Annotated in this window: 58 protein-coding genes and 1 pseudogene; 24 read left to right on the forward strand and 35 right to left on the reverse strand. The window is 45.0% G+C overall.

All coding sequences use genetic code 11. The features are described 5' to 3' along the window. Nucleotides 1-398: 398 nt before the first annotated feature. The 6 genes from B5E53_RS13815 (at nt 399) to B5E53_RS13840 (ending at nt 8633) form a co-directional block, all read left to right on the forward strand. On the forward strand, nt 399-1148 hold the full coding sequence (locus B5E53_RS13815; RefSeq protein WP_087316040.1) for a MerR family transcriptional regulator: 750 nt from the start codon (nt 399-401) through the stop codon (nt 1146-1148). Between the two features lie 71 nt (nt 1149-1219). Continuing rightward, the gene (locus tag B5E53_RS13820; RefSeq protein WP_087316042.1) at nt 1220-1948 is read left to right on the forward strand and encodes an ABC transporter ATP-binding protein; all 729 of its coding nucleotides are present in this window, start codon (nt 1220-1222) and stop codon (nt 1946-1948) included. Then, nucleotides 1941-2684, forward strand: a complete 744-nt coding sequence (locus B5E53_RS13825) for an ABC transporter permease (RefSeq protein ID WP_087316044.1) — start codon at nt 1941-1943, stop codon at nt 2682-2684. The genes B5E53_RS13820 and B5E53_RS13825 overlap by 8 nt, the downstream gene beginning before the upstream one ends. 654 nt (nt 2685-3338) lie before the next feature. Next, the gene (locus tag B5E53_RS13830) at nt 3339-3791 is read left to right on the forward strand and encodes a low molecular weight protein-tyrosine-phosphatase (protein WP_087316046.1); all 453 of its coding nucleotides are present in this window, start codon (nt 3339-3341) and stop codon (nt 3789-3791) included. A gap of 126 nt (nt 3792-3917) precedes the next feature. Continuing rightward, nucleotides 3918-7484: an ABC transporter ATP-binding protein/permease gene (locus tag B5E53_RS13835; protein WP_087316048.1), complete on the forward strand. Its 3567-nt coding sequence runs from the start codon at nt 3918-3920 to the stop codon at nt 7482-7484. Between the two features lie 39 nt (nt 7485-7523). Beyond that, nucleotides 7524-8633: a glycoside hydrolase family 172 protein gene (locus B5E53_RS13840; RefSeq protein WP_343215659.1), complete on the forward strand. Its 1110-nt coding sequence runs from the start codon at nt 7524-7526 to the stop codon at nt 8631-8633. A 17-nt stretch (nt 8634-8650) separates the two neighbouring features. Here B5E53_RS13840 and B5E53_RS13845 read toward each other — a convergent pair whose 3' ends face one another. From B5E53_RS13845 to B5E53_RS20155, 3 genes and pseudogenes are all read right to left on the reverse strand, one after another. Then, the gene (locus tag B5E53_RS13845; RefSeq protein WP_162611923.1) at nt 8651-9970 is read right to left on the reverse strand and encodes a HAMP domain-containing sensor histidine kinase; all 1320 of its coding nucleotides are present in this window, start codon (nt 9968-9970) and stop codon (nt 8651-8653) included. A 35-nt stretch (nt 9971-10005) separates the two neighbouring features. Further along, nucleotides 10006-10413, reverse strand: coding sequence for a response regulator transcription factor (locus tag B5E53_RS20150; protein WP_343215662.1), 408 nt, complete (start codon nt 10411-10413; stop codon nt 10006-10008). Further along, nucleotides 10399-10673 (reverse strand): annotated as a pseudogene (locus B5E53_RS20155) (response regulator); the annotation flags it as partial. The gene B5E53_RS20150 and the pseudogene B5E53_RS20155, both read right to left, overlap by 15 nt. Nucleotides 10674-10834: 161 nt before the next feature. On the opposite strand from B5E53_RS20155, the gene B5E53_RS13855 reads away from it, so the two are divergent. From B5E53_RS13855 to B5E53_RS13895, 10 genes are all read left to right on the forward strand, one after another. Further along, the gene (locus B5E53_RS13855) at nt 10835-13099 is read left to right on the forward strand and encodes an extracellular solute-binding protein (protein ID WP_087316052.1); all 2265 of its coding nucleotides are present in this window, start codon (nt 10835-10837) and stop codon (nt 13097-13099) included. Next, nucleotides 13096-13392: a hypothetical protein gene (locus B5E53_RS20160; RefSeq protein ID WP_343215660.1), complete on the forward strand. Its 297-nt coding sequence runs from the start codon at nt 13096-13098 to the stop codon at nt 13390-13392. Before B5E53_RS13855 ends, B5E53_RS20160 begins: the two co-directional genes overlap by 4 nt. Nucleotides 13393-13411: 19 nt before the next feature. Next, on the forward strand, nt 13412-13945 hold the full coding sequence (locus B5E53_RS20165; protein WP_343215661.1) for a sugar ABC transporter permease: 534 nt from the start codon (nt 13412-13414) through the stop codon (nt 13943-13945). 14 nt (nt 13946-13959) lie between these two features. Further along, nucleotides 13960-14811 (forward strand): carbohydrate ABC transporter permease, encoded by an 852-nt coding sequence (locus B5E53_RS13865; RefSeq protein WP_087316123.1) that lies wholly within the window; start codon nt 13960-13962, stop codon nt 14809-14811. A 4-nt stretch (nt 14812-14815) separates the two neighbouring features. After that, nucleotides 14816-16351, forward strand: a complete 1536-nt coding sequence (locus B5E53_RS13870; RefSeq protein WP_140401502.1) for a biotin/lipoyl-binding protein — start codon at nt 14816-14818, stop codon at nt 16349-16351. A 1-nt stretch (nt 16352) separates the two neighbouring features. Next, nucleotides 16353-17447: an ABC transporter permease gene (locus tag B5E53_RS13875; protein WP_087316056.1), complete on the forward strand. Its 1095-nt coding sequence runs from the start codon at nt 16353-16355 to the stop codon at nt 17445-17447. Nucleotides 17448-17683: 236 nt separating this feature from the next. Further along, a complete protein-coding gene (locus tag B5E53_RS13880) occupies nt 17684-18064 on the forward strand; it encodes a diacylglycerol kinase family protein (protein WP_087316058.1) in 381 nt (126 codons plus the stop codon). Between the two features lie 28 nt (nt 18065-18092). After that, entirely contained in the window at nt 18093-18455 is a 363-nt protein-coding gene (locus B5E53_RS13885) for a hypothetical protein (protein ID WP_087281014.1), read from the forward strand. 24 nt (nt 18456-18479) lie between these two features. Continuing rightward, nucleotides 18480-20078: an AarF/UbiB family protein gene (locus B5E53_RS13890; protein ID WP_242963736.1), complete on the forward strand. Its 1599-nt coding sequence runs from the start codon at nt 18480-18482 to the stop codon at nt 20076-20078. A gap of 88 nt (nt 20079-20166) precedes the next feature. Continuing rightward, nucleotides 20167-21033, forward strand: a complete 867-nt coding sequence (locus tag B5E53_RS13895; RefSeq protein ID WP_242963738.1) for a nitroreductase family protein — start codon at nt 20167-20169, stop codon at nt 21031-21033. 248 nt (nt 21034-21281) lie between these two features. On the opposite strand, the gene B5E53_RS13900 is transcribed toward B5E53_RS13895, so the two are convergent. Beyond that, a complete protein-coding gene (locus tag B5E53_RS13900) occupies nt 21282-22676 on the reverse strand; it encodes a family 10 glycosylhydrolase (protein WP_162611924.1) in 1395 nt (464 codons plus the stop codon). A 313-nt stretch (nt 22677-22989) separates the two neighbouring features. Between B5E53_RS13900 and B5E53_RS13905 the strand changes: the two genes are divergently transcribed. From B5E53_RS13905 to B5E53_RS13915, 3 genes are all read left to right on the forward strand, one after another. Then, a complete protein-coding gene (locus tag B5E53_RS13905; protein ID WP_087316127.1) occupies nt 22990-23727 on the forward strand; it encodes an ATP-binding protein in 738 nt (245 codons plus the stop codon). A 266-nt stretch (nt 23728-23993) separates the two neighbouring features. Next, the gene (locus B5E53_RS13910) at nt 23994-25085 is read left to right on the forward strand and encodes a tyrosine-type recombinase/integrase (protein ID WP_087316063.1); all 1092 of its coding nucleotides are present in this window, start codon (nt 23994-23996) and stop codon (nt 25083-25085) included. Continuing rightward, nucleotides 25082-25741 carry a Crp/Fnr family transcriptional regulator gene (locus tag B5E53_RS13915; protein WP_087316065.1) on the forward strand — a complete coding sequence of 220 codons (660 nt, stop codon included), beginning with the start codon at nt 25082-25084 and terminating at the stop codon, nt 25739-25741. Before B5E53_RS13910 ends, B5E53_RS13915 begins: the two co-directional genes overlap by 4 nt. A 75-nt stretch (nt 25742-25816) precedes the next feature. Here B5E53_RS13915 and B5E53_RS13920 read toward each other — a convergent pair whose 3' ends face one another. The 11 genes from B5E53_RS13920 to B5E53_RS13970 all read right to left on the reverse strand — a co-directional run bounded on the left by B5E53_RS13920 (nt 25817) and on the right by B5E53_RS13970 (nt 33872). Next, entirely contained in the window at nt 25817-27514 is a 1698-nt protein-coding gene (locus B5E53_RS13920) for a CoA-disulfide reductase (RefSeq protein WP_087316067.1), read from the reverse strand. A 1-nt stretch (nt 27515) separates the two neighbouring features. Beyond that, entirely contained in the window at nt 27516-27836 is a 321-nt protein-coding gene (locus B5E53_RS13925) for a rhodanese-like domain-containing protein (RefSeq protein ID WP_087316069.1), read from the reverse strand. Nucleotides 27837-27867: 31 nt separating this feature from the next. Continuing rightward, the gene (gene trxA / locus B5E53_RS13930; RefSeq protein ID WP_087316072.1) at nt 27868-28173 is read right to left on the reverse strand and encodes a thioredoxin; all 306 of its coding nucleotides are present in this window, start codon (nt 28171-28173) and stop codon (nt 27868-27870) included. A gap of 584 nt (nt 28174-28757) precedes the next feature. Then, nucleotides 28758-29123, reverse strand: a complete 366-nt coding sequence (locus B5E53_RS13940) for a hypothetical protein (RefSeq protein ID WP_087316076.1) — start codon at nt 29121-29123, stop codon at nt 28758-28760. Then, entirely contained in the window at nt 29120-29725 is a 606-nt protein-coding gene (locus B5E53_RS13945; protein ID WP_087316078.1) for an iron-containing alcohol dehydrogenase, read from the reverse strand. Before B5E53_RS13945 ends, B5E53_RS13940 begins: the two co-directional genes overlap by 4 nt. 211 nt (nt 29726-29936) lie before the next feature. Further along, the gene (locus tag B5E53_RS13950; RefSeq protein ID WP_087316080.1) at nt 29937-30770 is read right to left on the reverse strand and encodes an SDR family oxidoreductase; all 834 of its coding nucleotides are present in this window, start codon (nt 30768-30770) and stop codon (nt 29937-29939) included. Nucleotides 30771-30812: 42 nt separating this feature from the next. Next, a complete protein-coding gene (locus tag B5E53_RS13955) occupies nt 30813-31268 on the reverse strand; it encodes an aldo/keto reductase (RefSeq protein ID WP_242963740.1) in 456 nt (151 codons plus the stop codon). Continuing rightward, nucleotides 31238-31447: a hypothetical protein gene (locus B5E53_RS19815; protein ID WP_242963741.1), complete on the reverse strand. Its 210-nt coding sequence runs from the start codon at nt 31445-31447 to the stop codon at nt 31238-31240. The genes B5E53_RS13955 and B5E53_RS19815 overlap by 31 nt, the downstream gene beginning before the upstream one ends. A 37-nt stretch (nt 31448-31484) precedes the next feature. After that, complete coding sequence (locus tag B5E53_RS19980; RefSeq protein ID WP_275532687.1) at nt 31485-31616, reverse strand: hypothetical protein; 132 nt, start codon at nt 31614-31616, stop codon at nt 31485-31487. Between the two features lie 406 nt (nt 31617-32022). Beyond that, nucleotides 32023-32928 carry a hypothetical protein gene (locus tag B5E53_RS13965; protein WP_140401503.1) on the reverse strand — a complete coding sequence of 302 codons (906 nt, stop codon included), beginning with the start codon at nt 32926-32928 and terminating at the stop codon, nt 32023-32025. A 530-nt stretch (nt 32929-33458) separates the two neighbouring features. Beyond that, nucleotides 33459-33872: a LysM peptidoglycan-binding domain-containing protein gene (locus B5E53_RS13970; protein ID WP_087316084.1), complete on the reverse strand. Its 414-nt coding sequence runs from the start codon at nt 33870-33872 to the stop codon at nt 33459-33461. Nucleotides 33873-34133: 261 nt separating this feature from the next. On the opposite strand from B5E53_RS13970, the gene lexA reads away from it, so the two are divergent. Beyond that, complete coding sequence (gene lexA / locus B5E53_RS13975) at nt 34134-34760, forward strand: transcriptional repressor LexA (protein ID WP_087316086.1); 627 nt, start codon at nt 34134-34136, stop codon at nt 34758-34760. Nucleotides 34761-35025: 265 nt separating this feature from the next. Here the strand turns inward: lexA and B5E53_RS19315 are convergent, their stop codons facing one another. From B5E53_RS19315 to B5E53_RS13990, 4 genes are all read right to left on the reverse strand, one after another. Next, on the reverse strand, nt 35026-35376 hold the full coding sequence (locus tag B5E53_RS19315; RefSeq protein ID WP_162611922.1) for a hypothetical protein: 351 nt from the start codon (nt 35374-35376) through the stop codon (nt 35026-35028). A 61-nt stretch (nt 35377-35437) separates the two neighbouring features. Beyond that, nucleotides 35438-37204 (reverse strand): molecular chaperone DnaK, encoded by a 1767-nt coding sequence (dnaK, locus tag B5E53_RS13980; protein WP_087316088.1) that lies wholly within the window; start codon nt 37202-37204, stop codon nt 35438-35440. Between the two features lie 53 nt (nt 37205-37257). Beyond that, nucleotides 37258-38040: a J domain-containing protein gene (locus tag B5E53_RS13985; protein WP_087316090.1), complete on the reverse strand. Its 783-nt coding sequence runs from the start codon at nt 38038-38040 to the stop codon at nt 37258-37260. Then, nucleotides 38033-38866: a DUF5685 family protein gene (locus B5E53_RS13990; protein WP_087316092.1), complete on the reverse strand. Its 834-nt coding sequence runs from the start codon at nt 38864-38866 to the stop codon at nt 38033-38035. The genes B5E53_RS13985 and B5E53_RS13990 overlap by 8 nt, the downstream gene beginning before the upstream one ends. A 138-nt stretch (nt 38867-39004) precedes the next feature. Between B5E53_RS13990 and B5E53_RS13995 the strand changes: the two genes are divergently transcribed. Next, entirely contained in the window at nt 39005-39688 is a 684-nt protein-coding gene (locus B5E53_RS13995) for a response regulator transcription factor (protein ID WP_087316094.1), read from the forward strand. After that, nucleotides 39672-40745 (forward strand): HAMP domain-containing sensor histidine kinase, encoded by a 1074-nt coding sequence (locus B5E53_RS14000; protein ID WP_087316096.1) that lies wholly within the window; start codon nt 39672-39674, stop codon nt 40743-40745. Before B5E53_RS13995 ends, B5E53_RS14000 begins: the two co-directional genes overlap by 17 nt. A gap of 118 nt (nt 40746-40863) precedes the next feature. Here the strand turns inward: B5E53_RS14000 and ftsH are convergent, their stop codons facing one another. Further along, nucleotides 40864-42678: an ATP-dependent zinc metalloprotease FtsH gene (gene ftsH / locus B5E53_RS14005; protein WP_087316097.1), complete on the reverse strand. Its 1815-nt coding sequence runs from the start codon at nt 42676-42678 to the stop codon at nt 40864-40866. 135 nt (nt 42679-42813) lie between these two features. Here ftsH and B5E53_RS14010 point away from each other — a divergent pair, with 135 nt between their 5' ends. Next, nucleotides 42814-43344 (forward strand): TetR/AcrR family transcriptional regulator C-terminal domain-containing protein, encoded by a 531-nt coding sequence (locus B5E53_RS14010; protein ID WP_087316099.1) that lies wholly within the window; start codon nt 42814-42816, stop codon nt 43342-43344. A gap of 122 nt (nt 43345-43466) precedes the next feature. Here the strand turns inward: B5E53_RS14010 and rsfS are convergent, their stop codons facing one another. From rsfS to B5E53_RS19985, 9 genes are all read right to left on the reverse strand, one after another. Then, nucleotides 43467-43823, reverse strand: a complete 357-nt coding sequence (gene rsfS / locus B5E53_RS14015; protein WP_087316101.1) for a ribosome silencing factor — start codon at nt 43821-43823, stop codon at nt 43467-43469. A 2-nt stretch (nt 43824-43825) separates the two neighbouring features. Beyond that, on the reverse strand, nt 43826-44410 hold the full coding sequence (gene yqeK, locus B5E53_RS14020) for a bis(5'-nucleosyl)-tetraphosphatase (symmetrical) YqeK (RefSeq protein WP_087316103.1): 585 nt from the start codon (nt 44408-44410) through the stop codon (nt 43826-43828). 14 nt (nt 44411-44424) lie between these two features. After that, the gene (gene nadD / locus B5E53_RS14025; protein WP_087316105.1) at nt 44425-45036 is read right to left on the reverse strand and encodes a nicotinate-nucleotide adenylyltransferase; all 612 of its coding nucleotides are present in this window, start codon (nt 45034-45036) and stop codon (nt 44425-44427) included. A gap of 17 nt (nt 45037-45053) precedes the next feature. Continuing rightward, entirely contained in the window at nt 45054-45341 is a 288-nt protein-coding gene (gene yhbY, locus B5E53_RS14030; RefSeq protein WP_087316107.1) for a ribosome assembly RNA-binding protein YhbY, read from the reverse strand. Between the two features lie 80 nt (nt 45342-45421). Beyond that, entirely contained in the window at nt 45422-46711 is a 1290-nt protein-coding gene (gene obgE, locus B5E53_RS14035) for a GTPase ObgE (RefSeq protein ID WP_087316109.1), read from the reverse strand. A 164-nt stretch (nt 46712-46875) separates the two neighbouring features. Continuing rightward, a complete protein-coding gene (rpmA, locus tag B5E53_RS14040) occupies nt 46876-47157 on the reverse strand; it encodes a 50S ribosomal protein L27 (protein WP_087280968.1) in 282 nt (93 codons plus the stop codon). A gap of 5 nt (nt 47158-47162) precedes the next feature. Further along, entirely contained in the window at nt 47163-47492 is a 330-nt protein-coding gene (locus B5E53_RS14045) for a ribosomal-processing cysteine protease Prp (protein ID WP_087316111.1), read from the reverse strand. A 2-nt stretch (nt 47493-47494) separates the two neighbouring features. Next, on the reverse strand, nt 47495-47803 hold the full coding sequence (rplU, locus tag B5E53_RS14050) for a 50S ribosomal protein L21 (RefSeq protein WP_087280964.1): 309 nt from the start codon (nt 47801-47803) through the stop codon (nt 47495-47497). 137 nt (nt 47804-47940) lie between these two features. After that, nucleotides 47941-48063: a hypothetical protein gene (locus B5E53_RS19985; protein ID WP_275532688.1), complete on the reverse strand. Its 123-nt coding sequence runs from the start codon at nt 48061-48063 to the stop codon at nt 47941-47943. A gap of 13 nt (nt 48064-48076) precedes the next feature. Here B5E53_RS19985 and B5E53_RS19990 point away from each other — a divergent pair, with 13 nt between their 5' ends. Further along, entirely contained in the window at nt 48077-48199 is a 123-nt protein-coding gene (locus B5E53_RS19990; protein WP_275532689.1) for a hypothetical protein, read from the forward strand. A gap of 35 nt (nt 48200-48234) precedes the next feature. On the opposite strand, the gene B5E53_RS14055 is transcribed toward B5E53_RS19990, so the two are convergent. The 6 genes from B5E53_RS14055 to B5E53_RS14080 all read right to left on the reverse strand — a co-directional run bounded on the left by B5E53_RS14055 (nt 48235) and on the right by B5E53_RS14080 (nt 51571). Further along, nucleotides 48235-48627, reverse strand: a complete 393-nt coding sequence (locus B5E53_RS14055; RefSeq protein ID WP_087316113.1) for a PD-(D/E)XK nuclease domain-containing protein — start codon at nt 48625-48627, stop codon at nt 48235-48237. A 194-nt stretch (nt 48628-48821) separates the two neighbouring features. After that, nucleotides 48822-49217, reverse strand: coding sequence for a HEPN domain-containing protein (locus B5E53_RS14060; protein ID WP_162611925.1), 396 nt, complete (start codon nt 49215-49217; stop codon nt 48822-48824). After that, nucleotides 49201-49614, reverse strand: a complete 414-nt coding sequence (locus tag B5E53_RS14065; RefSeq protein WP_087316118.1) for a nucleotidyltransferase domain-containing protein — start codon at nt 49612-49614, stop codon at nt 49201-49203. Before B5E53_RS14065 ends, B5E53_RS14060 begins: the two co-directional genes overlap by 17 nt. A gap of 80 nt (nt 49615-49694) precedes the next feature. Beyond that, nucleotides 49695-50042 (reverse strand): nucleotidyltransferase domain-containing protein, encoded by a 348-nt coding sequence (locus tag B5E53_RS14070; RefSeq protein WP_087284142.1) that lies wholly within the window; start codon nt 50040-50042, stop codon nt 49695-49697. A 532-nt stretch (nt 50043-50574) separates the two neighbouring features. Further along, complete coding sequence (locus B5E53_RS14075) at nt 50575-51300, reverse strand: hypothetical protein (protein WP_087284139.1); 726 nt, start codon at nt 51298-51300, stop codon at nt 50575-50577. Nucleotides 51301-51316: 16 nt separating this feature from the next. Further along, a complete protein-coding gene (locus B5E53_RS14080) occupies nt 51317-51571 on the reverse strand; it encodes a hypothetical protein (RefSeq protein WP_162611926.1) in 255 nt (84 codons plus the stop codon). Between the last annotated feature and the right edge of the window lie 100 nt (nt 51572-51671).

Below are 51671 nucleotides of genomic sequence, written 5' to 3' on the forward strand. Positions count from 1 at the left end.
ACAGCCACGGACACCAAGCTCTTTGTGATCGAAATAATACTGGACTGCATCCAGTTTAAACTGTTTGTCATGTTGCTTTGCCATAATGAGATCCTCCTTCAGTACGATACTTCTATTATATCATGTATTGTCTATTTGGAATTTTCTCATTTTGACTTGCACTATTTATATACTAGCACCATGGAAATTATACGAGCGATTAAAAATGTAGAGTAGGATTATTGATTATTCGTATAGCAAGGTGAGCCGGCTATCTACTAGAATGCGCCTGTCTATCTTGGATGAATCGGCTCATCGTAATAGACTTGCCTTTTTTATAAAAATCCGCTACACTGTCAACCCTACACTTAAACACCAGACTTATAAAGTGTGGTATAACAGAATGGGAGGTGTATACAATGAAGCAGTATAAAACCATCGACGTTGCCAGACAGATTGGCATCCATGTGAATACCGTCCGGCTATATGAAAAATGCGCTCTTATTCCTAAGCCGGAACGCTTACCAAATGGATACAGAGTGTTTACCGACCTACATATAGAGCAATTCAAGCTGGCGCGTGCGGCCCTTCGGGTGGAGGTGCTTCAAAACGGTCTCAGAAAGCAAGCGGTGAATATCATAAAGGTTTCCGCTGCCGGAAATTATGAAGAAGCTGCCGTATTGACACGCCGCTATATCCAGCAGGTGGATCAGGAGCGAAAAAATGCGGAGGAAGCAATTCAGATTACCCGGAAAATACTTGCCGGGTTGGATGAAAGAGAACATACAGGCACTTACTTCACACGAAAAGAAGCTGCGGATTTTCTCGGCGTTACCATAGACACGCTGCGGAACTGGGAATTGAATGGACTCTTTACAATCAAGCGCATAGAGAACGGTTATCGTGTCTATTCGGAGAAGGATATACAACGTTTGAAGATCATCCGTTCTCTTCGCTGCGCGAATTACTCACTGGCTGCTATTTTACGGATGCTGCGGGCAGTTGGCGACGATCCCGCCGCAAATATACGTACAGTCATTGATACACCTAATGAGGATGACGATATTATTAAGGCGTGCGACAAGCTGCTTACTTCTCTGGCCGAGGCCCGGAAAAATGCGGTCTATGTGGCCGGACAAATTGAAAAAATGCAGAAAATGACAAAATAAAAGCCTACATTGACCCACCATACCACCGAACCATGCTAACCTTTATTCATCAAAACAGGAGGTATAAAGGCATGAATGAAACCATCAAAGTAACCGGTTTGAGTAAATCTTACGCCGGAAACAAAATAATCAGCAACATTGAGTTTTCGATTGGAACAGGTCAGGTGTTCGGCCTGCTCGGAGCAAATGGCGCAGGCAAAACTACCACGATAGAGTGTATCTTAGGCACCCGGAAGGCAGACGCGGGATCTGTTTCTATTTTGGGATTAGACCCTCAAAAAGACAGAAAACAACTCTTTGAGCAGGTTGGCGTACAATTTCAGGAAGCCAGCTACTCAGAAAAAATTAAGGTTTGGGAGCTGTGCGAAGAAACCGCCTGCCTTTACCGGAAAGCTGCAAATTACGAGGAGCTTTTGAAGCAGTTTGGCCTGTGGGAGAAACGAGGAGCTTTTGTAAATGAACTATCGGGCGGACAAAAACAGCGGCTATTTATTGTTTTAGCGCTCCTGCCTGATCCGAAGGTCGTCTTTCTGGACGAGCTTACAACGGGTCTTGATACAAAAGCGCGCAGGAGTGTTTGGAAAAGTCTGGATGCACTGAAACAAAAGGGTCTGACCATCTTTCTTTCCTCGCATTTTATGGACGAGGTGGAAGTCCTGTGCGATACAATCGCCATTTTGAAGGACGGAAATTTCATTTTCACAGGAACCGTTCAGGAGGCAATTCACCAAAGCCCGTATGATAATTTGGAAGAAGCCTATTTGTGGTTTACCGGAGAGGAGGAAACGGACGATGAATAAATATGTTACAATGCTGAAAACAGAAATCAAGCTGTCTTTTCGAGGTATGGACATGGTGATCTTCGCACTTTTCCTGCCGGTCGTGGTGGTGGTACTACTCGGCATCATTTATGGAAATCAGCCCGCTTTCGAGGGAGCAAGTTATTCCTTTTTAGAGCAGTCCTTTGGTGCAATTTCCACGATTGCGATCTGTGCCGGTGGCGTTATGGGACTCCCGTTGGTGATTTCTGACTATCGGCAGAAGAAAATACTAAAACGGTATAAGGTAACGCCAACCAGTCCCATTTTGCTTTTGACAGTACAGGTTTCTATTTACGCCATTTACTCGCTGCTTTCTTTAATATTGGTCTATCTGGTAGGAAGTCTGTTTTTCGGCGTGCGGTTGTCCGGCTCTGTAGGAATCTTTCTGGCCTCCTATCTTCTGGTGATGCTTTCCACATTCAGTATTGGAGTGATGGTGGGCGGAGTCACTCCGAACATAAAGGTCGCCAGTATTACTGCCAGCGTTTTGTATTTTCCCATGTTAATCTTCTCCGGGGCAACTCTCCCATACGAGGTAATGCCGACGGCATTGCAGAGGATTGCAGATATTTTACCGCTGACACAGGGGATTAAATTACTAAAAGCAGCTTCGCTGGGCTTACCGATAGAAGTTGCCTGGTTCCCTCTGGTTGTTATGGTGGCTCTGATTATTATTTGCGGAGGAATTGCGGTGAGATTCTTCAAGTGGGAATAAGGTAATAAAAATCCAAAGAATTTTCAACACCCCCTTTTGGACATTCCCTCCTCCCCGTCCCCAAAAGTAACGTTTTTCGCTCCGCGTGAGAATTTGAGACGCGCTGTTATTGGTGTCCAATGATTTTTTATGTATTTGTTCATATAATAGGATACATAATAAAACGACAGGAGGTTTTGCAATGACAGTACATCATGAAGATATTCAAGACGTTGCGCGGGGCTTCAATCGGACCTGGAACATGGTTTGAATGACCATTTTACAGGAGAGTAAGGCGGAGAAGACCGGAACTCTCACCCAGAACCGTATGACTTTAGACAAAGCTTGGACCGACGGCATAAAATGTGATGACCGCTTCTGACATTGAAAAAAACTGGACGGCCCTTATTTCTATTACTTTGGCTTTTCTGGCATTCTTTATATCTTTCTCCACACTGTTTGGCATGATCCGGCTTTTTCCTTTACAGAATATTCCTCCGGGATTCTTTCCTAAAATGATTGGAACTCTTTTTTAATATATGCTATACTTCAGTATACTGTAATAGAGCGCGGCGGGTAAGAAAATAACGTTCTTTCGGCGCGCAGTTTAGATAAAGTTTAGGTTCCTGTTGTCTAATGGGCAGGAACAATTGCTATCGGGAGGAATATTTATATATGATTAGAGTATTAGCGATCTGCCACGGCAATATCTGCAGATCACCAATGTGCGAATTCATTTTAAAAGATATGATCAGGCAGAAGAGCCTGGAAGATGAGTTTTATATTGAATCCTGCGCCACCAGCACGGAGGAAATCGGCCGCTCCCTGCACCCGGGCGCCAAGCGAAAGCTGGATGAAATGGGGATTCCCAATGAGCGGCGCCGGGCAAGACAGCTGACAAGAGAGGATTACGATGCGTTTGATTATCTGATCTGCATGGATGAGTGGAATGTGCGCAATATCATGAGGATTATCAGACGGGATCCGGAGAATAAGGTTCATATGCTTCTGGAATACGCCGGAGAGCGGCGGGAGATCGCAGATCCGTGGTATACCGGTAATTTTGACGAGACGTATGAGGATCTGATCCGGGGATGCACCGGTTTTCTGCAGTATCTGGGTTTTTAGGGTGTCAGCGGGAAGAAATGTATTTTTTCCGGAGAGCTCGAATATATATGGAATGTTTGTTTTCCTGAAAGGGATTGTGATCCGATAACAGAAAATGTAAAGACAGAAAGAGGGGAATTAAGCAGAATGCTTCAAGTCAGACAGCTCTGTAAAGAGTACAGGACGGGAGATCTGGTCCAGAAGGCACTGGATCATGTGGATTTAAATCTCCGGGATAATGAGTTTGTGGCAATCCTGGGTCCCAGCGGCTCCGGTAAGACGACACTTCTTAATATCATTGGCGGTCTTGACCGGTACGACAGCGGTGATCTGATTATTAATGGGATTTCCACAAAAAAATATAAGGACAGAGACTGGGATTCCTATCGGAATCATACCATTGGTTTTGTGTTTCAAAGTTATAATCTGATACCACATCAGACAATTCTTTCCAATGTGGAACTGGCATTGACTATCTCCGGTGTGGGAAAAAGCGAGAGAAGAGAGAGGGCCATTCAGGCTCTCACAAAAGTAGGACTTGGAGAGCAGGTACATAAGAAGCCTAATCAACTTTCCGGCGGGCAGATGCAGCGTGTGGCAATCGCGAGGGCGCTGGTCAATGATCCTGATATTTTGCTGGCCGACGAGCCGACAGGCGCGCTGGACAGCAATACCAGTGTGCAGGTGATGGATCTGCTTCAGGAGGTGGCCAAAGACCGTCTGGTGGTCATGGTCACTCATAATCCGGAGCTGGCGGAGCAGTACGCCACCCGTATTGTGAATCTGAGGGATGGAAAAATCCGTTCTGACAGTAATCCATTTATAATAGAAGAAACAAAACAGGAAGAGCTGAAGCATAAAAACATGGGGAAGTCGTCCATGTCTTTGTTGACGGCATTGTCCCTGAGTTTTAATAATCTTCGGACCAAAAAGGCCCGGACATTGCTGACCTCTTTTGCCGGTTCCATCGGAATTATAGGCATCTCCCTGATACTTGCTCTTTCTACCGGTGTCAATGATTATATTAAAAGCGTGGAGACGGATACGTTATCGCAGTATCCGCTGCAGATTCAGAGCACGGGTTTTGATCTTTCCTCGATGATGATGACCGGAGCAGATTCCGGGCAGAAAGATGAGGAACAGGGAGAGGTCAATGTCATTGAGATGGTGTCAGATATGTTTTCAACCATGGATTCCAACGACTTAAAATCTTTGAAAACTTATCTGGACAGCGGAGAAAGTGGCATAGAGGATTATACCAGTGCGGTGGAATATTCTTATAATGTGGCGCCGCAGATTTTCCGTCAGGAGGAGAAAGACGGAAAGACAAAGATCCGTCAGGTGAATCCGGATAAGTCTTTTGAGGCGCTGGGGTTTGGATCCTCTATGGGCTCCAACAGTATGATGTCTTCCATGATGGGAACCGATGTATTTTATGAGATGCCGGAAAATACCAGCCTTTATGAGAATCAGTATGAGGTAAAGGCGGGGCGATGGCCGGAAAATTATAATGAATGTGTTGTAGTTCTGACTTCCGATGGAAGTATCAGCGATTTTATGCTTTATACACTGGGACTTCGTGATGCAGTGGAGCTTGACGATATGATTCAGCAATTTATTGATGAGGAAACCGTGGAGACGCCGGGAGATATGGGTTCCTATTCCTACAAGGATATTCTGGGGACAACGTTTAAACTGGTCAACAGTGCGGACTTTTATGAATATGATGAAGATTACGAAGTCTGGACAGATAAATCAGACAATAAAAAATATATGAAAAAGTTGGTGGCGGACGGAGAAGATATCCAGGTGGTCGGCATTGTGCAGCCGGCGGAGGACGCCAAAGGTCTGCTTCTCAATGCAGGCATCGCCTACCCGCCGTCTCTTACAAAGCATGTGGTGGAAAATGCTGCCGGCAGCGAGATTGTAAAGGAACAGCTTGCACATAAAAAGAAAAACATATTTACTGGAAAGAAATTTGGAAAAACCGGAAAAAACAAAGATTTTAATATGGATTCCATGTTCACGGTCAATGAAGATGCATTTAAAGATATTTTCAATTTTGATATGGATTCCATGTTTGGAGGCGCCGGAGAATTTGATATGTCCGACATGTTCGGAAGCAGCGGAGGCTCCATTGACCTGACAAAGATGCTGGATCCGAATAAGATGAATTTCAAACTGCCTGAGATGAAAGACCTGGATCTGGACGGTTTGTTTGACGGTGTGGATATGAAGGTTTCTACAGATGAATTCAATGGTCTGGCGTCCAGGCTCCTGGAGGGTTATCTGGAGTACATTTCTTCCCATCCGGAAGCTGATTACGCCAATCTGGGACAATATTTCATGAATTACCTGAGTACGGACAGCGCCAGAGAGATCATTAATGAGAATTTGATGAATATACTGGCACAAAATGGTACATTTTCCGTGTCAGATGAAGATATGAAAAACTTATTTAGAGAGGTGCTGGCCGGTTATCAGAAATATGCTGCGGACAAAGGCTATACGGACCCTGATAAGTTTGACGAATATTTACTGGAGTATCTGCAGACGGATGCCGGCAGCAGGATATTGAGCGACTGGGGCAGTGAGGTCATTGATAAAAACGGAAATATCACAGTTTCACAGGAACAGCTCCGAGTACTGGCAGAAGATCTTTCAGCCGGATATGAAGCATATGCTTCACAAAATGGAATGCCGAATCCGGCGGATATCGGTAAATATTTTAAAGATTATCTGGGGACGGACAATGCACAGCAGCAGTTAAATTCCGGGCTTCTTGATATGATTGATACCGGAAAGCTGCAGAAGAATCTGACCAGGGCAGTAAAAAAAGCGACGAATGACCTGACAGACGAATATTCCGATGATATTCAGACACTGATGAACGCCGTTATGACTCAGATTATGAATCAGATTGGCGCTAATATGGGCAATGCCATGCAGCAGATGATGTCACAGCTTGGAAGTGGTATGGGAGATATGATGAATATTGACGGCGACGCTTTTGCCAATGCTTTTTCCATGAATATGGATTTTGATGAATTATCTGAACTGATGACATCCATGAGCGCGGCACAGAGCGCTACATATGAAAATAATCTCCGGACTCTTGGTTATGCGGATTTTGCCGAGCCGAGCGGTATAGATATTTATCCGGTGGATTTTGAAAGTAAAGAACATGTGGTGGATATTCTGGACAATTATAACAGTCAGATGGAATCGGAAGGAAAGGATGAACAGGTCATCACCTATACGGATATGGTCGGCACGCTCATGTCTTCGGTGACGGATATCGTGGATATCATCAGCTATGTGCTCATTGCCTTTGTGGCGATTTCCCTGATCGTGTCTTCCATCATGATCGGCGTCATCACCTATATCAGTGTGCTGGAACGAAAAAAAGAGATTGGTATACTGCGGGCTATCGGTGCTTCCAAAAGAAATATTTCGCAGGTATTTAATGCGGAGACATTTATTATCGGGCTGTGCGCCGGTTTAATGGGCATTGGACTTACGCTGCTCATTCTGATTCCGGGAAATGCGCTTATCCATCAATTGGCAGGCAGCAACGATATTAATGCCGTTTTGTCACCGGTTCCTGCCGTTATTCTGATTCTTTTAAGTGTTGGTCTGACTCTTCTCGGCGGACTGATCCCGTCAAAGAAGGCGGCGAAGAGCGATCCGGTACTGGCGCTGCGGACCGAATAAAGGATATAGTAAAAAATAGAAAGGAAGAAGGAAAGACATATGATGAACAGTTTTTTTGGCGGCCTTGGCGCGCTTCCTCTGGCGAAACATATGAAAAGCCGCGCCATCAATGCGGAAAATCCAACTGGAGAAAAGGGAAAGGGCGGCAGAGCGGCAAGCCCGCTGGGCCCTTCCAGGAAAGGCAGCCCGTGTCTGAAGGATATTCCTTCCGGGGCGACGGTCACCTTGGCGGACATTGACGGCCCGGGTGTAATTCAACACATCTGGATTACGGTGGATAACAAAACCAGCGATGCGGACTGCTTTGTGCTGAGAGATCTGGTGCTTCGGATGTACTGGGACGGGGAAGAAGAGCCTTCGGTGGAAACGCCTCTGGGCGATTTCTTCTGCTGTGGCTTTGGAAGGGAATGCATCGTCAATTCCCTTCCTGTGGCCGTAGCTCCCAACCGGGGATTCAATTGTTATTTTCCAATGCCTTTCAGAAAGAAAGCAAAGATCACACTGGAAAATCAGCATGCCAACGCCATTCCTGCTTTTTTCTATCAGATTGATTACGGTCTCTGCGAAGAACTTCCGGAGGATATCTGCTATTTTCATGCCCAGTGGCGGCGGCAGGAAATCACAAAAAAAGCGGAGGATTATGTGATTCTCGACGGCGTCCGTGGCAGCGGACATTATGTGGGTACCTATCTGGCGCTCACCACTCTGGAGAGATACTGGTGGGGAGAAGGCGAGGTAAAGTTCTATCTGGACGGTGATGAAGAGTATCCGACCATCTGTGGTACGGGAACAGAGGATTATTTCGGCGGTTCCTGGAGTTTTGCCCGCCAGATCAACGGTAAAACGGTAGAACAGAATTATTCCATGCCGTATATGGGCTATCCTTACTATTCCAGACAGGATGATCTGATTCACAATGATTACCACAATGATGACTGTATGCCGATGCGCGGTCTGTACCGCTGGCACATCCTGGATCCGATCTGCTTTGAGGAAGAACTCAAAGTAACTCTGCAGCAGATTGGCGTTGGTCACGGCGGACTTTTTGAGCGGCAGGATGATGTGGCGACGGTGGCTTACTGGTATCAGACGGAACCCCATGAGCCATTTGCTGAGTTTCCTGTGGCCAGGGATCGCTGGCCGCGGTAATAAGCTGAATATATTTCTCATGTGTCTGGTAGCATGATCGAGAATACGGCTCCTTGTGGAACGTTGTTGGTCACCTGAATGCGCCCGCCGTGGGCTTCGACAATTTCTCTGGCGATGCATAGCCCCAGACCGAAATGTTCTTTGCCGGTCCGGGAGTCCTCGGCCCGGTAGAATCGCTCAAAGACTTTTTCTTTATTGTCGTCAGGGATGCCGGGACCGTTGTCGCTGACTTTCAGCGGAAACCGGTGTTCGGATGCAGACAGAGAAAGGGTGATACGGCTGTCCTCCGGCGTGTAGGATAGGGCGTTATCAATAAGTATAGATAGTACCTGCGTGATTCTTTGTGGATCGCACAGACAGGGCGGCAGCTCCTGTTCCGGAAGACGGACGGTGAGCTGCCGTTTTGTTTTTGCAGCCGCAGTCTCATACTTTTCAAATACGTCAAGGATAAGAGTATCAAGTTCAGTTTCCTCCATGGAGAATCTCCAGGATCTGGCGTCAGAACCGGCAAGAAACAGCATATCCTCAATGAGACGTGACATTCGTTTGCCTTCCGACTGCATCATGGCAATAAATCTTTGCCTGTCGTTTCCTGATGCCGTCTCGAGGGCTGACAGAGCGGACATGATCACTGTCAGAGGCGCCCGAAGCTCGTGGGAAGCGGCGGAGATAAACCGGGTTTGTCTCGCCCGGCTTTCCATGAGCGGCCGGATCAGCCGTCCGGTAAAAAACCAGAAAAAGAGAAAAAGAACCGTCACAGCGCCCAAATCAGCCAGCAGGAAAATCAGGCGTTGTTTCTGCATGTCTTTCTGAAGATTTTCCGTGGAATGGAGAAGAAGAATCCCAAGATATCCCTTTTCCATGGGAAGAGTGGCGGCGCTGGCATAATAGGTGACGCCGGCATCTTCCATGGCGTATTCCACGTGATGCAGCAGTTTATCGGAAGAAGGCGCGGCAAAAATATCCATACCATGTTCTTCTCTTGCCAGCGCAGAAGCTTTTTCCATCACAGAAAGCTCTCCTCCGGAATGGTGCAGCTGCTGATAATAAAGGGGAGTACCGTTATCATAAATCTGAATCATAAACTGACAGCTGGCTTCCAGACGGGACAGCCACTGGTGGCTGACGACTGCCTGATTTTCCATGTGGGACAAGGTGGTATTGACATTATTTAAGAAAGAAATGTATTGATTTCTTTCCAGTTCCCGCTCAGAAAGAGACAGGCAGAGAAGGGTGGCGCCCACGAGGATACAGCCGGTCACCACCGTGGCAAAAAGCGTCAGTTTCCAGTGAAATTTCTGATAAATATTTTTCTTTCTGTCCTTATTCTGTTTCATGGATTCTCCTCTTTTCATTCCAGAATATATCTGATTTATTCCAGCACATAACCGACGCCCCGCACGGTGATCAAGGATACTTCACTGTTTACAGTTTTTAACCGGCGGCGGAGAAAATGTACATAATTATCGAGATTGCCGTCTTCCACCTCTGCGTCCGGTCCCCATACCCGGGAGAGCAGCAGGCTGCGTGGCAGAGTCTGTCCGGCGTTGCGGATAAAAAATTCCAGCAGTGAGCCTTCTCTCCGGGAAAGAAGAATCTGCTGCCGTCCCTTTTGCAGCTTGCGGAGCACTGCATCATAACTGATATCTTTATAAGAGAGACAATCGCCGGCTTCCCACTGGCCGCTGCGGCGGGAAAGAGAGTGAATTCGGGCGAGAAGTTCCGGAAATTCAAAGGGCTTTACGATATAATCGTCCGCTCCGCTGTCCAGCCCCTCCACTTTATCATAAAGCTCTCCCAGAGCGGTGATCATGATGACCGGTGTTTTATCTGCGCTTCCCTGGCCCGCCTCAGTACCTGCAGGCCGTTCATGGTGGGAAGCATCCGATCCAGAAGCACCATGTCATGAGCGTCTTCTTTCATATAGTGCAGCCCATCCAGCCCGTCGGTGCAGGCATCTACCAGGATGCCTTCCTGTTCCAGCTGATATTTCAATGTGTCACAGAGATTTTTATCATCTTCAATTAACAGAATTCTCATAGCTTTTCCCTTTCTGTTTTTATTTCACAAAACATTGGTATGATACCACATTTTTCTCTAAACTATCTCTAAAACCTGACAATAATTAGAGACTCTTTTAGAGAAAAAATAGAGACTGCTGTGCTAAGATAACGGCATAACATTTCAGGAGGTGCTTATACATGCAGGTAACCAGTAGATTTTCGGGACATAGATTGCTTTTATGGCTGCTATGTCTGCTTCTTCTTATAATATCCCTGACAGGCTGCGGAAATGCCGCGCCAGAGGGAAGTACTTCAGCAGGTGAAACAGCGAAAGGCCGTTTTCTGGAAGAGGAACTGACGCTGCCGGAGGATATCACCATGGTCGAGACCATCGGGTGTCTTTCGGACGGTTCTCTGGAGATGATGGCTCTCACAGGAGATGGAGCAGAGAGAAAACTTTTCTCTTCCAAAAATAACGGAGGCTCCTGGGAAGAAATTGCTCTTCCAAAAGAGCTTGATGCCGCAAACTGCCCGTTTACTTATGCTGCCGCCATCTCCGCCGACGGAAAGATTTTTGTCAACGGAGGCTTTGGAGCGGACGGTTCCTCTATGGAAAACTGGCTTTTTGCCGCCGACGGTCAGGGCAGAAAACTGGACATTCCTCTGAAGGACACCGAATCGTCCGGGGATGGATCCGTTGGTAATTTTGTCTCAGAAGGAGAGTTCACGGAGGACGGCAGCCTGTTTGCGCTGGATTTACAGCAAAATATTTATCGGATCAATGGAGAAACCGGAGAAGTTTCCGGTACGGCCGGAACATCTGACGATGCCAGGATATTTAATGCTTCCGGAAACCGTCTGTTCTATTTTTCCGAAGGAGAAATACATGTTTTGCGGACGGACGCCGAAGAAAACGGAGCGGACAGCGTGCTGCCGGACGCCGTTGTAGAAGAAAATACGGACAATTCCTATGTACAAGGAGATAAGACCATGGTCTTCGATTCTGATGGCGATGATATTTTTTATGCCAGTCATCAGGGTATTTATCACTATAATACCGGCGGAAGCGTCAGTGAGCAGATGGTCAACGGAGAACTTAATTCCCTTGGCAATCCAAATACGAGTTTCCGGAAACTGTTCCATATCAATGAGGATACATTTCTTCTGTGGGCGAAGGACGAATCAGACAGAGACGTGCTTTTAAAATACGCCTATTCCGCCGACGCCTCCACGGTGCCGGATAAAGAGCTGACCGTCTATGCGCTGGAAGATTCTTCCGAAATCCGCCAGGCTATCTCTGCTTTTCAGAAAGAGCACGCCGATATTTATGTCAATCTGAAAATCGGCCGCAGCGGCGATAATGCTGTGACTGCCGATGATGCTCTGCGAACCCTGAATTCCGATATCATGGCGGGAGAGGGGCCGGATGTGATCATTCTGGACGGCATGCCGGTGGACAATTACATTGAGAAGGGCCTGCTCATGGATATCAGCGATGTGGCGGAAGAGATAAAAAAAGACAGCAGTCTCTTCGAAAATCTCTGTGAAGTTTATAAAAAGGATGAAAAATATTACGGACTGCCTTCCCGTTTCCTTCTGCCATTTGTAGAGGGAGAGAAACAGGCAGTGGACGCCGCCGGAACAGTTGAGGGTCTCGCTTCTCATATACAATCTCTGGCGCAAAACGGGAACGATAACCCGGTCATTAATCTTTCGGCGAAGACATTACTGGGCTATTTGTTCGATGCGGACAGCGCCGGGTGGATTGACGGGGCAAAAGTAGATCAGGCGGGTCTTCAGAAATTTTTTGAAGCGGCGAAGACCATTTACGACGCGGACAGCGACAAAGAAAATGCTCTGGATCTGGAAACACAGGGGATTGCCAATGTGGGCAGCAGCGGCACTCTGGATTTGTTCATCGGGGATATAGACGTAAATCTTGGAACCATAGGTTCAGATGCCGATCTGATGGCTATTTTGTCAGTCAACCAGCAGACAAAAGGAAAGACGTTTTCTTATGGTCTTTTCAATAATCAGGAGCAGAAGATTTTTATTCCGTATTTATCAGCCGGAATCAGCAGTAAAAGCACACATGCTGAGGAGGCGAAAGCCTTTATTAAGACCATATTTTCTGAGGAAGTGGGCTCTGTATCTGGAAACGGTCTCCCTGTAAACCGCACCGCTTTTGAGGCGCTCATGCAGCAGGAGGAAGGAGCCAGCGGCGCTATGGCTTTCTCCAATGAGGATGGAGAGATGATCAGTCTGGATATGACCGTACCGACAGAGGAAGATGTCAAAGCCCTCTCCGGTATCATTGACTCGCTGGAAACGGCTGCGGTCACTGATACAGTGGTTCGGGAACAGATCATCGAACAAGGCGAAGCTTATCTGAATGGTAATCAGAGTCTTGAGGATACGGTGCAGACTGCCATGCAGAAAATACAGCTGTATCTGTCCGAATGATGAAAAAAAATGTATGGAAGGGCGTTTTCTTCCTGCTGCCCAGCATGGCGGGAGTCAGCATATTTGTACTGCTTCCTTTTCTGGATGTTTTGCGGCGGGCGTTTACTTCCGCCATCGGCGGTCAGTTTGTCGGGATTTCCAATTTTCAGTCGGTCCTGACAAACGACGCTTTCCGGCAGGCCGCCGGCAATTCCATCCGATTTACAGTTATCTGTATTCCCTCTGCTCCTGCTGTCCTCGCTGGCCTTAAGTCTCTGGATTCGGCGCATAGGAAAAAGAGGGGGATTCTTTAAAAGTATTTACCTGATCCCCATGGCGATTCCCGTATCATCCATTGTGCTTTTATGGAAATATTTTTTCCATGGACAAGGTCTGCTCAACGGTTTTCTTCATCTTTTTGGAATCTCCGGAGCAGACTGGATGAATACAAAGTATTCTTTTTGGATTCTTGTATTTACCTATCTGTGGAAAAACATCGGATATGATGTCATATTGTGGCTGGCAGGACTTTCCGCCATTCCGGAGAGTATTTATGAGGCTGCCCGTGTGGATGGGGCGGGTGAGCGGGAATGTCTGTTTTATATCACCCTGCCTAATCTGCTGCCGTCCTTTTTTACCATCACGGTGCTTTCTCTGCTGAATTCTTTCAAGGTATTCCGGGAGGCATATCTCATCGGCGGCAGCTACCCGGAAGAGCACATGTATCTTTTGCAGCATGTTTTTCAAAACTGGTTCCGGGATTTATCCCTGGACAAACTGTCCGCAGCGGCGGTTCTGGTATTTTTCATTATTTTCGTACTGATTTTGTTGCTGAAAAACAGACTGCAGAAGGAAGACAATATATGAAGGAGGCTATTGCCATGGGAAATTGGATTCGCAGCCATATGCTTTTATTTTTTCTTGGAATCTTTGCTTTGCTCACCTGTTATCCGATTCTTTTTTTGTTCGGCGCTTCGCTCATGGGAAACCCGGAGATCGGACAGGTACTGGGGGCGATTCTCGGGGAGCGCACCGGCTTTGTCCGTCTGGTTCTGATTCCTTTATATCCGACTTTGCGGTCATATGTTGAAATTCTTCTGGATACGCCGGAATTTTTCATCATGTTCTGGAATTCCGTGAAAATTACCGGAGGGATTCTTTTGGGACAGCTGCTGGTAGGAGTTCCGGCGGCCTGGGCCTTTGCCCGCTACCGGTTTCCATGCCATAATCTGCTCTTTACCCTGTATATGGTGCTGATGCTGATGCCCTTTCAGGTTACCATGCTGTCCAATTACCTGGTTCTGAACGGAATGGGTCTCATGGATACGCAGCTTTCCATCATTCTGCCGGGTATTTTTTCCACATTTCCGGTATTTCTTCTTTACCGTTTTTTCTCCTCCATTCCGGTGGAAATTCTGGAATCTGCGAGGATCGACGGAGCGGGGGAGTTGCAGATTTTTTTGCAGTTCGGTCTTCCCCTGGGCAGCGCCGGTATTATCTCCCAGGCGGTGCTCGGTTTTCTGGAATACTGGAATCTGGTGGAACAGCCGCTGACATTCTTAAAAGATCAGCGGCTGTGGCCGTTGTCTTTATTTCTGCCGGATATTACCCTGTCCAATGCCGGTATGGCGGTGACGGCGTCTGTCATCACACTGCTTCCGGCTCTGCTGGTCTTTCTAGCGGGACAGAATCATCTGGAACAGGGCATTGCCGCTTCCGGTCTGAAAGGATGAAATTATGACAGAACATAGAAGAGGGGGATTTCTAAAGATCATGAAAAAGAACCGGAATATCCAAAAAAGCCGCGATCTCCGAACATCTTTATCCGGCATACAGCATCGTCTCAAAGCGATTCTGGAATTTCAGTGGCAGACCGAGCAGTCCCTGCGCAGCCGTGCTATCCGGCTGCTGGCAGTTTTCCTTGCCGTTATGGTATTATTTACATTTTTATCCCGCTGGGCGGACAGTGTCACGGTGCCGAGGGTACAGGTGGACGCGCCGGCGGCCCGGGTCATCGAACATAGAATTTCCGCCGCCGGGACCGCCATACAGAACCGGGAAACTGCTGTGTCGGTGGAGTCCGGATTGCAGGTGGAATCTGTATATGTCAATGTGGGAGATACTGTAAAAAAAGATGACGTGCTGTTAAAAATTAATCTGGAACAGCTCCAGGAGAAGATTGACGAGGTGGAAAAGGAGATAAAATCTCTGCAGCTCAGCAATGACGCTCTGGATTATAACAGAAATCTGCAGGAAGACAGCAGAAGCAAATCCATTCGTCAGGCAGAGAAAAACTATGTTGACGCCAAGAGCGCCGGCTCCGACACTGTATCGGCGGCAAAGAAAGAACTGGAAAAAGCCAGAAAGGATTTGCGGCAGGCTAAAAAAGATAAGAAAAAAGCAAATAGAAAAGGAAAACAATCGGATACCGACAACATTGAGAGCCTGAAAAGCCTGGTGGAACAAAAAGAACAAGCTTATGAGGACGCCAAAAATAGTCAGAAAAGCGCGCTCAGTGAAGCGCAGCAGGCCATCGACGAGGCAAAAAAGCCGCTGGAAAAGGATAACACTGGCGCCATCAACGATCTGTCCATAGACACTTATGAAAAAAATCTTAGCAAGTTGAATAAAATAAAGGAGGCAAAAGGGCAGATCAAAGCGGACAATGACGGAGTCATCACCAATGTGGCGGTGACAGCCGGCAGTATGACTACAGAGGAAGCAGTCATGCGCATGGCGGATCTGAGTGCCGGTATACGGTTTACAGCTCAGTTTTCCAAAGAAGATGAAAAATATCTGACGGACAATGCGGAAATCTCCCTGTCTTTAGATGGAGAGACTCCGGTAGCAGAGGGGCTGTCCCTGGAATCCGTGACGGAAAGCGGAGCGGATGGGGAAACCACGGCGGGTACTGATTCTCTGGACGCTTCAGTACTGCTCACCGGCGACGCTCTCACGAACAGCGGATTATCCATCGGGCAGACGGCCATCATGATTGTCACCCAGAAGTCAGAAAAATATGCCTCCACCATTCCTCTTTCCGCTTTGCGGGAAGAAAATAATAAAGAATATATTCTGACGGTGGAGAAAAGAGAATCTGTTCTGGGAGAGGAATGGTTTGCCCAGCGGACAGAAGTCACCGTCCTTGATAAAAATGAAACTTACGCAGCCATAAAGGAAGGGGTCATCAATGCAGACAGTACCATCATCATTTCTTCCAGCAGATCCGTCGAGGACGGCGACCGGGTCAGGGAGGAAGAAGAGACTTCGTAGTATGTTTATGACAGCGCTGTCCATCGTCTTATTTGTCCTGGCAAGAATTGCCGCCGCCGGACTGTCTCCGACCGCCGATGCAGAGATTCTCCTGGCGGGAGACACTGTCACGGGAGACGCCGCCGAAGAGATGCGGATGCTGGAAAAGCAGCAGGACTCGCCGCTTCTTTTCACTCTCTGGGAGGAAGAAAAAGACGCACTGGTGGAAAATACAGCGTGGGACCGGCAGGAAAATGTATCCGTTCTTTTGCTGAATGGAGATTCAGATCTGCTTTTTGACGGACCGGTGCTGAAAAAGGACGATACCGGCGGCTGCCTCATTGACGCTCTCACAGCGGAAACCCTGTTCGGGAGCCGGAACGTTGTCAACAGTGAACTTCAGTACAATGGAGAGACTTTCACCATCCGCGGAATTCTTCCGGAGGATACGCCGGTACTTGTGGTGCAGGAGGCTGTTTTTGACCATGACTCCGCTGGAAACGGAGTATCTTTTGAAAATGGAGTCGCTGGAGGCGGCAGCAGCGCCGTCGCCTTTCATCATATTTCCCTGCGGTTTCCATCGGAAGGAAGCAACGGTAAAAAGCAGCAGGGCAGCTCCAGTCAAATAGAGGAATTTATGGTCCGACATGGGATTACGGGAGAGATCAGTCGCCAGAAAGGGATATCCGATCTGGCAGCGGCATTCAGTTTTTTGCTGCCGGTGGTGCTATGGAGCAGCCTGCTGGGACAAACGTTTTCTCTGATGAGAAAAAACCGGCGATATCCGGTCCGGGTTCTGCTGGCTGCGCTGCTGTTGTTGTGCCTTGTGTGGCTGTTTTTCTTTCTGACGGGAATTCATCCGCAGATTCCGGAAGATATGATCCCCACCCGCTGGTCGGACTTTTCCTTCTGGAGCCGCTGGGCGGAGAAACAGACGGAGGACTTCACTACATTTCTGTCAGGAGAAAAAAGCCCTATGGCTCTGCATCGACTCAGGCTCATGGGAACTGCCGCGGCTGCCGGAAGCGGGGCTGTCATTTGTTATTTTTTCAGCAGTTTGAGATGTGCTTTGTTTTTTAAAATAACTGAAAAAAGTACAAAAAATAAAAAGAAATAGCCCAAATCAGGAAGTAAAATTGTGTTACTAATTTGTTACTAAATGGTATCATTTTGGGCAATCTTGCTTCGCTTTATATACTGAATTTTCCGCATAAATACGTGTTTTTTAGATGTGCACAAACTGTCTAATTTGTGGTATAATATACAATATAATAATTAAAAAATTGTGCGGTTTTCTCAAAGACCCGGTCAGATTACACTGATTTGAAAACCGCGCCAAAGCAGGTGATTCATATGTCAGACAGAAAAAAGGCTCCGCTCTATAAAAGCTTTTCTTATGCATTTGAGGGAATATTTACATGTATAAGAAAAGAAAGAAATATCAAGATACATTGTGTCTTCATGTTTCTTGTCATAGCAGCGGGGCTTGTTTTACATTTATCCGTGACGGAATGGTGCATCTGTCTCGTTCTGTTCGGATTGATCCTGTCTTTGGAACTTGTCAATACAGCGGTGGAATCTGTGGTGGATCTGGTCACAGAGGAGAGAAAGCCTCTGGCCAAGGTCGCCAAAGATACGGCGGCAGGGGCGGTTCTCATATCCGCCATCATGGCGGCTATCATCGGATGTGTGATTTTTGTTCCAAAGATTCTTGATTTTATCGGTATTTTTTAAGTTCATTTTATAATAAGGAGGAGTCACTATGGAATTAGGCGAAAACATCAGAAAATTATTACTGGCAGGTATCGGTTCTGCAGCGATGACCGCGGAAAAATCAAAAGAGATTCTTGACGATTTGGTAAAAAAGGGAGAGCTTACCGTGGAGCAGGGAAAGGTTCTCAATCAGGAGCTGCGCCACGATATTCGCGAAAAAATGAAATCTAATGTCAATGTTTCTGTAAAACCTTCTTCTCCTGAAGAATTAAAGGATTTGATCGATAAAATGACGCCGGAACAGCTGGCTGCGCTAAAAGAACAGATTGCCAGGGCGGAGGGAGAAGAGATGGATGAGGATTCTTCTGACGGCTGTAATACCTCATCCAGTGAGGATGTGGTGGAAGAGTAGATGCAGGAGAATACAGCAGATCCTATGGAAAACAATGCCTCAGACAACAGTACTTCTGACAATTACCGGGGAAGACTGAAAGAGATGACAGCGGTGCTTAGGAAGAATTCAATCACCCGGGGTATTACTCCGGAAAAGCTGCGGCAGATACTGGAAGATCTGGGACCGACTTATATTAAGCTGGGGCAGATTATGTCCAGCCGTTCCGATATTCTTCCACAGAAGTACTGTGACGAACTGATGAGACTTCGTTCTGAAGTTCCTCCTATGCCGTTTTCACAGGTAGAAGAGGTCATCAACGCCTCTTTCGGCTATTCCTGGCGTCAGATTTTTTCAGATATTGAGATGACGCCTCTGGGTTCCGCTTCCATCGCGCAGGTGCACCGTGCCACGTTAAAGAACGGAGATGAGGTTGTCATAAAGGTACAGCGACAGGGCATTTATGAAACTATGTCCAGAGATATCGGACTTTTACGGCGGGCAGTCAAACTTCTGCCTCCGGTAGCCATTAAAGATCTGGTGGATCTGGATTTAGTCCTCACGGAACTTTGGCGGGTAACCCAGGAAGAGATGAATTTTCTCATGGAAGCCGCCAATATGGAAGAATTCGCGGATAAAAATGACGACGTGGTTTTTGTGGAGGTTCCCCGCCTTTACAGGGAATATACCACTACTCAGGTTCTTGTGATGGAATATGTGAATGGCTTTGCCATTGATGATAAAGCTAATCTGCTGGCAAACGGATATGATTTAAACGAAGTGGGAACTAAGTTTGTCGATAATTTTGTCAAACAGGTCATTGACGATGGCTTTTTTCACGCAGATCCTCATCCGGGGAATGTGATGGTCCGCGGCGGGAAAATTGTCTGGATGGACATGGGCATGATGGGACGCCTTACAGACCGCGACCGTGAATTCATCAGCCGGGCTGTGGAAGGTGTCGCCTTAAACGATATCGGCATGATTCAGGACTGTGTCCTTGCTATCGGAGATTTTCGGGGCAAACCGGATCAGAGTCAGCTTTATGACGATCTGCAGGCACTGATGGCAAAATACGGCACCGCTGACATGGGAAGTATTGATATCGCAGATCTGGTAAAAAGTCTCATGGAAACCATGAAAAATAATCAGATTGTCATGCCTCACGGTTTGACGCTGCTTGCCAGAGGTCTTACCCACGTGGAGGGTATCCTTGCCTCCATCAGCCCCGATATTAATATGGTACAGATTGCTTCTGCGCGCATAAAAGACCAGTTTTTTCAGGAAGAGAATCTGAAAAAAGAAGTGAAGGGAACTGTAAGGAGTATTGTCCGTTCCCTGCGCCGCGCCATAGATATTCCTTCCCTGGCCGCCGATATCCTTCAGGGGCACATGAAGGGACAGACAAAGGTTAATCTGGAATTGCATGTGTCGGATGATCTGTCACAACTTTTACGGCGGCTGATCCGCAATATCGTCATGGGGCTTTGGGTCATGGCGCTGCTGATCAGTTCCAGTATTATCTGTACGACAGACATGACCCCCAAAATATTGGGGATACCGGCCCTTGGCGCTTTGGGATATCTGATTGCTTTTGTGATTGTCATGTATGTTTTTCTCAAACATTTTTTCTCAAGAAAATAGATACCTGCACTTCTTTGTGCTATAATAGGGAAGAATATCAAAACGCTATATGCTATGACAATTAAAAAGAAAGAGGAGGAATCTGTAAATGGATTACAAAAATATTATTTTAAATAAATATTCTGTGAGGGATTATAAGGAAAAGAAAGTAGATGCGAAGATTATCAAAGAACTTTCGCAGTATGCAAACACCTGCCCGAAATTGGTCGATGATATCGAGATGGATATTCGCATCATGGACAATGATGTGGTTTACCGTCAGCTTGACGGTTTTGCCGGTTATCATGGCATTTTGATCAATGCGCCGCATTATATTATTTTATTATCCGAAAATAAGGAGCACTATCTGGAAAATGCAGGATATGTTGGAGAGAGCATTTCCATGAAGGCGTCAGAGCTGGGCGTCGATTCCTGCTGGATTACTTTTACAAGCAGCGAAAAAGTGATACACCGGCTGAATATAGTCACAAATAAAGAGGTTGTGGGTATCCTGACTATCGGATACGGCAAGAAAAAGGCGCCGATCACCCTGGGAGCCTTGAAGACCGGCGACAATTATTCCCAGGCAGATATGCGCAAAAAAGAAAGCAGTCAGTCAAAAGTTCTGCCTCTGCAGGAAATGGTCTACATCGACAAATGGGGAGAAGGCGCCGATGTAAATACATTATTGGAACGAGCGTTGTATGAACCGATGGACTGTGTAAGAAAAGCGCCGTCTACCATGAACCGTCAGCCGTGGAGATTTTTGATAGACGGTGGAAAAATTGTCCTGCTCATGCGCAAAGACAACGATGTCAGTGAATATGAAGAACGGATAGACGCAGGTATAGCAATGCTGTACTTTGAAGATGTCATTGGGCAAACCCTCTGTAAAATCCAGTGGAAACTGGGACCGGTAGATAATATTTACGGAATTCCGGATGAATATGTAATCGTAGCTTCCTGTGAAGCTTAAGTTTTAGAATATAAAAAGGAACATCTGCACAGAAGGGTGGATGTTTCTTTTTATTTAATATGAAAGAGAGCCCGGCTCAACTATTCGCAAAACACAACTTTAACGCAGAGTTGCGTCTGTTTTCCAGAATTTTATCATTATATCTGTTAATCTGGGTCAAATCTGATTTGATTCTGGATCATACACATTTTTTGTTATAGATGGTTCTTTTTTCATGTTTTCTTTTGTGTTTCATATTCTTCTGTTTTTCAATTCTCTGCTGTTTTATGTATATTCTTCAACTCTCCGGCAATCTCTTTCAGAATTTTTTTTCGGCTTGCGGCGAATTCATTGGAATCAAAATCATAGATCTTATTGTCCACATCCAGATACTGATAGCTGAAAAAACAATATCCACTGACGGCTTTCTCTTTTTGAAGCTGTGTCAGCTCTTTTGCGATCAATCCGGCATCCTGGAGCTCCTCATAATCGCTCTGCCCGTCATCGCCGGTGCCCATGCGGTACAGCTGCAGCCCCGCCATCAATTTTACGCTGGAATCTTCTGTGAGCGCTATCCATTCTTTCAGAGTTTTGTCAAATGGCGCCTCCTCATTGGTATAACCCCAGTATATCTGCGGCATCAGATAATCCACATATCCTTCACTCTTCACCCAGGTGTCTACATCTACGTAGTATTGCAAGTCGCTTCTCAGGTTAGAAAGATTACCCGCAGGACTGATGCCAAAAGAAACATCAGGATCGATACTCTTTATAGTCTGGTATAAAGCAGATACTAAAGTATTCACATTCTTCCGTCGCCAATCGGCCAGAGATGTATTTTTTTCAATGGTGCCATCGGAAAGTCCTTTCTGATATTCCAGAGAATCAAAAGCCGAATCCACATTGGCCTCGTTGAATGTCGGATAAAAATAATCGTCCATGTGGATCCCGTCCACCTCATAATTTTCCACGATTTCTTTCACGCCATTTATGATAAGTTCCTGTGCTTCCTCTGAGGACGGATTATAGTAAAGGGCATCGTCGTAGCTTAACACATTGCGGGTTTTATCGCTGGAAAGTGCCCATATTTTCGCTGGATTATCCTCGGACAGTTCATCGAGATCATTTCCCGATGACACCCGGTAAGGATTGATCCACGCTTCAATACGGAATCCTTTTTTATGGGCCAGCTCTACCATCACAGACAACGGATCATATCCGGGATCCTCTCCCTGGGTCCCCGAGATGCAGGCTGCCCACGGAAAATACCCGGATCTATACAGAGCATCCCCGAAGGGACGAACCTGTACGATAATCCGGTTAAAACCACATTTTTTGCTGCGGTATAAAATATGGCGAAAGAACTTGCGAAAGCTTTTTTCAGTAGGATCTGTCACAGAACGGCGGTAGGCATTAAATTCCAGATAGCTGAGCCAGACTGCCCGATATGTATTGTTCTCTCCGTCTTTCGCCTGCTGGCTCTCTTCCTCTCCCGCCCCATTTTTCGCTGCGTTCTCCTGCTGTCCCGATGGGTGTTCAAAAAGAAACTGATAGAATTCTGACAGGCCAAAATTTTCAGTTTTTTTCTGCAGAAACGCATAGGAAAACAGCAGCAGAATGGTCAGGATGATGACAAGAATCAGATTCTGTACAAAATGTTTCATGTTGCCTCCTTTTTGCTGATTCTTCTGCATATTATAGCATGATTTCTATACAAAAACAAAAATGAAATGTGGGAAAACGTCCACATATTGTTTATGAGGATACCGGAATTTCTCCTTAAATTTCTTTTCAGAAAATCTTATGTATTGAATTTAAAAATAATACATGCTATCATCTTAACAGTTTCGCCATGAAGCTTTCTGCAGCAGGTATCCGGTGTTTGATCCGGATGTTTCTCGTTCTTAATCAGGCAGTGCTTTCATGGTATATTTTTTGACTGTCATGGATGAAAGGAAGAAAGGAATTGATATAAGAATGAAATTACAGCAATTATTAAGTTATACAAGAAAAGCCATTGATGAATATGGAATGATTGAAGAAAATGATAAAATCGCTGTGGGAATCTCCGGCGGTAAGGACAGCCTGACTCTCCTCTACGCTCTCGCCCATCTTCGTTATTTTTACCCGAAAAAGTTCGATATTGTTGCTGTCACAGTGGATCTGGGATTTAAGAATCTGAATTTAGAGAAAATCCAGGAACTCTGCGATCAGCTGAAGGTAGAATATCAGATCATCAAAACGGATATCGCGGAGATTGTGTTCGATGTGAGGGAGGAAAGCAATCCATGTTCTCTCTGTGCTAAAATGCGCAAAGGAGCTCTGAATGAGACAGTGAAAAAAATGGGATGCAACAAGGTAGCTTATGCCCATCACAAAGATGATATCATCGAAACTATGATGATGTCTCTCATTTATGAAGGACGGCTTCACACCTTCTCTCCTGTCACTTACCTGGACCGCACCGGTCTCACATTGATCCGTCCGCTGATGTTTCTTTATGAGGGAGATGTGAAAGGCTTTGTGGAAGCCAATGAACTTCCCGTGGTAAAGAGTCCCTGCCCGGTGGACGGCATTACCAAAAGGGAATACGCCAAGAATCTGATCAATCAGATTAATCATGAGAACCCGGGAGCGAAGGCACGTATGTTCCGCGCTATTATAAATGGTTTAATCAATCCGAAATGTCCACCGGTTTCCGGGAAAGATAAATAATATTCCTTAAAATATCTGACATCATATTGTTGTTCATAGAGATAACAAATATTTGTCAGATATTTCTCTTTTTATTTCCATAAACTGCTCACAATTTCATCAAAATAAATCTACAATTATATGATTCTTCTTCTTTTTTGCATAGAATTTATTATATTAGTAAATTTATTTTTGTTATTTATATAAATAACATTTACTTTTTCTTCCTAAAATGCTATACTAATGAAAATAAACCTTATGTTACAGACCGTTAAGGAGGTGAAAAAATGCAGGGAGCTACGTATTCTGATCAGATTAATATTGAAAATGAAAAACGGCTGCGTAAGCTCTGCCGGGAGCTTCCTGACTTCTGCCGGGAATTTTTCCGGGGAATTGAACCGACCACCTCTTCCCGGACCAGGATTGCTTACGGCTATGATCTTCGTATCTTCTTTCGTTTTCTGGAAGAAGAATATCCGGATCTGGAGGACGGTCCTGTGAAGTCCTGGCCGGTGACCGTTCTTGATAAGATTACCCTCACACAACTGGAGGAATATCTGGATTATATAAAGCTTTACGAAGATCCCGACAACAAAATCCACACCAACGAAGAACGGGGAAGAATGCGAAAGGCAGCCAGCATCCGTTCTTTTTATAAATTTTTTTATCGTAAACAGAAAATAAAAAATAACCCTGCCAGTCTTCTCAATCTGCCGAAAAAGCATGAACAGGCTATTATCCGTCTGGAAGTGGACGAGATTGCCAAGCTCCTGGATTCTGTGGAAAACGGGGACAAGCTTACAAAAACGCAGCAGAAATATCACAACAAAACAAAATCCAGAGATCTTGCCATGCTCACTCTCCTGCTGGGCACCGGGATCCGTGTCTCTGAGTGCGTCGGTCTGGATATTCAGGATTTGGATTTTGAGACCAACGGTATGAAGATACACCGCAAAGGCGGTGCTGAAGTGATTTTATATTTCGGCGATGAAGTTCGGGAAGCACTCCTCGATTATCTCGATGAACGGGAATTGATCACAGCCAAAGAAGGCTCTGAAGACGCCCTCTTTTTATCCATGCAGAGAAACCGGATCAGCGTTCGTGCTGTGGAAAATCTGGTAAAAAAATATTCCCGTACGGTAACCACTTTGAAAAACATCACACCGCATAAGCTGCGAAGCACCTATGGTACGCAGCTTTACAAAGAAACCGGTGATATCTATCTGGTGGCGGATGTTCTGGGGCATAAAGATGTCAATACAACCAGAAAACATTACGCAGCCATCGAGGATGAACGCCGACGCCGGGCGGCGGGTAAAGTGAAACTGCGGGAAACCGGAAACAGTGCAAAGGATCATCATTTGGGAGAAGGAATATGAATATTTCAGAATTTTTTCCTTTCTGGAAGGAGCTGACATCTAAGCAGCAGCAGATGCTGACGGATTCCGCCAGAAACCGGGAAGTAAAAAAAGGAACTGTAGTCTATAATGGTTCCAGCGATTGTCTGGGACTTCTGCTGGTTTCCTCCGGCCAGCTGAGGGCTTACATCCTCTCAGAGGAAGGCAGAGAAATAACCATCTACCGGCTTTTTGACCGGGACACCTGTATGTTTTCAGCATCTTGTATGCTGCAGAATCTTCAATTTGATCTTACCATTGAGGCGGAAAAAGACAGTAGTCTGTGGGTGATCCCGCCTGATGTATTTCAGACTCTGATGAACGAATCCCTCCCCGTTTCAAATTTTGTGAATCAGGTGATTGCCGGTCGATTTTCTGAAGTTATGTGGCTCATAGAACAGATTCTGTGGAAAAGTTTTGACAAGAGACTGGCTGCTTTTCTTCTGGAGGAAAGCAATATTGAAGAAAGTGATACCATAAAAATGACCCATGAGAAAATTGCCAACCATCTGGGAACTGCCAGAGAGGTAGTCACCCGCATGCTGCGGTATTTTCAGAACGAAAATATACTTTCGTTAAGCAGAGGGACCATAGAGATTCTGGACAGGAAACGTCTGCTTGCTATGGCAGAAAAATAATATAAACCCCGTCAGTCTGATTATTCTATAAAAGAAATCACACTGATGGGGTTTTGTAATTATCGATAAAATACTTTATTTATCCATGCCGCATGGATAGGATTGTTTTGCCACACAGCAATCTTTATAAATGGTCTCATAAAGACGATATCCGCCGGAGAAATTATAACAGTCAAAACCATTCTGCATTAAAATTCGGCAGGCAAGATAGCTGCGCAGGCCGCTCTGACACATCACATAAACCGGAAGCCCTTTTCTGATCTCTGATATCCGGTCTCTGAGTTCATCCAACGGGATGTTAACAAAACCGTTGATATGGCCTCGCTCGTATTCTTCCGGCGTCCGGGCATCCAGAAGAACCACGCTGTCGTCATCCGGAAGTTCTCCCACTTCATTCCAGAAGAACTGTTTTAATGTTCCCTTTTCAATATTGTCGATCATGAATCCTGCCATATTCACCGGATCCTTTGCGGAAGAATACGGCGGTGCATAGGCCAGATCCAGATCTTTGAGTTCCAGAGCGGACATGCCGGCATTCATTGCCGTTGCAAGAACATCGATGCGTTTATCCACACCATCATAGCCGATGATCTGTGCTCCCAGCAGTCTGTAAGAACCTTTCTCAAACAAAACTTTCATGGTCATCATGGTACCGCCCGGATAATAGGATGCATGGCTGGACGGGGATAAATATACTTTGTCACAGTCAATACCGGATTTTTTCGCAGCTTGTTCATTAAGACCCGTGGTTGCCACTGTCATATCAAATATTTTGATGACGGAAGATCCCTGGGAGCCTTTATAAGCGCTGTCCCCGCCACAGATATTATCCGCGGCAATTCTGCCCTGTTTGTTGGCAGGACCTGCCAGGGAAATCAGGGCCTGCTGTCCGGTCACCATATGATGCACTTCCACGGCATCGCCCACGGCATAGATATCCGGCACAGAAGTCTCCATGTGGTCATTGACCACAATACTGTTCTTAATTCCAAGTTTCAGACCGACATCTTTGGCCAGATGAGTATCCGGAGCCACTCCAATGGCCAGGATGACCATATCTGCCTTCAGCGGATCGACATCTTTTAAGAGCACCTTGAGACTGTCGCTGTCTTTTTCAAATCCTTCTACGGAATGCCCCAGCATCAGATGGATCCCTTTTTCCCTGAGCTTCGCATGGACAAAGGTCGCCATTTCATAATCCAGCGGATTCAGAACCTGATTCGGCCGCTGCACGATTGTCACATCCATACCCAGTTCCCGCAGATTCTCCGCCACCTCAAGGCCGATATATCCACCTCCGGCAAGAACTGCGGACTTCGGTTTCTCCTTAACGACAAAATCCCGGATCTTAAGCGTATCTTCAACAGTTCGAAGCGTAAAAAGATGTTCCATGCCGGCACCTGGCAGATTCGGCTGCACCGGTCTTGCTCCCGGAGACAGGAGAAGCTTGTCATAGCTCTCCTCAAAACTCTCGCCGGTTTCCAGATTCTTTACTGTTACGGTTTTTTTATCAGGATGAATCGCCGTCACCTCATGGTGTACACGGACATCGATCCGAAAACGTTCCCGGAAATGTTCCGGAGTCTGAAGCGTCAGCTCTTCTTTATCCTCAATGATTCCTCCAATATAATAAGGAAGACCGCAGTTAGCGTAGGAAACAAATCCCGACCGCTCAAAAATAATGACTTCTGCCTGCTCATTCAGTCTTCGGATACGGGCTGCAGCTGTGGCTCCTCCAGCCACCCCACCGACAATAAGAACCTTTTTACTCATATTACTTCTCCACCTTTCCTCGATAGTTACTTATTCCACCTATATTTTTAACCTCGGTATATCCCATCCGGGAGAGAGCATCCACCGCCTGGCTGCTTCTGGCTCCGCTCTGACAGTAAACAAACAACGGAATGTCATGATTGGAGATACTCTCCGCCACTGCATGAATCTCATGAAGTGGGATATTAATGCTTTTAGGAATATGTCCGGCCTGATACTCTTCTACAGTCCTCACATCCAGAAGAACAGCTCCATCCGTGTGTTCGAACTGTGCAATGCCCTCGTTGATATCTTCTGTTTTAAAAAAATCAAATATGCCCATGATCTTTCCTTTCGTATATGATCTATATCAGTTACAGTAGACTAAGGATCTGCGCCTTCGGTCTGGCTCCCACAGACTGATTGACAATCTGTCCATGCTCCATGACCACCAGCGCCGGAATGCTCATGATCTGGAACTGCGCCGCCAGTTCCGGTTGTTCATCCACGTTGACTTTGCACACCTTGATATCCGGACGCTCATCGGCAATCTCTTCAATGACCGGTGAAACTCTCCGGCACGGTCCGCACCATGCTGCCCAGAAATCAATCAACACCTTTTTGTCGCTGTGAAGTACCTCCTGTTCAAAATTCTGTTTTGTTATATTTAATGCTGCCATATAAATTCCTCCTGTCTGCAGTTTGTTGTTTTCTCTTTGTTGGTGTTATCTTACCACGAAGAGGAACTCTTTTCTGTGATTTTATCACAAAGAGACATTTCAGCACAAGGTCATCCTATAGGATGGAGTACATAAAAAGAAAGGGACAGCTTCCTAAAAAGAAGGTTATTTACCATTTAGGAAGTTGTCCTGCTCTTTTCCTGACTATTGGAGAAGTCCGGTTATAATTTCTACCGTGGAATCTATCCCGTAATACGAACTGCAGATACAAAAATCATAATTTTCGGCCATTCCCCACGTTTTACCAGTTATACTTTTATAATAATTCCTTCGGTTTCTGTCATTTTTGTTGATCATCTTTACAGCCTCAGCTTCTGTAACACTATATTTATCCTTAATTCTCGCAATTTTTTTCTTTTCATCAGCTGTAATAAAAAAGGAAATCCGGTTTTTGTGATCTTTTAATATATAGTCAGCGCATCTGCCTACAATGATACACGGCTCTTTTTCCGCCAGATTTGTTATCCAATCTCATGTCCTCCACTGCCGAATTCTCTTCCTATTGTAATAATCTTTTTCACAGCTTATGCCTCCTTTGTCTTCAATACCTTCATTTCATATATAATGATGACTGCCGCCAATATAAATGCAAGGGCATCCGCCGCCGGTCCGGCCCAGAGTACTCCATCTACACCCAAAAACACTGGAAGCAGTATAGCCAGCGGAATCAGAAAAACAATTTGTCTCGGCAAAGACAATATCAGGGCTTTTACAGGCTTTTCAATCTGCTGCACAAAGATACTGGCCACTGTCTGGAACCCGTTTAAGAAACACAACAGCAGAAAAATCCTGAAACATTTTATTGCAAACTCATTATAAAGATCACTCTCTGCACCGAATAGATTTACGATCCACATAGGCTTAAACTGGAACAGCAAAAAGCCAATCACTGAGACCACCGTGGCCCACGTAATGCAGAATCGGAATCCCACATCAGATTTCCTTTTGCCTGCATATCGTCTATATTTCCAAGCAGCCGTTTCATGTTCACCACTGTATTTTTCATAATAGCAAGTGCTACATCATCGGAAACATTATCCTGATCCGAATTGCCAAAGTAGGTCTCCATGGCATAGCTTAGTGTATCAAAAGCTCCGGAGATTACCTGCATTCTTGGAACAGACGCTGTATAGGATGGATCAAGAATAGCAAATCGTGGGGCTGCTGCCGCCATACCTGCCTTGATCACTTTCTCTTCATTTGTGATGACTGCGCCGCCGTTCATCTCAGCCCCCGTACCGGAAGCTGTGACAATGGCTCCCATGGGCAGGACGTCTGTCGGGAACTGGTGCTCTGTCATCTCCATTTCCCACAGATCTTTGTCTGTCTTCGCCTGGGCGGCCACGATCTTGCAGCAGTCAATAACGGAACCGCCGCCATAGGCCAGAATCACATTTTCACCGTATTCTGAGACAGCATCCGCAAGATGTTCTTTTGCCGAACCTTCTCCGAAATAAACTTTTGTTGCATACTGATAAACAAACTTCTGCATGACAAATCTCTCCTTTTTTCGTTGCTATTCACAGCTAACTTTTTCTGATATAATTATAGAACTGCTTTTTCGCTTATTGAAGAAACAATAAGTTCCGGTGTTTATACCTCAAAGTTTAAACTCACTTCCATACAGTCCCACACTGTGCAGTACAGAAAAAACTGTAACTTATTATTATGTTTGCAAAAAATCGGAACGGGATTGATATTAATTATTCCTCTGGTTTCAGCGGTCCATAGAAATAAGATGCCGTAGCACCGCCATCGATTAAGAAATCTGATCCAGTGATAAAGGCACCCTTATCGCTCATAAGAAGCTCCGCCACATTTGCGACCTCATCCGCAGTTCCCGGACGCCCTGCCGGGCATTTCGCGAACATGTTTTTATAAAAATCGCCGCGCGGTCCGCTAAATTCATCGATTGCCAGAGGTGTCACAATAATTCCCGGAGAGATCGAATTGATCCGGGCGCCTTTCTCACCCCACTTCACGGACTCCGCCATCACACGCTTCTCATTGCAGCGTTTTGCCATCTGATATGCATGCAGCGTATCTTTGATATTCTCCGGCTGAAGGATATCCAGGCTCAGAAGTTCTTCTGTGGGAGTACATGCAAGCTGTTCATCTTCCTCCGGCGTCAGAGCCGGCATCCGGTGTCCGGACTGGCTGGAGATCGTCACCCCAACGCCGCCTTCCTTGATCACCTTTCCCACTTCTTCCAGAAGCACTGCTGTTCCATAGAGATCTACTTTCAGGATTGCTTCAATGGGCGCCTGGCTCGGCGAAACACCGGCCGCATTCACCAGCATGGCGATCTCCCCATACTCCTGCGCTTTTGCGATCAGATTTTTAATGGATTCTCTGGAAGAAAGATCCATTTCCATTGCTTCCACGTCAAATCCTGCATCATTCATAATCTTCGCAATGGCCTGCGCATTCTCCGGTTTCTTATCTCCGATCACGATCTTTTTGCCATATCCCATACGGCGGGCGATAGCCATACCGATCTGACCTGCTCCTGTTAAAATCATTACATCTTTTTTCATGATCCATACACCTCTTTCTTTTTTATAACCGAATAGCAGTCTTTATCTTCCGGTCATTTTCAGCATACTCTCAGAGTACCGCGCTCCATAAACCTCTGTATGATCAAGGATATCCCCCAGCTCTTTCCAGTCTTCGTCTTTCAATTTCACGTAGGCCGCACTCATGTTTTCCTGAAGCCGGTCCTCTGTCTTTGTCCCGGGGATAGGTACGATCCAGGGTTTCCGGTGAAGAAGCCATGACAGCGCAACCTGTGCCGGAGATAATTCATGGGCTTTTGCGAATTCTTTTATTTTGTCCGCCATCGTCTGATTCTTCTCCATGTTCCCGGGCTCATTGAACCGGGGGATTGTATGACGGATATCGTTATCTGCAAAGGACTGATTCTTTTTTACAGTTCCAGTCAGAAATCCTTTTCCCAGAGGGCTGAAAGGTACAAAACCAATCCCCAGTTCCTCCAGCGTCGGGATCAGCTCTTTTTCCGGCTCTCTGTACCACATTGAATATTCACTTTGCACCGCAGTGACCGGGAACATCCTGTGAGCTTGGCGGATCGTCTCAGAAAAGAGACGGCCTCTTTTTTATCCGGAAACGGCGGGTAACTCTGACTCAGTCCCATACATCCCAGCCCGATAGCGGATACTTTAAGGTTTTTCCCAAGAATTCTGGTTTTCATCATCCATTCCTCCATTTTTATACTGAAGCAGTTCCGTATATTACATCATTTTTCTGACCCATGCCTCAACTTTGGACCGGGACTGTGCTGCCTCGGCGCCATGGATGGAAAGCCCACTCTTCACATCTGTGCCTTGGCAGATCTTCTTCAAATCTCTCTCACTTCCGCCCATTCCGCTTCCCCGTCTCCTGCCGTATCTTCTTCGCAATACACCTCACTATTAATCTTTTTTATTTATGCGATTAACGATCACACCCGCCACTACTGCCACAACAGCTACAATAATAATCTTCACACGCATAGTGTTTTCCTCCTGTTCTTCATGATATTTATTTCAACAGCAATACGAGATTTATGGAAACAGTGAAGCTGCACGCTCACAGGTTTCATAAATTTTGTCATACTGCTAGTTAAGGATATACGTCCGATATTTGAAAAATGTTCCATTTGTGTTTTAGTAATATTAATTGTCTATGCTGATTCATAACCTTCTTTAATTTTTGTATTGAAAGCATATAAGGGAATTATTTTAGAATTGTCTTAGAATTGTTTTAAAAACATTAAAAAAAGAACCCCGTCTAGGATTCTTTCTTATTTCTTTTATAAGAATAGTAAATCATGCTGATTCCCAGAAGTGATATCAGGATACATGCCGCCATCCCGGTCATAGCATTCATCTGATTTATGTTCATTGTACTTCTCCCCTGAAAAGATGCAAGCATGGTCATTTGAAGTGTCAATACAGATACCAATGCGTCAGCCACACTTATATTACGAATCGTGATTAAAATAGGCGACTGGAGCTTTCTTACCTTTATCATATTTATCACAGATGTAATTATTTTGTAAAACGTATATGCCGCTATGGTTATAACCATGATTTCCGAATATCTTTTCGCTGTATCCTGCACAATAGTCAGTAAAACAACGCCACTTAAAGCAAGATTTAATAATAAAAGCAAGATACCCTCCGTTTTTATGACCGAAAGTTCCTTTTTTTTGACCAGGCTTTGATCTTCCATCCGTGATATTTTTCTTCCTGTATGCACTGCGTGATAACGCATGATCCCAAGAAGGCTGTAATAAACAGCCATTGTTATAAACCATTCCGATTGATGCATAACCCCAAGCACACCATTATACACTGTGTACGCCACATTGATTATAAATGTCGGCATAGTGGACAGAATGATCCGAAAAGTATAATCATCGAAAAACTTTTCTCCCAGAGGATTCCTTGTTATTGTAGAAACTATTTTTTCAATGACTCCGTTTTTGAGATCCTGAACTAAAAATATACATGCCGTAACCAAAAAAACACCTGCCAGAATATAAACTGCTATACCGGCTATTTGAGGCAGCAATCCACCTCTTGCCTGCACAATAGACAAAACAGAAGCGACCACGGCTCCCGGATAAATCAAAAACTTCTTTTTCTCTTTTTGTTCTTCCTTATCTTTCTCAGGCTCCCTCATCTTTTTCACCTTTCTTTTCACTCTTTATAGCCAGAAAGATTATAAGAGGGGATTGTTTGATTATCGTTTCAAAATTGTTTCTATAATATTAATTTTTACATTAGTTTCCTCATAGCTGATTACCGCCAGGATTCCAAAAAATAAGGCGGATATTTCCACATTTAAAATCTTTATCGGTATTTTTATATATCTCCCTATCGATCCTGGGGTATGCAGACCGTGGTTACTTTTCTGTCATCCATCTCGTTCTTCCCTGCCTTCCTGATCCGGTTCACAACGGATATGTATTTTCAGCGTCTGCGGTTTTTTTCAAAAAAACTCAACTATAGATTCGTAGATATAACTTCATCATTATATCTATCTGCATTTGCAGAGGAATCTTCTCTTTTTGAATATTAAAAATTTTAATAGTAAAAGGGTATGTACTTCTACATTTTGGCCAGTGTACATACCCTTTTTTAACTATCTTTAATCAATAATCGAATAGTATTATAAAATCGTGCTATTTATATTTTCCATATATATTGAACCGGAACAGCTTACTCGTAGTAAGGAACCAACAAGTAATTCCCTGCTGTGATCTTATCGGAACCGAGCTGATTGCACCGCTTTACTTCATGAATATAATCGTAAATATCGTCAAAACCAGGATTCATATTGGCCTTGGCGATACTCCAGAGACTGTCTCCCTTCTCAATCTCAATGACCTTATACTGTATATCACCCAGCTGCTGGTTAGCCTCCACCACCGGAGCGCCTGACGGCACCATGCCGGAAAAGAATCCAAATCCGATAAAGAGAAGCATCACTGAGACTAAAAGAAAAAGAATCAGGCTTCTGCTGCGGAAGCTGGTCTCCTCCCTGACCATCGCACTACCGACTGGTCTTCTGCCCCTGATGTTAGTCTGTCTCTGCTGAATCTTTCTGTTATATGTTCTTGCTCTTCCTTCCATCTCTTATCCCTCCACATTTTTACAGTTGTATATGAACACATATACAAGCAAAACCAAACATATGTTTCAAACATTTGTTTGTATTATATCGAACATACTTTCTATTGTCAACAGATTTCGATGATTTTTTCGAACATATTTTCTTTTTATGCATCAGCGCTAAAAAAAGCGAAAACAGATTCGAAAACACTTGTTTTCTTTTTTGCAAAGTGATAAAATGAAAAGAACAAAACATACGTTTGACTGAAAAGGAGTTGTGATATGAGTTACGGTAAGATTACACCTAAGCAACAGGAGATTCTCGAATTTATCAAAGAATCTATTTTGAACCGTGGTTATCCGCCTGCTGTGCGGGAGATCTGTGAGGCGGTACATCTGAAGTCCACTTCATCTGTCCACTCTCATCTGGAGACCATGGAAAAGAACGGCTACATCCGCCGCGACCCGACGAAGCCGAGGGCTATAGAGATCATTGACGATAATTTTAATCTGACCAGAAGGGAGCTTGTCAATGTGCCGATCGTGGGTACAGTGACTGCCGGTGAACCTATTCTGGCCGTTGAGAATATTGAAGGATATTTTCCGATTTCTCCGGAATTTCTGAAAAATAAGCAGACCTTTATGCTGAAAGTCAAGGGCGAGAGCATGATCAACGCCGGTATTTTCTCCGGTGACTATATTCTGGTGGAGGAGACGCCGACGGCTTCCGATGGCGAGATTGTCGTTGCCCTTGTGGAAGATTCTGTTACGGTGAAGCGTTTTTATAAAGAAGACGACTGTTTTCGCCTGCAGCCGGAAAATGACGCCATGGACCCGATTATTGTCCCTCAGAACACTCCTTTTTCTATCGTAGGAAAGGTAATCGGACTTTTCCGCATATTTAAATAATTCAACAATATCATATCAAAGAGTCCCGCCGCAGGAATTTATCTTATGAGAGCTTCCTTTTCCGGAAACAGTTTTTTCTCATTGGTTCCTGAGGCGGGACCTTTTTATTTCATAGGAAATTGCATTCCTATGAAATAAAAAACGCTCCGCGAGGATTGCACTGCGGCGGATAGGAAGATGCCGCTTTCGCGACCCGCCGCAGGCGGAGAATCCTGCTTTGCAGGATTCTTTCTTATGTTTATTATTTCAGAGCTGACGATCTTACTCAGGTCCGGTGAATGGCTTTCCGACCACAGATCGGGCAGGTTACCTCCACTTTTCCCTTCTTTCTTGGAACACGGATATGCTTTCCACATCCTTTACAGGTGAATATCCGGTATTCTTTTCGCATGGCGAATCTTTTTTTCTGCAGACTGAAAAACTGCAGAAACTGTTGGTTTTCTTTTTGGCGTGCCGGCACATTTTTTGAAAACATGCGGAACAGAGAATATATGATTCCGCACAGAGCCAGCAGATAAAGTAGTGAACTGTTCAATATCACAGAGAGCACGTACACGATGATGGAGACGATAAAAGTTACTCTGCATAATTCATCATTGCCGTTTCTCTGCTGCATAAAATTGGATAATTTCCATCTTAATTTATCTATAATTCCTGCACCTCCTGAATCTGTCGTACTAATTTCCGTACTGAGCAATAATATTTCCTGCCGAACGTTCCAGATTCTCCTTTGCCTGGCGGATGGCGGTCATGTCCTCCTCCGTCATCCGGTCCAGACGGAACCTGCCCATAAGTTTGGACAGAGCGTTTATATCACTCTTTACCTGTTTTTTAACCGGACGTTCAATCTGTTTTCCGCCGTTTTTCAAAGCACGCTGTGCCTGACTTAACACTTTCTGAGCATCTCCTGTCAGGGCGATTGCTTCTTTTCTTAAATTATCCATACCGGCGTACTGCTGTGCATCCCGAATGGCCTGTTCGATTTCCGCATCGCTCATCCGGTCGTCGGCGGTGATGGTGATGGACTGTTCTTTGCCCGTATCCAGATCTCTGGCGGAAACTTTCAGAATACCATTGGTATCGATATCAAAGGTTACTTCAATCTGCGGCACACCCGCAGGAGCCCGCCGGATGCCTTTCAGACGGAACTTTCCGATGGTCTTATTGTCCTTTGCCATAGGGCGTTCGCCCTGCAGCACATGAATTTCCACATCCCTCTGGTATGGAGCGGCCGTGGAGAACACACGGGAATATTTGGTCGGCAGAGTGGTATTTCTCTCCACCAGACGAGTGGCCACACCTCCCACAGTCTCGATGGACAGGCTCATCGGCGTCACGTCAAGGAGAAGCAGATCGGAACCTGCCACAGCCAGGGAATTGCCCTCCAGAGTATTGCCGAGCACAGCGGCGCCCATGGCCACGCACTCGTCGGGATTGATGTTCCGGGATGGTTCTTTTCCTGTGAGCAGGCGCACCTTTTCCTGCACGGCAGGGATCCGGGTGGAACCGCCCACTAAAAGAACACGACCCAGCTCTGAGGCGGCAATGCCGGCGTCACTGAGCGCCTGCTGCACCGGAGCGGCGGTTCTCTCCACCAGATCCTGGATCAGTTCCTGAAACTTTGTTCTGGTGAGAGTGGTCTCCAGATGAACCGGCGTTCCTTTCGCCTGCATCAGATACGGAAGGACAATGCTGCTGCTCTGGGCGGTGGACAGTTCTTTCTTTGCCTGTTCCGCAGCCTCACGGATTCGCTGCATGGCTGTGAAATCTCCCGACGGATCCACATGATTCTGGTTCTTACATTCAGCAACCAGCCACCGGACGATTCTTTCATCAAAATCATCGCCGCCCAAATGGTTATCGCCGGCCGTCGCCAGCACTTCAATGACGTCGTCGCCGATCTCAATGACAGAGACATCGAAGGTACCTCCGCCCAGGTCATAGACCATAACTTTCTGAGCTTCTCCATGGTCAAGACCATATGAAAGAGCGGCGCTGGTCGGCTCGTTGATGATTCTCTTCACATCCAGCCCGGCGATTCTGCCCGCATCCTTGGTAGCCTGCCTCTGCACATCATTGAAATATGCCGGAACGGTAATGACCGCCGAAGTGACCGGCTCACCGAGAAATTCTTCCGCATCTTTTTTCAGCTGCATGAGGATCATGGCGCTGATGGTCTGCGGTTTGTAATCCTTTCCATCAATACGGATACTCCAGTCTGTGCCCATTTCTCTCTTCACAGAGCTTATAGTGCGGTCCGGATTTGTGGCCGCCTGTCTTCTTGCCACATCTCCCACCAGACGTTCTCCCTTTTTGGTAAATGCCACAACGCTGGGAGTGGTCCTTGCTCCGGAACTGTTCGGCACAATGACCGGCTGTCCGTTTTCCACCACAGCAACACAGCTGTTGGTGGTTCCCAGGTCAATTCCTATTGTTTTGCTCATATATTTATTCCTCCATCTATGTAAATGTGTCTCTGAACAAATGCATCTTTCTGTCAGCAACGGCAGAACAGGCAGCAGAACTGCATGATCATAAATGCTGTACAGAAACGGCCCATACCTTCGGCATATTTCTGAAATTCCTGACCGGTCTCGTTATATGTACTGCCGGACTGGCTCATACTCTGCATGGCGTTTTGGTATACCGTATTTCCCGGCTCCATCTGTACCGCCCTCTGGATCTGCTCCATGGCAAGTATGGCATTTCCCTGCCCGTAATTGGCCAGGGCGCTCAGATAATACCACCGGGCATTCCGTCCGCTGCTGACCACGGTATTTAATCCCTGGACAGCGTAAGCGTAACGTCCGGCGTTGATATTCTGCACAGCCTGACGGATCACATCACTGTCTCCCGGCTGTACCGTCGGACCGGCCGGCCCGTAAGAGGCACGGCCGAAGCCGCCGAAAATATCGTCGAAATCAAAAGGCCCGTAACCGCCATAGCCCCCGTTTCCATTGCCGTAGCCGCCATTGCCATAATTTCCATAACCGCCGCCGTAGCTCTGCTGTCCCTGCCGGTTTCCATATGGACTGCCATAGGGATTGCCCTGACTGCCATAGGCATTTCTGCCGGCGTTTTGTGCCTGACGCTGATATTTCTCGGGATTGTTGATCATATCATAGGCCTCATTGATTTCATTCATTTTCTCAGTGGCACCCGGATCATTGGGATGAAGATCCGGATGATACTTTTTCGCCATCTTCCGGTATGCCTTTTTTATCTCTTCCTTGCTGGCGTCCCTGGACACACCAAGGACTTTATACGGGTCATCAACCATGTCTGGTCTCCTTTCCTCTGAACTTTGCGTAATATTTCTGCCAAACGCCTCCGTAAAGAACATTTCGGATCAAATGTTCATCGGTGACGATAGGCAGTTTTTCGAATTCATCAGCGGCCACGCTGATACAGGAGGTCAGAATCTCTTCTGTCTCCTCCGGCTTTTTTTTCATATAAAAAAGAGGATTATAATTCTGTTTTCTTCTGTCCTTCTTATAATCCATGGCGGCATCCATCAGGTAGATAAAACGCCCCAGAGAAAATCCAAATTTCCGTAAGCTGTCACTCCAGAAATCTTTCTCATCATAGACAAATACTTCTGACAGCATTTTTCCGGACAGATTGACCGCCTGATCCGTCTGCTCCGGGGCATGTTTTTCCACTTCAGCGAGGAGTTCCAGGCTCTCCCTGATATTTCTGCACTGCCTTTCGTAGCGTGCTTCCACCTCCCTGTACTTTTCTTCCAAAAGCTTACTGTAAGCGAGACGGGTGCGCTTTTTTTCATCCTCCCAGTCGTCAAGACATTTATAATACGCCAGAGCCACTGTCATATCCGCCGCATAATCAATATATTTATTATGAAGAAATGTTCTGTCTTTCAAAGGGTGTACCGGGCAGCGGTACTGTGCCCGTTTTTCTTCCGGCTCATAGAGGGCAGTCAGAAACAGCGCCAGAAATGTCATATCAAAATTCAGGGAAAATCTGGACAGCTGTCCGTATCGGTTTCGCAGACTGTGACAAATTCCGCAGTACATCTGCTGGTATCGTTTCAGTTCCTCTTCCGACAGTCCTTTTTTATTACAGATGATATATCCAAACGTCGCAATCGCTCCTTTCTTTCCATTTCTCCATAATTAAACAATATCAACCTCAAATTTATCTCAACTAATCCTCAATTTCCATTGAGATTTTCTTACTTTTTTGTTACTCTTGCAATAAATACATATTTTGCATGGAGGAATGATATGTTTAAAATACTCGTGGTGGAAGATGATAACAGTCTGAAACGCCTATTTTGTAAAACACTGGAAAAAAATAATTTTATTACTTTTCCGGCTGAGAGCGCCGCAGAGGCTCTGGATATTCTGGACGAGGAGTCCATCGACCTGATCATCACAGATATCATGATGCCGGGAATCGACGGTTTCGATTTTATCCGGCAGCTGAGAGACGCTAATATTGATCTTCCGGTCCTCATTATCACAGCCAAGAGCGATATTATGGACAAACAGACAGGATTTCAGGCCGGCGCTGACGACTATATGGTCAAACCCATTGATATTCATGAGATGGTGCTGCGGGTCAACGCTCTCCTGCGCCGTGTAAAGAGCGTCAGCGAGCGGAGGCTTACCTTTGGCGGCACCTGCATGGAATACGATACCTGGACAGTGACTGATAATACAGGGACAAAGATTCTCCCCCAGAAGGAATTTCAACTGCTCTACAAAATGCTCTCTTATCCGGGACAGATTTTTACCAGACAGCAGCTCCTTGATGATGTATGGGGGATGAATAATTACGAAGATTCCCATACTCTTGATGTGCATATCAGCCGTTTGAGAGAGAGATTCAAGGAAAATACAGATTTTAAGATCGTGACCATACGTGGTCTTGGATATCGGGTGATAAAAAATGAAGAAAAAAATTGAAAAATGGAAAGCTTCTGATCTCTGGAAGCTCCGCAAACGTTTTACCCTGACTTTTTTTGTAATCATATTGCCGTTTTTCTTTCTGATACCGGGCATCTTCTATTTTCTGGCCCGAAATGGAATCTCTGTGGGAATCGTCAGCGTTCCCATCACTATCACCTTTGTGCTCATCGGTCTGTTATGTTTTCTTCTGGGATATGTGATTTCTTTTTTTCTGATGCGTCATGTATTCCATCCTCTGGAACAATTGAGTAACGCCTCCCGTCAGATTGCCCGGGGCGATTACAGCGCGCAGATTGAATATAAGGGCAATATCGAAGAAATCCGGACAACCATCGATAATTTTAATTTTATGGCAAAGGAGCTGAACTCCGTGGAAATCATGCGCAATGACTTCATAGCAAATGTATCTCACGAATTTAAGACCCCATTGTCCTCCATTGCCGGATATGTCACCCTCCTGCAGGATTCCGATCTGTCAGAAAGTGAACGAAATGAATATATTCAGATGGTCTTTTTTAATATCGAAAAACTCAACGATCTGACCAGCAATATCCTGCAGCTTTCCCGCCTGGAGAATCAAAACGCATTAAAAAAACCGGTGCATTACCGGCTGGATGAACAAATCCGGGAGGCCATTGTGCTGCTGGAGCCCAAATGGAGCCAGAAGCGGATCACCATGGATGTAGATCTGCAGGAGCTTTCCTACACCGGACAGTCAGCCCTCTTATTCCAGGTCTGGACCAATCTCATCGGAAACGCTATCAAGTTCTCCAATCCGGATTCTTCCATTTCCATCACCCTGCGGCGGTACCATGACGATCTCACCGTGACGGTAGCTGACCGCGGCATCGGCATGACGGAGGAAACCCGCAAACACATTTTTGAGAAATTCTATCAGGGCGATTCCTCCAGAAAGGAACAAGGAAACGGCCTGGGACTCGCCATCTGCAAAATCATCCTCGATCTGTGCGGCGGAGATATCCATGTGGCCAGCGAGCCTGGAAAAGGCAGTGTCTTTACTGTTCGGCTGCCGGCTGCCGAATCAGAAGAATAAATGACACAAAAAAGCATACAGAGAACGGCTCCGGACGAACAGAAATATGTCGTATAATCCAGATAAACCCGGATGTCGTTATTCTGACGATATCCGGGTCTGTCTGATCGGTCTGTTGTTATGCATTCAAAATATTCATAAACTGTTCGCCGGTGATGGTCTCTTCCTTATACAGGAAGGATGCCAGCTCATCCAGCTTCTGACGATTATCTGACAGGATTCCGAATGCTTTTTCATGCTGCTTTTTCACCAGTTCCACTACTTTTTTGTCAATTTCTCTCTGAGTTTCCGCAGAACAGGTCATGCTGGTATCATCCCCCAGATATGGGTTGGTCTGGGTCTCCATAGCCACCATGTCAAACTCTTCGCTCATACCGTAGCGGGTGATCATAGCCCGGGCGAGCTTCGTTGCCTGTTCAATATCGTTGGAAGCGCCGGTAGTCACTGACCCAAAGATCAGTTCCTCTGCAGCACGTCCGCCGGTCAGGGTGGCTATTTTGTTCTCCATCTCTTCTTTACTCATGAGATAATGATTTCCTTCTTCCACCTGCATGGTATATCCCAGAGCACCGGATGTCCTTGGTACAATGGTAATCTTCTGCACCGGAGCAGAATTGGTCTGTCTGGCTGCCACCAGAGCATGACCCACCTCATGATAAGCGACAATCTTCTTTTCTTTATCGGTGAGAATGGCGTTCTTCTTCTGATAACCTGCAATGACAACTTCAATGCTTTCCTCCAGATCCGCCTGGGTGACAAACTGTCTGCCGTCACGGACTGCCCGCAGTGCAGCCTCATTGACAATATTGGCAAGTTCCGCGCCGGAAGCACCGGAAGCCATGCGCGCCACCTTATTATAATCAATGTTGTCGGCCACTTTAACCTTTTTGGCGTGTACCTTTAAGATATCTTCCCGTCCTTTCAGATCCGGGAGCTCCACCGGAACACGGCGGTCAAACCGTCCCGGACGAAGAAGCGCCGGGTCCAGAGATTCCGGACGGTTGGTGGCCGCCAGGATGATGACGCCGGTATTCTCCTCAAATCCGTCCATCTCTGTGAGCAGCTGATTCAAGGTCTGTTCCCGCTCATCATTGCCGCCGTACTGCCCGTTTCGCTTCTTTCCAATGGCGTCGATCTCATCAATGAAAACGATACACGGGGCTTTTTCTTTGGCCTGTCTGAATAAGTCTCGTACTTTGGAAGCGCCCATGCCCACGAACATCTCCACAAATTCCGAACCGGACATGGAGAAAAACGGCACGTTGGCTTCGCCGGCCACAGCCTTTGCCAGCATGGTCTTACCGGTTCCGGGAGGGCCCACCAGCAGGATTCCTTTCGGCATGGATGCGCCGATATCTTTGTATCTGTCAGGATTATGCAGATACTCCACAATCTCCGTGAGATTCTCCTTGGCCTCGTCTTCGCCGGCCACATCGGAAAAACGGATACCCTCCGAGGATTTGACATAAATCTTGGCGTTGCTTTTTCCCATACCAAAAGTCATGAAATTATCTCCGCCGGCCCGGTTCATCATCTTCTTGGACATATACTGACCGATGAGCACAAAGATAAGGATCGGCAGGATCCAGCTTAAAAGAATGGTCAGGATCGGAGAAGACTGCCGTATTTCCTGTCCGGAAAAAGAAATGCCTGCGTCATGAAGACGCTGGGTAAGCCCATTGTCTTCCACCATAGCCGTCTTATAAATCTTATCATCTTTATCTGTAAAATAGATCAGATTTTCCTGGGCATCAATCTCCACCTCATCGATCTGTTTGTTATCTGTCATGGTCATAAAAGTGCCATAATCCACTTCTTTAATCTGCCGTTCCATAATCAATGGACGGGCAAGGGCATTGAAAAGAATCAGGCAGATTACCACGATACAATAGTAAAAAATCAGGGGTACTTTCGGTTTTTTTACTTCTTTCATGCACATTACCTCCATTTTTGCATATCATAATAACTTTAGCAAAAAACAACAAAAGATATCATTTATAAATTTACAAATATGTCTTGACAAAAATTGAATTTTGTCATAAAACACCAGTATAGGAGAGTGAGAACAATGACAGAATCTTTAAAAGACCGGATTGCAGAAGCGTTTCTTACCTTAATCAGACAGAAAAACATAGACAAAATTTCAGTAAAAGATCTGGCGGATCACTGCCATATTTCCAGACAAAGTTTTTATTATCATTACCGGGATATCCTGGAAGTGATTGAATGGATCTTAAACCGGCGTCTGGAAAAACTTCTGACCAGAAACCTCCAGTGTCAGACCCAGGAAGAAGCGGTGGAGGTATTTCTGGAATTTTCCCAGATGAACCGGACCTTTATCCATAAACTTCTGGCGTCAAAATATCACGATATCCTCGCCCCCATGCTCATCAAATCTCTGAAAAGATATCTGCAGGAATTTTTTCGTCTGCGGCTCAGTGATTCTGCCATGAGCTACGCGGATACGAATATCACTCTGAATTTCTGCGCTTACGGCCTCTTAGGGCTGCTCCTCGAGAATTCCTGCGGAGACAACAAAGAAAATAAAAAGAACGCCGTTCAACAAATATGCAGGGTTTTATCTAAACTTTTCGATTAAGACCGGTTTCATGGAAGATTTTCATCAAAAATTTTCCCATGAAAATGTCCGGAATAGCGGAGCGTTATTTATTTCATAGGAATGCAGTTTCCTATGAAATAAATAAAAAAGGCCTGCAGCGCTTAGTGCTGCAGGTCCTCTTTTGTAACCGGCTTTCCATCTCTCCAGATTCGTTCCAGATCATAGAATCCACGGTCTTCTTTACTGAATACATGGACGATCACATCTTTGTAATCCATCAAGATCCAGTTGGCTGTCTGATATCCTTCAATCTGCTTTGGCTCATATCCGGCTCTGCCCAGCGCTTCCTCCACGCTGTCTGCCATGGCCTGAACCTGATTTCGGTTATTTCCATCAGCAATGACAAAATAATCAGCCAGCACAGAAATCTCACTGATATCCAGGATTGTGATATCTTCTGCCTTCTTATCTTCCAGGGCGTCAATGACAATCTGTGTCATCTTTTTTGATTCTTCCACGGTTACACCTCCTGATTCCTCATTCTGTATATTCTGTAGTACTCCCAGGTCCGTCGGGTCATCGGATCGGTGGTACTTTTTTTGTTGGATAAATATTTTATGCTGTCCTCAAGAATCTGACAGAGACATTCGTCCAAATCCTTAAAGGCCAGCTCCCTCACTTCCGCAAGATTCGGCGCCTGATTCCGGTTTGGCTCCAGATAATCCGCCACATACACGATTTTATCTAACAGCGACATATCCGGTTTGCCGGTGGTATGCCAGGTAATAGCTGAGAGAATCTCCGGATCAGCAATGCCGTATTTGACGTTGGCAAAGCAGGCGCCCAGTTTGGCGTGGAGAAGTTCGGGGTTCTTCTTCTCATATTTGGAAATCGGCATACCATATCGCTTGCTGTATGCGATCTTATCTTCCGCTGAGAGATATTTGGCGCAGTCATGGAGCAGCCCTGCCATTCTGGCCTTTTCCATATCGGCGCCGTAACGCATGGCAAGACAAGCGGACGTATATTCCACTCCCAGCGTGTGTTCAAATCGTTTTTCTGATAAAAGGTTTTTTAAATCTTTTCTGATTTCCTCTCTGGTCATTGGTACGCTCCCATCTACATGACATAAAGCTTGTGTTCATAAATATAATCTGCCACCTCCCGGGGAAGCAGATAACGGATGCTCTCGCCTGCCTGCACCCGCCGTCGGATATCATTGGATGAAATCTCCAGGCTGGGCGAGTTCAGGAAATGGATGGAGGCATCGTATTTATTTTCGATATATTCAATCTGACTGTTTAGGGAACTGGACAGGTCTCCGCGGCCGGCCACCAGAATGACCGCCATTCGGAGAACATCCGCCGTGTCTTTCCAGGATTCAATATGGTAAAGCGAATCTGCCCCCATGATAAAATAATAGTCACAGTCAGGATTTTTACGGGTCAGATTTTTAAGAGTTTCCACTGTATAAGTGGTCCCTTCCCGGTTTAATTCTTCTCCGGAAAAAGTAAAATGAGCGTTATCTCTGATGGCAAGCTTCACCATCTGCACCCGGTCTTCCTCCGTCACACTGTTGCCAAGCTTTTTATAATAAGGATTCTTGGTTGGCATGAAAAGAACTTCATCCAGGGAGAACTGATGATACGCTGTCTCCGCCAGAAGAAGATGACCGAAATGGATGGGATTAAATGTACCGCCCATGATACCGATCTTTTTTTGTCTGCTCATATCAGCCTTCTCCCGTTTTACGGCAGTGTAATTTTACTGTCTTCCTTTGCCTGTTTAAATAACACGATTTTCTTTCCGATGACCTGCACCACCTCAGAACGGGTTCTCTCCGCCAGGATCTGTGCCAGCTCCTTCGGATCATCGAAACAGTTTTTGAGAACCGATATTTTGATCAGCTCTCTTTTATCAATGGCCTCCCGTACCGCATCGATGATCTCCGGTGTCAGGGATGCCTTGCCGATCTGAAAAATCGGGTCCATTGTCATGGCAAGACCTTTTAAATAGGCTCTCTGCTTACTTGTCATTTCTTTCTCCTTTTATATTTTTACAGCAAATGTATGAATCTATGCAGGCGTTCCCCGGTTACGGTCCGCTGTACCTGCTTTTATTTATAGTAGTCAAACTCCAGATTATATAAGCGCACGGTGTCGCCTTCCTCGATGCCGAGCTCCTCCAGACGTGCAAGGACACCATTTTCCTTCATAAACTTCTGGAAAAACTCAAAGCCCTTCTCAGATTCCAGGTTGGTGTAGCCAAGCATTCGTTCCACCTTCGGGCCTTCCACCGTAAATACGCCCGGTTCTGCCATGGCAACCACGATGGACTCCGCCGGTTCTTCCTGCTGCATCTCAAAGAAGTATTCCTGTTCAAACTCCACCGGCTCTTCCGGAAGTTCTTTGAGAAGCGTATTGACATGCCACAAAAGCTCCTTTAATCCCTTGCCGCTGACTGCGGATATCGGGAAAACCTTAATACCCTGTGGTCCGAATTCCTCTTCCAGCATCTCCACGATCAGCTGGCAGTCTTCCTCGCTCATGGCGTCGATCTTGTTGGCGGCAATCACCTGCGGCCGTTTCGCCAGCTCCGGATTGTAAGAAGCCAGTTCCTGGTTGATGGCCTTGATATCTGCAATGGGATCTCTTCCCTCCACAGAAGCCGCATCCACCATATGGATCATCACTTTGGTCCGCTCAATGTGCCGCAGGAACTCCAGTCCAAGGCCCACGCCTTCAGATGCCCCTTCGATGATTCCAGGAATGTCGGCGATGACAAATCCATTGCCTTCCGCCAGATCCACCACGCCAAGATTTGGATTCAAAGTGGTGAAATGATAGTTGGCGATCTTTGGTTTTGCGTTGGTGACACGGGAAAGAAGTGTGGATTTACCCACGTTCGGGAATCCAACCAGTCCCACATCGGCAATGACCTTAAGCTCCAGGTCCACCCAGAGCTCCTTGGCTTCCTGTCCCGGCTGGGCGTACTTTGGCGCCTGCATGGTGGCTGTGGCATAATGCTGATTGCCTTTGCCGCCACGGCCGCCCTTCAATAACACCACCGGTTCTGTCCGGTTAGCCATATCAAGAATGACCTTTCCGGTCTCCGCATCCTTGATAACAGTTCCGGCCGGAACTTTCAGAATCATATCCTCTCCGCTTGCGCCGGTACAGCGGCGCTTGGAGCCTTCCTTGCCGTCGCCGGCACAATATTTCCTTTTATGACGAAAATCCACGAGAGTATTGAGTCCCGGGTCCACGACGAATATCAAATCGCCGCCCTTGCCGCCGTCCCCTCCATCAGGACCGCCGTCCGGAACGTAAAGCTCTCTTCGAAAGCTGACATGCCCGTCCCCGCCCTTGCCAGAACGGATAAAAATGCGCGCACGGTCTGCAAACATCGATGATACACTTCCTTTCTGTCTGTTACTTATGTTTTTGGTGAGCAGCCCCTGTTATTATTATGAGACGGCCGTCACCTTTTCATCTGATCTATAACGATTTATTTCATAAAGAAAGCGGCTTCAAACCGTTACTTTTGAAGCCGCTGATAAACAAGAGTTCCCTATGCTACTGGGTATACAGAGCACTGTTTTTTGTCTCTGCCTTTTCTTTCAAAACGAACAACACCATCTACTAATGCAAATAATGTGTCATCACCACCGCGTCCTACGTTAACGCCTGGATGAATCTTTGTACCGCGCTGTCTGTAAAGAATATTACCAGCTTTTACAAACTGTCCGTCTGCTCTCTTCGCACCCAGTCTCTTAGACTCGGAGTCACGTCCGTTCTTTGTGGAACCAACACCCTTTTTGTGTGCAAAAAACTGAAGGTTCATTTTCATCATGGTCGTTACACCTCCTTCGTTATAACTTTTAACCAGGTATCATACTCTTCGGCAACAGAATGTACTCCCAGATCGAAGGACTGCATCAGCAGTGCCGCCCTCTCGCTGATCTCCGCCTTTTTAAAGGTAAGCTGCACCAGACCAAGTTCTTCCTGCTCGATGAGCTCAAACTCGTCATCGGTGAAACTCTCCAGGCTGTTTACGAGATTAATGGTAAGTACGGAAACGGAACAGCATACAAGATCTGCTCCCTCTTCTGTGCTTCCGGCATGTCCAATCACCTGAAATCCTCTGAACTGGTTCTCAGGCTTTCTGTAAATTGTAACAGTAATCATGATTACGCGTTGATCTTTTCGATCTTAACCTTTGTATATGGCTGTCTGTGACCCTGTTTCTTGTGGTAGCCTGTTTTTCTCTTATACTTGTAAACGATAATCTTCTTCTCTTTACCGTCTTCCAGTACAGAAGCTTCCACAGTTGCACCAGCAACTAAAGGTTCTCCAACCTTTACTTCGTCACCGCCAACCATCAACACCTGGTCAAATGTATAAGCAGAGCCGGCCTCAACGCCCAGTTTCTCAACTCTGATCACGTCGCCTTCGCTTACTTTATACTGTTTACCACCTGTTGCAATAATAGCGTACATATGGCACCTCCTAAAACATTACTCGCCAGTTTTGGTGTCCGAACGGAACTTTCAACCTAACTGTGCGGCATACATCTGCCATGTTAGCATACGGAAGAATGAAAGTCAAGCAAAAAATCAGTCAATCAGAACATTTTTTATTTAAACCAGCTTTTGACCATGGTCTTAAACATCAGAAGAATGATTACCTTCTTATTATAATAACGGCTCAGATAATCGGACAGATTATAAATAACCATGGCCGCAGTCGTCTCGCTCATGGTATTGTTCAAATTGAAGAATATTGAGCACTGCTGTGCCGCTGGCGCTGTTCTGGGCGATATTGCCATAGTAAAGCACATTGTCGTTGCTGCCGCAGAGCAGGGCGGAGAATTATATCATAATTTTCCGAATTGACGGCATTTGCCCCTGAGCGGATTCATGGGGCATGATCATTGAGATTTTTTATTTTCACCGTTGACCACCATACATTCTTTCTCATAAAATGCTATTCCGTATGTTATGATTCTCTCCATACCCCTTCGCCTGAGGCCGACGGCATATTTTTTCTCTCTGATCTGCTGTAATGCTTTTGCACAGGCTTTTTCCAGGTTTCCATCATGGGCATATTTTAGCTCAATTACGATGCCGATATGTTCCGGCGTATAGATGGATATATCACGGTATCCCTCTCCCGTCTCGGCATTGGACTGAATCAGCCAGTTCTCCTGGCTTCGCAGCAGCCCCAGTATCATACCATGATAAAAGTTTTCTTTTCTGTCCACTCGGACCGCTGTGTCCCGAACGCAACAAGAAGGAAGCCGTATCGAGTATTTTAAAAGCATTCGAATTCTTCGAGAGCCTTTATTTATGCGGTTCTCAGAGCATATACTAAGAAATCGCCGACGATTACTGTTACTTATTGCAAAACATTTTTGTTAGAACACTGTTAGAACAGAGAGGCACACTACTATATAATTTATTGAATATGTTTTATGAATTCAGAAGATGTTTGACTTATAGTATTTTATTTGAATTCTCATAGATTATTCTTTTCCTGTATTTTCAAAAAAGCTTCATTTAGACTCAAATAAATGTTATGGACTCTTTGTACTGTCTGGACGGATACTCGGATTCCTTTACCATAGCGGCTTCCCTGTTCCCAATTCGTAATGGTATCAGCCAATAAATCTAAAGAATCTTGTTTATCAAATTCAAATCCGGTTTCTATTAATAGATTTAACAGATATCGAATGTCATGTGTTCTATTATAAGGGATACCGTACTCCATTAAAATGGCTTTCATTAAAAATTCAATTGCCTGTTGTGCTTCAAAACAGGCCACGTCCAGATAAGCGTCATCATCCGCTATTTTTCCCAATGCATTTTTTGATTGTTCAAACATAACCAGAGAACGGCTATATATTGTGCTCATAAACAAGGACTCCTTTCTCCACAGAATCTTTAAGGACAGTACCATCCAAATATGCATAATCGACTACATCTGCATTTCCTTTAGTAACAGAAGAAATCGTCTGTCTCATGTTTTTAGTAAAAGGTTTTAATACTCCTTCTTTATCATAGCAGTCCTGATTCCAGTCAATACAAATATCTAAGTCGCTGGTGATATCGCAGTCATACCTTGTGGAACTGCCAAAAATGATGATACGGCGAACAGCCTGGTCTTTTTTCGCCTGGTCTACAATTTGAGCTACCATTTTTTGCTTTAATGGATGAATCCTGTTTACATTTTTAAAAGCATTATTACTGACCACCCGGTTAAATTTCCAGTCTTTTGATTTCCTTGCCATCAAATATTCTTGTGTTGTCATGCTATCACCTGCCTTCTGAATATTGTTGTATCTATTTTTAAAATACCTGTTTTAATTTTTAATATTATTGACAATTTTAACTATTTAGAGTCCGCCAGATATAAGTAGATTCCTTCTTTTTCTATATTACTATAAAAAGGATACACAGGCAGCCATTTTTTAAAATGTTCTTCACTTTTTGCCAGAGGTTTGATATCCAAATCATAATCCATGTTAAAATCGTAAGTCATGCCAGATAACTGATGTCGGTATTTCTTTATCTCTATATCAGAAATATCCAACAAAATCATTATATCAATATCAGAATCCTCGGTATAATCGCCCCGTGCATAAGAACCGTAGAGTGTGATTGATTTTATGTGGGAGCCATATATTTCTATCAATTTTGTTATATATTTTTTTAATAATAAATGGATGGTTGTTGTCATGATGACACCTATTTAAAAAAAGAAAATCTTTAATCAAATTTATCTTAACACACTATGTTAGGATTTACTATATGGTTTTATCATGCTTATTATAAAGACTTTTTGCAATCGAATAGAATAATATTAACAGAAAATGAAGAAAAAATTATAACATAAACAGCGATAATTCTTAACAGATTTCAAATATAGAAGATGATGAAGAATATGGACATATTTTTCCAAAAAAATAGATTCAATTAATACATATTAGAGATATGGAAGAAAGACTGATAAACTAAGATTTTGATTTACCACGGCCCTATCAGTCTTTCTTTACATATCAACTATTGAAAAAGTCGTATATGAAGACCATATCTGCGACTCTGTAAAAAGATGGAGCTCACCATCTTCTTCCACTCAATTATACCAAATTGATATATTTATTTATTTTTTTTACCGTTTAGATCATCTGCTAATTTTTTTAATCCTAGCACTCCATTAAAGAACGTTTCAGCACCAAGTTTGCCAAATTTTTTTAAAGGAGATGTCCGTTTTACAATAGAATTTGGAGAAGAATAATCAGCACTAAAATTATTACCATTATCGCCAGCAGAAAATCTATTTTTAGAATCCTGCTGGCACAAGATTTTTTTTCGTAACAAACCATTATCCCCGATTCTGTTTCTATATGACCAAATCCTTTTTCTTTTGATGTAAGTCCTAGAGAATCTTTTAAAATACTTAAATCTGACATTTTTTGAGATAATGTCAAGTACATAACATCATTTTCTTGTATATGTTTTATCCAATTACTATTTGTTATGTTACATACATTTTTGAAGGATAGCGTGGTAATTTCATGTAACATAGAAATATCAATATCATATCCAAAAAAACATTCTTTATTTATTATAATACTCTTACTAATCTTAGAAGCCAGTTCTTCTTCAGATAAATCCCCACTAACTAATTTATAAAATTCTTCCCATTTCCAACTAATAATGGCAATATTCATATAATATTTGCAATCATTTATAATATTTACTAATTTTTTCTTTAAGACAAAATAAGCTGGCGTTTCATCACTACTAGTTTTTGGAATTCTTCCAAAACCACTACGCACCAATCCACTCTCTAAACAATTAGATATAAATCGACTATGCTTGTATTTTTTTTCTGACAATTTTTGCAATTTATTTTGTTTTATAGAGTCGTCAATAACACCTATATGAAAACCCGTCGGAGATCCATCATAAGAACAATAATAAAATATTAACATAAATTTCTCCTCTCTGTTAAAATCCCATTGGATTTTGTATAATGTGGTATCCATCTCCTTCTTTTTTAATGCGCTGTTTAATTAATTCCTTATATTCTAAATAATCATTAATAGATGCAATATCAAAAAATTTTTCTCCTATTTTTATGCCAAGTTTACCAAAAATATTTGCACCATTATATTCATTTCTTTTTCTTTCTTCAATCATTTCTGCAATATAACGCATCAAATAAACAATTGGTTGCTCACAATATGAACTGCTCCCCGTCAAGTAGACAATGAAAAAAATATAAATTTTTCCTGCCAGTAGATTAAAACTACTGGCAGATTTTATGCTGCCTGCAAATAAATTTCATGTTTTTCCATAGGAG

Origin of the sequence: Eubacterium sp. An11, from assembly GCF_002161065.1 — a bacterium.
Lineage (GTDB): Bacteria > Bacillota > Clostridia > Lachnospirales > Lachnospiraceae > Anaerobutyricum > Anaerobutyricum faecale.

Bases quoted from the DNA above. Each gene is read 5' to 3' on its own strand.
- B5E53_RS13815 (WP_087316040.1), top strand. From the start codon at position 399: ATGAAGCAGTATAAAACCATCGACGTTGCCAGACAGATTGGCATCCAT.
- B5E53_RS13820 (WP_087316042.1), top strand. From the start codon at position 1,220: ATGAATGAAACCATCAAAGTAACCGGTTTGAGTAAATCTTACGCCGGA.
- B5E53_RS13825 (WP_087316044.1), top strand. From the start codon at position 1,941: ATGAATAAATATGTTACAATGCTGAAAACAGAAATCAAGCTGTCTTTT.
- B5E53_RS13830 (WP_087316046.1), top strand. From the start codon at position 3,339: ATGATTAGAGTATTAGCGATCTGCCACGGCAATATCTGCAGATCACCA.
- B5E53_RS13835 (WP_087316048.1), top strand. From the start codon at position 3,918: ATGCTTCAAGTCAGACAGCTCTGTAAAGAGTACAGGACGGGAGATCTG.
- B5E53_RS13840 (WP_343215659.1), top strand. From the start codon at position 7,524: ATGATGAACAGTTTTTTTGGCGGCCTTGGCGCGCTTCCTCTGGCGAAA.
- B5E53_RS13845 (WP_162611923.1), bottom strand. From the start codon at position 9,970: ATGAAACAGAATAAGGACAGAAAGAAAAATATTTATCAGAAATTTCAC.
- B5E53_RS13855 (WP_087316052.1), top strand. From the start codon at position 10,835: ATGCAGGTAACCAGTAGATTTTCGGGACATAGATTGCTTTTATGGCTG.
- B5E53_RS20160 (WP_343215660.1), top strand. From the start codon at position 13,096: ATGATGAAAAAAAATGTATGGAAGGGCGTTTTCTTCCTGCTGCCCAGC.
- B5E53_RS20165 (WP_343215661.1), top strand. From the start codon at position 13,412: ATGGCGATTCCCGTATCATCCATTGTGCTTTTATGGAAATATTTTTTC.
- B5E53_RS13865 (WP_087316123.1), top strand. From the start codon at position 13,960: ATGGGAAATTGGATTCGCAGCCATATGCTTTTATTTTTTCTTGGAATC.
- B5E53_RS13870 (WP_140401502.1), top strand. From the start codon at position 14,816: ATGACAGAACATAGAAGAGGGGGATTTCTAAAGATCATGAAAAAGAAC.
- B5E53_RS13875 (WP_087316056.1), top strand. From the start codon at position 16,353: ATGTTTATGACAGCGCTGTCCATCGTCTTATTTGTCCTGGCAAGAATT.
- B5E53_RS13880 (WP_087316058.1), top strand. From the start codon at position 17,684: ATGTCAGACAGAAAAAAGGCTCCGCTCTATAAAAGCTTTTCTTATGCA.
- B5E53_RS13885 (WP_087281014.1), top strand. From the start codon at position 18,093: ATGGAATTAGGCGAAAACATCAGAAAATTATTACTGGCAGGTATCGGT.
- B5E53_RS13890 (WP_242963736.1), top strand. From the start codon at position 18,480: ATGGAAAACAATGCCTCAGACAACAGTACTTCTGACAATTACCGGGGA.
- B5E53_RS13895 (WP_242963738.1), top strand. From the start codon at position 20,167: ATGGATTACAAAAATATTATTTTAAATAAATATTCTGTGAGGGATTAT.
- B5E53_RS13900 (WP_162611924.1), bottom strand. From the start codon at position 22,676: ATGAAACATTTTGTACAGAATCTGATTCTTGTCATCATCCTGACCATT.
- B5E53_RS13905 (WP_087316127.1), top strand. From the start codon at position 22,990: ATGAAATTACAGCAATTATTAAGTTATACAAGAAAAGCCATTGATGAA.
- B5E53_RS13910 (WP_087316063.1), top strand. From the start codon at position 23,994: ATGCAGGGAGCTACGTATTCTGATCAGATTAATATTGAAAATGAAAAA.
- B5E53_RS13915 (WP_087316065.1), top strand. From the start codon at position 25,082: ATGAATATTTCAGAATTTTTTCCTTTCTGGAAGGAGCTGACATCTAAG.
- B5E53_RS13920 (WP_087316067.1), bottom strand. From the start codon at position 27,514: ATGAGTAAAAAGGTTCTTATTGTCGGTGGGGTGGCTGGAGGAGCCACA.
- B5E53_RS13925 (WP_087316069.1), bottom strand. From the start codon at position 27,836: ATGGGCATATTTGATTTTTTTAAAACAGAAGATATCAACGAGGGCATT.
- trxA (WP_087316072.1), bottom strand. From the start codon at position 28,173: ATGGCAGCATTAAATATAACAAAACAGAATTTTGAACAGGAGGTACTT.
- B5E53_RS13945 (WP_087316078.1), bottom strand. From the start codon at position 29,725: ATGCAGAAGTTTGTTTATCAGTATGCAACAAAAGTTTATTTCGGAGAA.
- B5E53_RS13950 (WP_087316080.1), bottom strand. From the start codon at position 30,770: ATGAAAAAAGATGTAATGATTTTAACAGGAGCAGGTCAGATCGGTATG.
- B5E53_RS13955 (WP_242963740.1), bottom strand. From the start codon at position 31,268: ATGTGGTACAGAGAGCCGGAAAAAGAGCTGATCCCGACGCTGGAGGAA.
- B5E53_RS19815 (WP_242963741.1), bottom strand. From the start codon at position 31,447: ATGATGAAAACCAGAATTCTTGGGAAAAACCTTAAAGTATCCGCTATC.
- B5E53_RS19980 (WP_275532687.1), bottom strand. From the start codon at position 31,616: ATGGGCGGAAGTGAGAGAGATTTGAAGAAGATCTGCCAAGGCACAGAT.
- B5E53_RS13970 (WP_087316084.1), bottom strand. From the start codon at position 33,872: ATGGAAGGAAGAGCAAGAACATATAACAGAAAGATTCAGCAGAGACAG.
- lexA (WP_087316086.1), top strand. From the start codon at position 34,134: ATGAGTTACGGTAAGATTACACCTAAGCAACAGGAGATTCTCGAATTT.
- B5E53_RS19315 (WP_162611922.1), bottom strand. From the start codon at position 35,376: ATGCAGCAGAGAAACGGCAATGATGAATTATGCAGAGTAACTTTTATC.
- dnaK (WP_087316088.1), bottom strand. From the start codon at position 37,204: ATGAGCAAAACAATAGGAATTGACCTGGGAACCACCAACAGCTGTGTT.
- B5E53_RS13985 (WP_087316090.1), bottom strand. From the start codon at position 38,040: ATGGTTGATGACCCGTATAAAGTCCTTGGTGTGTCCAGGGACGCCAGC.
- B5E53_RS13995 (WP_087316094.1), top strand. From the start codon at position 39,005: ATGTTTAAAATACTCGTGGTGGAAGATGATAACAGTCTGAAACGCCTA.
- B5E53_RS14000 (WP_087316096.1), top strand. From the start codon at position 39,672: ATGAAGAAAAAAATTGAAAAATGGAAAGCTTCTGATCTCTGGAAGCTC.
- ftsH (WP_087316097.1), bottom strand. From the start codon at position 42,678: ATGAAAGAAGTAAAAAAACCGAAAGTACCCCTGATTTTTTACTATTGT.
- B5E53_RS14010 (WP_087316099.1), top strand. From the start codon at position 42,814: ATGACAGAATCTTTAAAAGACCGGATTGCAGAAGCGTTTCTTACCTTA.
- yqeK (WP_087316103.1), bottom strand. From the start codon at position 44,410: ATGACCAGAGAGGAAATCAGAAAAGATTTAAAAAACCTTTTATCAGAA.
- nadD (WP_087316105.1), bottom strand. From the start codon at position 45,036: ATGAGCAGACAAAAAAAGATCGGTATCATGGGCGGTACATTTAATCCC.
- yhbY (WP_087316107.1), bottom strand. From the start codon at position 45,341: ATGACAAGTAAGCAGAGAGCCTATTTAAAAGGTCTTGCCATGACAATG.
- obgE (WP_087316109.1), bottom strand. From the start codon at position 46,711: ATGTTTGCAGACCGTGCGCGCATTTTTATCCGTTCTGGCAAGGGCGGG.
- rpmA (WP_087280968.1), bottom strand. From the start codon at position 47,157: ATGATGAAAATGAACCTTCAGTTTTTTGCACACAAAAAGGGTGTTGGT.
- B5E53_RS14045 (WP_087316111.1), bottom strand. From the start codon at position 47,492: ATGATTACTGTTACAATTTACAGAAAGCCTGAGAACCAGTTCAGAGGA.
- rplU (WP_087280964.1), bottom strand. From the start codon at position 47,803: ATGTACGCTATTATTGCAACAGGTGGTAAACAGTATAAAGTAAGCGAA.
- B5E53_RS19985 (WP_275532688.1), bottom strand. From the start codon at position 48,063: ATGAGCGAGACGACTGCGGCCATGGTTATTTATAATCTGTCCGATTAT.
- B5E53_RS14055 (WP_087316113.1), bottom strand. From the start codon at position 48,627: ATGCTTTTAAAATACTCGATACGGCTTCCTTCTTGTTGCGTTCGGGAC.
- B5E53_RS14060 (WP_162611925.1), bottom strand. From the start codon at position 49,217: ATGAGCACAATATATAGCCGTTCTCTGGTTATGTTTGAACAATCAAAA.
- B5E53_RS14065 (WP_087316118.1), bottom strand. From the start codon at position 49,614: ATGACAACACAAGAATATTTGATGGCAAGGAAATCAAAAGACTGGAAA.
- B5E53_RS14070 (WP_087284142.1), bottom strand. From the start codon at position 50,042: ATGACAACAACCATCCATTTATTATTAAAAAAATATATAACAAAATTG.
- B5E53_RS14075 (WP_087284139.1), bottom strand. From the start codon at position 51,300: ATGTTAATATTTTATTATTGTTCTTATGATGGATCTCCGACGGGTTTT.